This window comes from Clostridium chromiireducens, assembly GCF_003575225.1.
In the GTDB taxonomy this organism is placed as follows: Bacteria; Bacillota; Clostridia; order Clostridiales; family Clostridiaceae; genus Clostridium; species Clostridium chromiireducens.
On sequence record NZ_QXDJ01000008.1, the window covers coordinates 101,481 to 159,151 of the forward strand.

The 57,671-nt window shown below is 30.3% G+C and carries 51 protein-coding genes and 1 other RNA gene (1 of these 52 only partly in view); 46 read left to right on the forward strand and 6 right to left on the reverse strand.

What is annotated here, in order from left to right; all coding sequences use genetic code 11:
• From D2A34_RS23775 to D2A34_RS23855, 18 genes are all read left to right on the forward strand, one after another.
• A partial coding sequence (locus D2A34_RS23775) for an iron-sulfur cluster-binding protein (protein WP_479723264.1) occupies positions 1-314 on the forward strand: 314 nt, incomplete at its 5' end.
• Positions 314-1,708: an NADPH-dependent glutamate synthase gene (gene gltA / locus D2A34_RS23780; protein WP_119368108.1), complete on the forward strand. Its 1,395-nt coding sequence runs from the start codon at positions 314-316 to the stop codon at positions 1,706-1,708. The genes D2A34_RS23775 and gltA, both read left to right, overlap by 1 nt.
• A 258-nt stretch (positions 1,709-1,966) precedes the next feature.
• Complete coding sequence (locus D2A34_RS23785; protein ID WP_079442064.1) at positions 1,967-2,683, forward strand: YczE/YyaS/YitT family protein; 717 nt, start codon at positions 1,967-1,969, stop codon at positions 2,681-2,683.
• 293 nt (positions 2,684-2,976) lie between these two features.
• Positions 2,977-3,384, forward strand: a complete 408-nt coding sequence (locus D2A34_RS23790) for an ATP-binding protein (protein WP_242966180.1) — start codon at positions 2,977-2,979, stop codon at positions 3,382-3,384.
• A gap of 60 nt (positions 3,385-3,444) precedes the next feature.
• A complete protein-coding gene (locus D2A34_RS23795; protein WP_119368109.1) occupies positions 3,445-5,445 on the forward strand; it encodes a methyl-accepting chemotaxis protein in 2,001 nt (666 codons plus the stop codon).
• An 11-nt stretch (positions 5,446-5,456) separates the two neighbouring features.
• Positions 5,457-5,729, forward strand: coding sequence for an STAS domain-containing protein (locus tag D2A34_RS23800; RefSeq protein ID WP_079442067.1), 273 nt, complete (start codon positions 5,457-5,459; stop codon positions 5,727-5,729).
• Between the two features lie 56 nt (positions 5,730-5,785).
• Positions 5,786-7,606: a PAS domain S-box protein gene (locus tag D2A34_RS23805; protein WP_119368110.1), complete on the forward strand. Its 1,821-nt coding sequence runs from the start codon at positions 5,786-5,788 to the stop codon at positions 7,604-7,606.
• 297 nt (positions 7,607-7,903) lie between these two features.
• Positions 7,904-8,260, forward strand: a transfer-messenger RNA (tmRNA) gene (gene ssrA / locus D2A34_RS23810).
• Between the two features lie 475 nt (positions 8,261-8,735).
• Positions 8,736-9,764, forward strand: coding sequence for a hypothetical protein (locus D2A34_RS23815; protein WP_119368111.1), 1,029 nt, complete (start codon positions 8,736-8,738; stop codon positions 9,762-9,764).
• 145 nt (positions 9,765-9,909) lie between these two features.
• Positions 9,910-10,962 (forward strand): restriction endonuclease PLD domain-containing protein, encoded by a 1,053-nt coding sequence (locus tag D2A34_RS23820; protein WP_182629457.1) that lies wholly within the window; start codon positions 9,910-9,912, stop codon positions 10,960-10,962.
• Between the two features lie 127 nt (positions 10,963-11,089).
• Positions 11,090-12,283, forward strand: a complete 1,194-nt coding sequence (locus D2A34_RS23825; RefSeq protein WP_119368113.1) for an IS701 family transposase — start codon at positions 11,090-11,092, stop codon at positions 12,281-12,283.
• Positions 12,284-12,628: 345 nt separating this feature from the next.
• A complete protein-coding gene (locus D2A34_RS27360) occupies positions 12,629-12,775 on the forward strand; it encodes a hypothetical protein (RefSeq protein ID WP_243128392.1) in 147 nt (48 codons plus the stop codon).
• Positions 12,776-12,981: 206 nt separating this feature from the next.
• Positions 12,982-13,134 carry a hypothetical protein gene (locus tag D2A34_RS26940; protein ID WP_182629458.1) on the forward strand — a complete coding sequence of 51 codons (153 nt, stop codon included), beginning with the start codon at positions 12,982-12,984 and terminating at the stop codon, positions 13,132-13,134.
• Complete coding sequence (locus D2A34_RS23835; RefSeq protein WP_243128393.1) at positions 13,124-13,516, forward strand: hypothetical protein; 393 nt, start codon at positions 13,124-13,126, stop codon at positions 13,514-13,516. The genes D2A34_RS26940 and D2A34_RS23835 overlap by 11 nt, the downstream gene beginning before the upstream one ends.
• 279 nt (positions 13,517-13,795) lie before the next feature.
• Positions 13,796-15,295, forward strand: a complete 1,500-nt coding sequence (locus D2A34_RS23840; protein WP_119368114.1) for a hypothetical protein — start codon at positions 13,796-13,798, stop codon at positions 15,293-15,295.
• On the forward strand, positions 15,296-15,898 hold the full coding sequence (locus tag D2A34_RS23845; protein WP_119368115.1) for an ABC-three component system middle component 1: 603 nt from the start codon (positions 15,296-15,298) through the stop codon (positions 15,896-15,898). It begins immediately after the preceding gene.
• Positions 15,888-18,575, forward strand: a complete 2,688-nt coding sequence (locus D2A34_RS23850; protein WP_119368116.1) for an AAA family ATPase — start codon at positions 15,888-15,890, stop codon at positions 18,573-18,575. The genes D2A34_RS23845 and D2A34_RS23850 overlap by 11 nt, the downstream gene beginning before the upstream one ends.
• Before the next feature lie 81 nt (positions 18,576-18,656).
• Positions 18,657-20,942, forward strand: a complete 2,286-nt coding sequence (locus D2A34_RS23855) for a toll/interleukin-1 receptor domain-containing protein (protein WP_182629459.1) — start codon at positions 18,657-18,659, stop codon at positions 20,940-20,942.
• 127 nt (positions 20,943-21,069) lie between these two features.
• Here the strand turns inward: D2A34_RS23855 and D2A34_RS23860 are convergent, their stop codons facing one another.
• Positions 21,070-22,350, reverse strand: coding sequence for a PucR family transcriptional regulator (locus tag D2A34_RS23860; RefSeq protein WP_119368118.1), 1,281 nt, complete (start codon positions 22,348-22,350; stop codon positions 21,070-21,072).
• 223 nt (positions 22,351-22,573) lie between these two features.
• Here D2A34_RS23860 and D2A34_RS23865 point away from each other — a divergent pair, with 223 nt between their 5' ends.
• Entirely contained in the window at positions 22,574-23,524 is a 951-nt protein-coding gene (locus D2A34_RS23865) for a flavodoxin family protein (protein ID WP_119368119.1), read from the forward strand.
• A 222-nt stretch (positions 23,525-23,746) separates the two neighbouring features.
• Here the strand turns inward: D2A34_RS23865 and D2A34_RS23870 are convergent, their stop codons facing one another.
• Complete coding sequence (locus D2A34_RS23870; RefSeq protein ID WP_119368120.1) at positions 23,747-24,628, reverse strand: LysR family transcriptional regulator; 882 nt, start codon at positions 24,626-24,628, stop codon at positions 23,747-23,749.
• Positions 24,629-24,769: 141 nt separating this feature from the next.
• Between D2A34_RS23870 and D2A34_RS23875 the strand changes: the two genes are divergently transcribed.
• Both D2A34_RS23875 and D2A34_RS23880 read left to right on the forward strand, forming a co-directional pair.
• Complete coding sequence (locus tag D2A34_RS23875) at positions 24,770-26,668, forward strand: beta-glucoside-specific PTS transporter subunit IIABC (RefSeq protein WP_119368121.1); 1,899 nt, start codon at positions 24,770-24,772, stop codon at positions 26,666-26,668.
• A gap of 221 nt (positions 26,669-26,889) precedes the next feature.
• On the forward strand, positions 26,890-28,326 hold the full coding sequence (locus D2A34_RS23880) for a 6-phospho-beta-glucosidase (RefSeq protein ID WP_119368122.1): 1,437 nt from the start codon (positions 26,890-26,892) through the stop codon (positions 28,324-28,326).
• A gap of 138 nt (positions 28,327-28,464) precedes the next feature.
• On the opposite strand, the gene D2A34_RS23885 is transcribed toward D2A34_RS23880, so the two are convergent.
• Entirely contained in the window at positions 28,465-29,325 is an 861-nt protein-coding gene (locus D2A34_RS23885) for an AraC family transcriptional regulator (protein WP_079438799.1), read from the reverse strand.
• Positions 29,326-29,636: 311 nt separating this feature from the next.
• On the opposite strand from D2A34_RS23885, the gene D2A34_RS23890 reads away from it, so the two are divergent.
• The 11 genes from D2A34_RS23890 to D2A34_RS23945 all read left to right on the forward strand — a co-directional run bounded on the left by D2A34_RS23890 (position 29,637) and on the right by D2A34_RS23945 (position 40,062).
• Positions 29,637-30,788 (forward strand): Gfo/Idh/MocA family protein, encoded by a 1,152-nt coding sequence (locus D2A34_RS23890; protein ID WP_242965995.1) that lies wholly within the window; start codon positions 29,637-29,639, stop codon positions 30,786-30,788.
• Between the two features lie 8 nt (positions 30,789-30,796).
• Positions 30,797-31,291, forward strand: coding sequence for a VOC family protein (locus D2A34_RS23895; RefSeq protein ID WP_341456883.1), 495 nt, complete (start codon positions 30,797-30,799; stop codon positions 31,289-31,291).
• A gap of 41 nt (positions 31,292-31,332) precedes the next feature.
• Positions 31,333-32,151, forward strand: a complete 819-nt coding sequence (locus tag D2A34_RS23900) for a sugar phosphate isomerase/epimerase family protein (RefSeq protein ID WP_119368123.1) — start codon at positions 31,333-31,335, stop codon at positions 32,149-32,151.
• 44 nt (positions 32,152-32,195) lie between these two features.
• Positions 32,196-33,554 (forward strand): ABC transporter substrate-binding protein, encoded by a 1,359-nt coding sequence (locus D2A34_RS23905; RefSeq protein WP_119368124.1) that lies wholly within the window; start codon positions 32,196-32,198, stop codon positions 33,552-33,554.
• Between the two features lie 71 nt (positions 33,555-33,625).
• On the forward strand, positions 33,626-34,519 hold the full coding sequence (locus tag D2A34_RS23910) for a carbohydrate ABC transporter permease (protein WP_119368125.1): 894 nt from the start codon (positions 33,626-33,628) through the stop codon (positions 34,517-34,519).
• Position 34,520: 1 nt separating this feature from the next.
• Positions 34,521-35,309: a carbohydrate ABC transporter permease gene (locus tag D2A34_RS23915; RefSeq protein WP_119368126.1), complete on the forward strand. Its 789-nt coding sequence runs from the start codon at positions 34,521-34,523 to the stop codon at positions 35,307-35,309.
• A gap of 41 nt (positions 35,310-35,350) precedes the next feature.
• On the forward strand, positions 35,351-35,716 hold the full coding sequence (locus D2A34_RS23920) for a tautomerase family protein (protein WP_119368127.1): 366 nt from the start codon (positions 35,351-35,353) through the stop codon (positions 35,714-35,716).
• A gap of 150 nt (positions 35,717-35,866) precedes the next feature.
• The gene (locus tag D2A34_RS23925; protein WP_182629460.1) at positions 35,867-36,955 is read left to right on the forward strand and encodes a Gfo/Idh/MocA family protein; all 1,089 of its coding nucleotides are present in this window, start codon (positions 35,867-35,869) and stop codon (positions 36,953-36,955) included.
• Positions 36,952-38,562 carry a glycoside hydrolase family 43 protein gene (locus D2A34_RS23930; RefSeq protein ID WP_119368129.1) on the forward strand — a complete coding sequence of 537 codons (1,611 nt, stop codon included), beginning with the start codon at positions 36,952-36,954 and terminating at the stop codon, positions 38,560-38,562. The genes D2A34_RS23925 and D2A34_RS23930 overlap by 4 nt, the downstream gene beginning before the upstream one ends.
• A 255-nt stretch (positions 38,563-38,817) precedes the next feature.
• A complete protein-coding gene (locus D2A34_RS23940) occupies positions 38,818-39,561 on the forward strand; it encodes an SDR family NAD(P)-dependent oxidoreductase (RefSeq protein WP_182629461.1) in 744 nt (247 codons plus the stop codon).
• 39 nt (positions 39,562-39,600) lie between these two features.
• Complete coding sequence (locus D2A34_RS23945; protein ID WP_079438809.1) at positions 39,601-40,062, forward strand: VOC family protein; 462 nt, start codon at positions 39,601-39,603, stop codon at positions 40,060-40,062.
• Positions 40,063-40,319: 257 nt separating this feature from the next.
• Here the strand turns inward: D2A34_RS23945 and D2A34_RS23950 are convergent, their stop codons facing one another.
• Entirely contained in the window at positions 40,320-40,814 is a 495-nt protein-coding gene (locus tag D2A34_RS23950) for a fumarylacetoacetate hydrolase family protein (RefSeq protein WP_243128394.1), read from the reverse strand.
• Between the two features lie 245 nt (positions 40,815-41,059).
• On the opposite strand from D2A34_RS23950, the gene D2A34_RS23955 reads away from it, so the two are divergent.
• The 4 genes from D2A34_RS23955 (at position 41,060) to D2A34_RS23970 (ending at position 45,641) form a co-directional block, all read left to right on the forward strand.
• Positions 41,060-41,314, forward strand: a complete 255-nt coding sequence (locus D2A34_RS23955) for a glycerate kinase (RefSeq protein WP_119368132.1) — start codon at positions 41,060-41,062, stop codon at positions 41,312-41,314.
• 326 nt (positions 41,315-41,640) lie between these two features.
• Positions 41,641-43,473: a helix-hairpin-helix domain-containing protein gene (locus D2A34_RS23960; RefSeq protein ID WP_119368133.1), complete on the forward strand. Its 1,833-nt coding sequence runs from the start codon at positions 41,641-41,643 to the stop codon at positions 43,471-43,473.
• Positions 43,474-43,621: 148 nt separating this feature from the next.
• Positions 43,622-44,308, forward strand: a complete 687-nt coding sequence (locus D2A34_RS23965) for a response regulator transcription factor (RefSeq protein WP_423243134.1) — start codon at positions 43,622-43,624, stop codon at positions 44,306-44,308.
• Complete coding sequence (locus D2A34_RS23970) at positions 44,298-45,641, forward strand: HAMP domain-containing sensor histidine kinase (RefSeq protein ID WP_119368135.1); 1,344 nt, start codon at positions 44,298-44,300, stop codon at positions 45,639-45,641. Before D2A34_RS23965 ends, D2A34_RS23970 begins: the two co-directional genes overlap by 11 nt.
• 219 nt (positions 45,642-45,860) lie before the next feature.
• Here D2A34_RS23970 and D2A34_RS23975 read toward each other — a convergent pair whose 3' ends face one another.
• Positions 45,861-47,396 carry a methyl-accepting chemotaxis protein gene (locus D2A34_RS23975; protein WP_119368136.1) on the reverse strand — a complete coding sequence of 512 codons (1,536 nt, stop codon included), beginning with the start codon at positions 47,394-47,396 and terminating at the stop codon, positions 45,861-45,863.
• A gap of 66 nt (positions 47,397-47,462) precedes the next feature.
• On the opposite strand from D2A34_RS23975, the gene D2A34_RS26500 reads away from it, so the two are divergent.
• A complete protein-coding gene (locus D2A34_RS26500; protein WP_147357755.1) occupies positions 47,463-47,657 on the forward strand; it encodes a hypothetical protein in 195 nt (64 codons plus the stop codon).
• A gap of 98 nt (positions 47,658-47,755) precedes the next feature.
• The gene (locus tag D2A34_RS23980) at positions 47,756-48,538 is read left to right on the forward strand and encodes a class I SAM-dependent methyltransferase (protein WP_119368137.1); all 783 of its coding nucleotides are present in this window, start codon (positions 47,756-47,758) and stop codon (positions 48,536-48,538) included.
• A 288-nt stretch (positions 48,539-48,826) separates the two neighbouring features.
• Here D2A34_RS23980 and D2A34_RS23985 read toward each other — a convergent pair whose 3' ends face one another.
• Entirely contained in the window at positions 48,827-49,828 is a 1,002-nt protein-coding gene (locus D2A34_RS23985) for a linear amide C-N hydrolase (protein ID WP_079438816.1), read from the reverse strand.
• 430 nt (positions 49,829-50,258) lie between these two features.
• Between D2A34_RS23985 and D2A34_RS23990 the strand changes: the two genes are divergently transcribed.
• The 8 genes from D2A34_RS23990 to tkt all read left to right on the forward strand — a co-directional run.
• Positions 50,259-51,542, forward strand: coding sequence for an MFS transporter (locus tag D2A34_RS23990; RefSeq protein WP_119368138.1), 1,284 nt, complete (start codon positions 50,259-50,261; stop codon positions 51,540-51,542).
• Between the two features lie 391 nt (positions 51,543-51,933).
• Positions 51,934-52,983 carry a LacI family DNA-binding transcriptional regulator gene (locus D2A34_RS23995; protein ID WP_119368139.1) on the forward strand — a complete coding sequence of 350 codons (1,050 nt, stop codon included), beginning with the start codon at positions 51,934-51,936 and terminating at the stop codon, positions 52,981-52,983.
• A gap of 12 nt (positions 52,984-52,995) precedes the next feature.
• Entirely contained in the window at positions 52,996-53,739 is a 744-nt protein-coding gene (locus D2A34_RS24000; protein ID WP_119368140.1) for a sugar phosphate isomerase/epimerase family protein, read from the forward strand.
• A gap of 20 nt (positions 53,740-53,759) precedes the next feature.
• Positions 53,760-54,725 (forward strand): sugar kinase, encoded by a 966-nt coding sequence (locus tag D2A34_RS24005; RefSeq protein WP_079438820.1) that lies wholly within the window; start codon positions 53,760-53,762, stop codon positions 54,723-54,725.
• Positions 54,726-54,742: 17 nt separating this feature from the next.
• Positions 54,743-55,366 carry an orotidine 5'-phosphate decarboxylase / HUMPS family protein gene (locus D2A34_RS24010; protein ID WP_079438821.1) on the forward strand — a complete coding sequence of 208 codons (624 nt, stop codon included), beginning with the start codon at positions 54,743-54,745 and terminating at the stop codon, positions 55,364-55,366.
• Positions 55,363-55,905, forward strand: coding sequence for a 6-phospho-3-hexuloisomerase (hxlB, locus tag D2A34_RS24015; RefSeq protein WP_119368141.1), 543 nt, complete (start codon positions 55,363-55,365; stop codon positions 55,903-55,905). The genes D2A34_RS24010 and hxlB overlap by 4 nt, the downstream gene beginning before the upstream one ends.
• A gap of 74 nt (positions 55,906-55,979) precedes the next feature.
• Positions 55,980-56,627 carry a fructose-6-phosphate aldolase gene (fsa, locus tag D2A34_RS24020; RefSeq protein WP_119368142.1) on the forward strand — a complete coding sequence of 216 codons (648 nt, stop codon included), beginning with the start codon at positions 55,980-55,982 and terminating at the stop codon, positions 56,625-56,627.
• A 227-nt stretch (positions 56,628-56,854) separates the two neighbouring features.
• A protein-coding gene (tkt, locus tag D2A34_RS24025) for a transketolase (RefSeq protein ID WP_079438824.1) crosses the window boundary here: on the forward strand, positions 56,855-57,671 show its 5' portion. Its footprint extends 1,175 nt past the window's final position; only the first 817 of its 1,992 coding nucleotides appear in the window; the start codon lies at positions 56,855-56,857; its stop codon lies beyond the right edge, outside the window.

The following is a 57,671-nucleotide window of genomic DNA, read 5'->3' on the forward strand; positions in this document are numbered from 1 at the left end:
TTATCATTGGACCAATGATAATGATGAAATTTACTTCTATGTTAACTAAGGAATTAAATATTCCAACAACAGTAAGCTTAAATCCAATAATGGTTGATGGTACAGGCATGTGTGGCGCATGTAGAGTAACAGTTGGAGGCGAAGTTAAGTTTGCTTGTGTTGATGGACCAGAATTTGATGGACATTTAGTAAATTATGATGAGTCAATGAGAAGACAAACTATGTATAAAAGTGAAGAAGGAAAAGCACAATTAAAAGTTGAAGAAGGTAACACGCACAATCATGGTGGCTGCGGTTGCGGAGGTGATAAATAATGGATATGAAAGAAAGAATGGTTAGAATACCTGTGAGAGAACAAGACCCAAAGGTTAGAGCAACAAACTTTGAAGAAGTTTGTCTTGGATATAATGAAGAAGAAGCTACAAAAGAAGCTTTAAGATGTTTGAATTGTAAAGTTCCAAAGTGTGTAGAGGGATGTCCGGTATCAATTAATATTCCTGGTTTTATTTCATACCTTAAGGATGAAAATTTTGAAGAAGCAGCGAAAGAAATTTCGAAATATAGCTCACTTCCTGCAGTTTGTGGAAGAGTTTGTCCACAAGAAAAACAATGTGAAGGAAAATGTGTATTAGGAATAAAAGGCGACTCAGTTTCTATTGGTAAGCTTGAGAGATTTACAGCAGACTGGGCAGCATCACATAATGTTGATTTAAGTGCAACAGAAACTAAAAATGGTATTAAAGTTGCAGTTATAGGAAGTGGACCAGCAGGGTTAACTTGTGCTGGAGATTTAGCTAAAAAGGGATATGACGTAACAATATTTGAAGCACTTCATAAAGCAGGAGGAGTATTAGAATATGGTATTCCTGAATTTAGACTTCCAAAAGAAAAAGTAGTTAAAAATGAAGTTGAAAATATTAAAAAGCTTGGTGTTAAAATTGAAACTAACGTTATAATTGGTAGAACTATAACAATAGATGAATTATTTGAAGAAGAAGGATTTAAAGCTGTATTTATTGGTTCAGGAGCAGGTCTTCCTAAGTTCATGGGGATACCAGGAGAAAATGCTAATGGAGTATGCTCTGCTAATGAATTTTTAACAAGAGTAAACTTAATGAAAGCTGCTGTAGATGGATATGATACACCAGTAAGAGCTGGAAAGAAAGTTGCAGTAGTTGGTGGAGGAAATGTTGCTATGGATGCAGCAAGAACTGCCTTAAGACTTGGTGCAGAAAGCCATATTGTGTATAGAAGAGGAGAATCTGAACTTCCAGCAAGAGTAGAAGAAGTACATCATGCTAAAGAAGAAGGAGTAATCTTCGATGTATTAACTAATCCAACAGAAATCCTAGTTGATGAAAATGGATGGGTTAAAGGTATGAAATGCGTTAAGATGGAACTTGGAGAGCCAGATGCATCTGGTAGAAGAAGTCCAGTTGAAGTTCCAGGATCAGAATTTGTTATGGATGTAGATACTGTAATAATGTCTCTTGGAACATCACCAAATCCATTAATTTCTTCAACAACTGCAGGTTTAGAAATTAATAAGAGAAGATGTATAGTAGCTCAAGAAGAAACAGGTCTTACTACTAAAGAAGCTGTTTATGCTGGAGGAGATGCAGTTACAGGAGCTGCCACAGTAATATTAGCTATGGGTGCAGGTAAAAAAGCTGCTAAAGCAATAGATGAATATTTACAAGGAAAATAGAGCCAAATAATTAGAATCAGTTTCATTCATATGCCTAAATGAATGAAACTGATTTTTTATGAAATATTAATGCGGTTATTGACGGATAATTGCAAATATGGTAGAGTTAATTCATGATATAGTATGTTACTGGTAGGCAGGCATTAACTATACATAGATATTTGAGGATGTTTATGTTAGTTAGTGCTTTTTTTGCGTGGAAAAATTTTACAGGCATCCTGATTATTAAAATAAATTATATAATAAAGGAGAAAAAACATGAACAAAGCAATTAATTTACTTAAAAGGTTAGTCTTATTTTTTGTTGGAATGAGTATAATTCAATTTGGAGTAGCATTATTTCTAAAGACTAACATTGGTTCGGATCCATTTACTGTATTCACTCAAGGTCTAGCGTTCTTGTTAAATAAAACAGGATTAAAGAATATAGGGATAGTAAAATTAATAAGTGGAGCAGCAGAAGTAACGCCTGGAATCGCCAACATGATTATACTACTAATATTATTTACTATTATATTAGTAGTAGATAGGCATCGTATAAAAATAGGAACACTTATCTGTGTAATTGGAGTAGGACCAATCATAGATTTAGGAGTAAAAGTAGTTTCGTATTTTCCGGTTGAATCTTATAACTATATGATAAGAGCTTTATTAGTAGTATTTGGATGTTTAATAATCGCTATAGGATTTTCAATTTTATCAGCGGCAAATGTAGGTGTTGCTCCAAATGATATTGTGCCATTTATAATACAAGATAAAACAAAGATAGAATACCGATGGATTAGAATAGCTTTGGATGGTGGATTTTTAATTATTGGATTTGTTTTAGGAGGAAAAATTGGTCTTGGTACAGTAATATCAATGTTATCAACAGGACCGTTTATACAATTCTTCTTGCCTTATGGTGAAAAATTTGTAAATAAAATAGTAGAGCAAAAAAGCGAAGAGTTTGATAGTTCTGCAGTTACTGCATAATAAGCTATCTTTATTAAAGTAATAATAATTAAAAACATAACTAAAAAATAACTGTTATAGATAATTAAAATGTCTATAGCAGTTATTTTTTTGCAAAGATAAGTGATACAGAAATTAACACTGAAATATTTATTTTAATAAGAGTATATATATTTTTAGAAATTATTAAGTATATTGTCATATGTTGAAAAATAGTGAAATAAGTGTGATAATAAAGAGTGATTCTAGTTGTATATTATAAAATTTAAAAATTATTTTTTTAGAGTAATTATATTTTAGCAAGAGGAGGGATTATGAATATGTCGGATACCAGTGGTAAAGTGGTATTCTATGGGGTGAGTGAAACTAGTCAAAAGCTAGATTATATCATGAAAGCCCTAGAATTAAGGAATCAGCATTTTGAAATAAAATTGATTATATCTGAAGCAATCACCAATGCTTATACTCATGGTAATAATAGTGATAAAAATAAACCAATATATGTTGAGTGGGAAGTGAAAGATAACTTATTAAGCATTAAAGTGGAAGATTGTGGACAAGGAGTAAAAGACAAAAAACTACATGAAGAAATTAGTGAAGAAAAAATACTAGATGAATCAGGAAGAGGGTTATTTATTATTAATTCCTATGCTGATGAACTAATATTTAGTGGTAACACCATAATCATGAAAAAATATCTTCTACAAGATATAAATGATTGAAGTGTTTAAAGTAAATAATTAATACTCAATCAATATTGTACATATAAAGGGGAAAATTTAATGAAAATTTCTTTAAAAATAAAATTAATGATTACTTTTTTTGTGCTTATTTCTATACCAATGGGGATATTAGGAGTCATATCATACGAAATGGCTAGTAGATCAATACAAGCGTCCGTTGAACAACAATTAAAAGAACAAACTTCGAGTACATCTGTTTTGATTGATGAAACCATAGTATCAGTAAAACATTCATTAGAAGTGGCAAGTTTAAATAGTGACCTAGGGAAAGCTATACAAAATTCAAATACTGAGAATATTGATACAGCATTTCAATACATAAAGAATGTTCAAGATAAAAATAAGGATTTCATGGAAGTGTTAATTATTACAGATGCTTATGGTAAAGTTATTATTGATAACCAGACAAAAGAGCCAGACATAGATTTAAGTGATAGAGAATACATGAAACAAGCGTTAAGCAGTGGGAATGAGGTAGTTAGCGAAGTACTAACATCCAGGTTCACTGGTAATCCAGCAATTTTTATAGTTTATCCGTTAAAAGAAAATGGTAAATTAATTGGAACTTTAGTTGGAAGTATTAAATTTGAAAGTATTTCAAATTATGCAGCTAGAATTAAAGTTGGACAAAATGGTTATGCATATATGATTGATAAAAATGGATTAATTGTTTATCATCCAGATAGTAGTAAGATTTTAAAAGAAAATGCAAGTGATAATGCAGGTGAGGATTTAAAATTAATAATTAATGAAATGAAGGCAGGAAAATCCTCAGAAGGTTTCTACACTTATGGAAATAAATACAAATACGTTGTTTTTCAACCTGCAGATAATTGGGTAATTGCAGTGACAGCAGAATATAATGAATATATGTCAGCTGCGCTAGGAATTAGATATAATACAATAATTATTGTTATAATATCGATTATTGTTGCAATGCTATGTGCTTATTTGTATTCAACTAAAGGGATAATTAATCCAATTAAAAGCTTAGAAAAGTTAATGAAACGTGCGGGTGAGGGAGATTTAACTGTTAGGATTAGCATAAAGAGTAAAGATGAGATAGAGGAACTTGGAAACTCATTTAATGAAATGATAAAACATCAAGATGAAATAGTCAGAAGTGTAACCAATGCCGCAGAAAATTTAAATGCAGCGTCAGAAGAGATGGCAGCATCATCAGAAGAAATCAGTTCTGCAACTGAAGAAATTAGTGCAACAGTTACACAAGTAGCACAAGATGCAGAAAAGCAGAATGAGTCTATAGTTGATGTTTCTAAAGTTTTAGTACAGCTTTCAAGCCTTGTTCAATTAGCTCAAAATAGAGCAAAATCAACAAGTTCAAATGCTGCAAATACTATGGCTGTAGCGGACCTTGGAAGAGAAAAAGTAGAAGAAACAGTAAAGGCAATGAATATTATCAGTATTGGAAGTGATGAAACTGCACAGTCACTTGAATCATTAAGTGGCCTATCAACCAAAGTAAATGGGATCATAAATACAATAAATTCCATTGCGGAGCAAACAAATCTTTTAGCATTAAATGCTGCAATTGAGGCAGCTAGGGCAGGGGAACACGGTAAAGGATTTAGTGTTGTAGCTGATGAGGTTAGGAAACTATCAGAAGAGTCAAATGATAGAGCGAAAGAAATCGCTATATTAGTTAGGGAAATGGTTAAACAAACACAAAATGCAGTATCTGCAATGGAGAGAGCGAAAGAAGAAGTTGACAATGGAGTTAAGATAGTATCAGAAACAGATAAGGCGTTTGTTAACATAATTAACGCAATAGAAAATATAGCAGGACATGTAAATGAGATACTTGATATTACTGGTGATGAAGTAGCGTCATCAGATAAAGTAATAAAGCTTATTAATGATATAGCTACAATTACAGAAAGTAACACTGCCAATAGTGAAAATGTGTCTTTAGCGACAGAAGAACAGGCAAATGCAATTAATAATTTGACAGCGACAGCTGAGGAAACAAGTGCTATGGCTGAAGAATTAACTAAACTTGTAGAAAGATTTAAAATATGAGGTGATAGTAGATGGAAATAAATATACCTAAGGATTTTATTGTTGATGAGGTGGCAAATTTTAGAGTGAAAATAAATAGCCTAATTGATGGAGGTCAAAAGAACTTTATATTTAATTTTAATGATTGTACTTTTATAGATAGTACTGGTCTTGGTGCATTAGTAGCAATTTATAAAAAGTGCGCTGAAAATGGTGGCAGCGTAAAATTAAAATCATTAAAACCTGAAGTTGAGAAATTATTTAAATTAACAAGGTTAGATAAAGTATTTGAAATATGTCCATAAAAAGCATCTGAGAATTTAACAAGTTAATAAATCAGATTGAAAGGACTTATAGATTTATGTATGAAGGTAAAGAAAAAGCACTAATATTAGATGAAGACGTAAAGTTAAATGAAACTAGTTATAAAGAAATTTGGGATAAGATAAATGAACTAGCATTTGTTATAGAATTGGATAAAGAATTTACGCCTGTATACTTTGTTGATTTTAATAATAAATTTTGTAGTGATTTAGGTTATTCTAAAGATGAACTTAGAAGCGTACTACCTTCAGATATTTTAAAAGGGGATAATTGGAAAGATAAAGCTGAGATATTTAGAAAGTTAATATATCAAAAAAGTATCAATAAAATTGAATTGATACTAAGAACAAAAGATAAAAAAAGTATTTTTGTTGAATCAGATATATCTATTTTCAGTAATGGTGAAAAAAACTTTGTCCTAGTAATTGCTATGGATATTACTGAACGTAAGAAGTTAGAGAAAGAATTAAAGGGGATATTAAATGGAATTCCAGATGTAATAAAAGTATATAACACTGATTATACAATATCTTTCTTTAATGAAGCTGGATACAATTTCTATAAAAAGATGCCAGAAGAAGTCAATGGAAAGATGTGCTATGAAATTTTAGCAAGGAAAGAGAAATGCGTGGATTGTTCTTTTGAAGAAGTTATAGAAACTAAAGAAATGTTATCAAGAGAAAGATACATTCCAGAATTAAATAAATTTATGGATGTATGTTATAATCCTGTAATGGGAGAAGATGGAGAATTATTGTTTATTGTTGAGAGACTTCGTGATATTACAGAAAAGAAGATTCTTGATAAAATACTTAAAGACAGCAAAGAAAGATATAAGCAAATTATCAATAGTTCACCAGAGGCTGTAGTTATAATTGTGGATAATAAAATTGTGTTAGCTAATAACGAGACTTGTAATATATTTGGTATAAGTTACAATGAGTTGATTGGAAGTAATGTATATAACCGCTTTCAAGAAAAATATAAAAAGGCTTTGCACAAAAGATTTAGAAATATAATAACAGAAAAAAGAATCAAAGATGTATATGATTATGAATTTTATCTTTCAAATAATAAATTAGTTAATTTACAGATTTCATATAGTTATATAGTGTATGAGGGCAAGGCTGCAATTATAGCAGTTATAAGAGATATTACTGAGATGAAGCAAGAGATAAGAAAAGCTGCCGAATTTCAAAAAAACACATTGCAAAATACCTTCCCTGCTCAAAAATTTATTAATACTACCAGTGTTTATGTCCCGGGAAATACTATAAGTGGTGATTTTTATAGAATTTATGAAATAAGTGAAAGTAGAATACTTGGGATAATTACAGATGTCAGGGGGAAAGGAATATCAGCAGCTCTAAATATTTCTGCATTTGATGTTTTGTGCTCTCAAGAAGTTGCTAAGATTCATGAACCTATGGATATAGTAATAAATCTGAATGAGAAGTTAACTAAATACTATGAAGAAAATTATATAGCTATATGTTGTTTTAGTATGGACTTTAATAAGAATGAACTTAAAGTAGTTGGAGCAGGAATTAATCAATTCCTTTTTCAGAAGAAAGGACAAGGGATAGAAGAAAAGATAGTTGAAGGTCCTTTCTTAGGAATGTTTGAGAACAGTGAATTTTGTGAACAAATACTTTCTTTTGAATCAGGAGATAAAGTTTTCTTCTTTACAGATGGATTAGATTTTATTTTAGATGAAGATAGAATAATACAAGAATATATGGAAGATGCAAGTATATTTGAATTTAAAAATTATTTAGACGGATTTTTAAGCGATAGTATTTTAGATGCCGGAAAATTAAAAGATGACTGCACAATGGTTGCAATGGAAGTAAAGTAGAAACACAAATCAACACTCTTTTGAAAACAGCAAATATTTTTGTTCGGAAGAACTATGATAATGTCTTCTGTACAAAAATATTTATGATTTCTAATTAAGAAATTGAATTGAAAATTAAAAATCTGGAAAATAATCAAAATATACAAAGTTATAGTAATAATGCAAGGTTAAATGAGTGTTCGTTCTAACTGAGTAACAATGTACCAGTTGACAGTTAGTAGTGATTGATATAGAATAGGTTATACAAGATGAACATTTCTTTGAAAACCGAATATGTTTTTAAACCATCTTTAACCTGGGGGCGTTTTGGCTTCGACGGGGGTGGGATGGGTTTATTAAGCGAGTCGAGGGACGCATGGAGCCTCGTTAATAAAGTATGCACTAAATGTAAACGCAGAAGACAATTTTGCATTAGCAGCTTAGTTTAAAGCTGTTCATCAGCCCAGGTTGCCTACGGCTTGGATCACTGGTGTCATTTAAGTGGGAAACGAAGCCTAGCAAAGCTTTGAGCTAGAGGGGTATTTATGAAGCTACCGGAAAGTATAGCCTGTCTAAGGGCGATGCTTTTGGGGAATCTTAAAACTTAGACTGCACTCGGAGAAAGGTAAATTCAGCTGCTTTCGGACAGGGGTTCGATACCCCTCGCCTCCACCATGAAACCCACGAAAATCTAAAATTTGGATTTTCGTGGGTTATTTTATTTTGTATAGATTTGAAGAAGGGTTTATATCTATAATCCTATAAGAGAATATTACATTATAAGCAAAGATTTTAAGATATTTAGCATCTATAAAGGTGAACCATATACATAGACAAAAACTGTAATGAATTATGTTACTATATAAAACACATGTGGAGACAGTGGTTCTGGTATATCGTAAGTAGAAGGATTGAAAATATTAGATTTAATATAATTATAGATATGTTACCTTACACAGCAAAGATTATTCATGGTTATGTAGGGGAATATTATTTTATGAAAAATACAATTATGATTTGAAGAAGTAAACACCTATATATAATATTTGTTAAAATTATATATAAAATAGATATATTATAGTCATTGAAAATTAAAGGAAAATAAGTAGTTTTGTAGAAAAATATTAAAGTATTAGAAGGAGTGATTTTTTTGAGAAAATATTTTAGTGAATTTGGACTAAACGTATATACTTCATACAAAACTTTAATTCCCGTAGAACATTTAGACAAAGTAAAAGATGATGCTAGATATCATATATATATGATATTATCAGTACCAAGAGTTGTTATAGAAAAAGAAAGTGTAGAAATCTATAAAGATGAAATTCAATTTACAATAAAGAAAATAGTTGGAGAGGAAGAAGAGTTACATAGAATTAGAAATTTTAAAATATTATCAGAATTTGATCATAGAAAAGTTGATGTAAAAATTAAATATCCTTATAATACAATAACTTGTAAAATTGATGATAGTGTTATTAAAAATTATTATGATAAAAATAAAAGCAGATTAAATTATTCAGAAGAAGAATTTAAAGAAGCATTGAATAGAACAATAGATGCACAAGTTTTTTTGAATGATAGTTATATTCAACATAGTATACCCTTAGAGATGGAAGTGTTATATATAGGACAAGCATATGGTGAACACGGAGAAAGACTAGCACAAAAGAGATTATCATCACATGAAAAATTACAAAAAATATTAACAGATTGTCATACTAAATATCAAGATAAAAGGATATTTATATTGTTATTAGAAATGACACCTATTCTGAATACTACATTTGATGGAATAAATAAAGAATATGCTGTGAGTGAAAAGGAAGAAGAAGAACACTTTCAAAATGGAATAATGAATTTACCAGTATATAATCAAGTTATAAATATAACAGAAGCAGCATTAATAAATTACTTTAAACCTACATATAATACTAATTTTGTAGAAAATTTTCCATGTAATAAACATAAAGGTTATAGTCAATATTATAATTTAGATTATAATTGTATGTCTGTTGAATTAGATTTAGAATTTGAATATTCACCTAATATTCAATTATATTCTAAGTTTAATAGAATAAATTGTTGTTGGGATTTTGTAAAATATGATTTGTTCAATGATCCAAATAGAATAAATATGTATGACATTTTTAAAAAAATTGATAACAAAAATAATTAATGCTTATAAAAAAAGTACATTCAATCACATGGTAGAATGCTTTTTTATATGCCCAAAATATAAAAAGTCTCTTGAATAGATTTCCAGTAAAGAATAGAATAGTATTATGAAAAATTATGTGGAAATTTATAGAGGAGAAGTAGTTATGAAAGATAGTATTGGTATTTTAGGTAATGATAAGTCTAAAAATCACTTTAAAGAAATATTAAAATTATCTAAGGAATCTGATGAATTAATATTGGTTTCACCTTTTTTTACAAAAGATATAGGCTTTTTTCTAGAAAACATGGAAACTATTCAAAAATTGACTATTTACACTGTTTTTGAAGGATACAATGATGCTTTAAATAAAGCTGATTCTGTGCATGAATTATATAGATACTGTGAGAGTAATAATATTAAATTATCTGTAAAATTTAATGATGACTTGCATGGAAAAGTTTATTTATTTTATAAAAATGATAAAGAAAGAGGCGCTATTGTAACTTCTGCCAACTTTACATCAAAAGGATTGATAAATAATTATGAATGGGGTATATCTATTAATGATAACGACAAACAAAAATTACTTCGTTCAGAAATAGAAGAAATGACTGTATACGAATTAAACAAACATCAAATTGAGGCAATACATAAGTCGGCAATAGATTTTAAAAAAAATAATCCGATACCAAAAGAGAATGTATTTAAGATTAATAAATATATAAATGTCAAACCAAGTAAAAATGGTAATATAAAGATGGGATACTATCTTAAGCCTATTGGAGTTACTGGTAATCCATTTAAAAAAGGAGATACTTTAAAAGAAAATGATGAGATAGGATTTGGTGATTCTGCAAATAAACTTAACAAAGGAGATATTCTATTTTGTCATAGTGTTGGTACTGGATTTTTAGTTGGATACTACAAAATAAGCAGTGATAGTTCTGAATTCAAAGAGATAAATAAAGATGATAGGTGGCCTTGGAAAGTTAGTGTAGAATGTTATTCTATTCCATTTAGTAAAGAATGGTGGGTATATGAAATGAAAACTAATGATTTAGTTAGTGAATTTAAGAAATTATATCCAGACAAACATATCACTTATAATGGAGGAGACACATTAGGAGCTCTAAAATGGGGAAGAGATAGGATAAGATTAACAGAACAGTTTGCAATATATTTAATTGAAGAGATAGATAAAAATTGGAAAAGTTAAATATAAGCTATAATAGTGCAAAAATGCTTGAATAATTTTACAACTGAATAAAATAAAAAAACATTTATGATAAATCCTTGTTATAATTGAGTTTGCACACAACAATGACAGCAAGAGCTATACATAAATATTTCATAACACAATTATATCAGATGGGATATCAATATACAAATTTTTCAAGCAATTAAATTTTGATTTTTACTTAACTAAGCCTCAATTAAGACATTTAGAAAATGTAATGAATGCTATGATATCAAAAGGTTATAACGGTAAAATTTCCGACATAGCGGAGCTTGCTACTTCGAAGCATCGAACTAGTATTACTAGATTTCTTTCAAATAGTAATTGGGATGAAAAACTTTTAGAAAGAGCATTAAAATCATATATCATAGAACTTATTTGGTCTAAATCAAGAGAATCTAAACAGCCGACATACCTTATTATTGATGACACTATTTCTGAAAAGACAAAGCCCTCGTCAAAGGCTAAAAATCCAATTAAAAAGTGTTCATTTCATAATTCTCACTTAAAAGGTAAGAATGTATATGGTCATCAAATATTGGTTTCTCTACTATCGTGTGACGGATTAGTGCTCCCATATTCAATTGATATCTATGATAAAGAATCTATGAGTAAAATCAAATTAATTCAAAAATTAATTGCAACACTTCCTAAGCCTGAAAATAAAGGATATGTGTTAGCTGATAGTTGTAAGGATATTTTTAATGCTTCTGAAAAAGCTGGTTACAGTTATATCGGTGCTTTAAAAACTAATAGAGTTATCTTTCCACAAGGCAATGAAAGATTGGGCATAAAACTTCATAAATTTGCTACATCGTTAAGTATTGAAAACTTTGACCTTGTCACCGTCCAAGATAAGCAATACTATATTTACAATTATGTTGGCGACTTAAAAGATAGAAAAAATGTTTCTATTGTTTTAAGTTATCCTAAAGATGCTTTTCAAAAAGATGGAGCATTAAAAACTTTTATTTCCTTAGAAAAATCATTAGCACCGTTAGAAATTTTAACTCAATATACCGACCGTTGGGCGATTGAACCATTTTTTAGAGATTGCAAAACTTACTTGGGACTCGATGGATATCAAGTAAGAAGTTATAAAAGTATAAATAGATATCTAATAATAATGTTAACAAATTATACTTATTGCAAAATATACTGTAATGATTCGCATCACTTTAATACTGGATATAAAGCTGCTAAGAAAGATTTAGAAAAATTCAAAGTAATATATATTTACGAAGCAGCTGCAAGCGGTACGCCGATAGAAGAAATTTTTGAGTCATTAAAAATAGCTTAAGAATCTGTTTTTTTATTCAACTGTAAAATTATTCAAGTAAAAATGCACTATTATAGTATAAGTATCAAATATGCCTTTTGATAATAAGTTTGATTTTCTTTTTGATAATATATTTTGTCTATATGTTACAGGAAACCATGATAATTACATGTTGAATGGGTATTCTAATAGTAAAAATTAGAAAGTACATTGAAAAAATGAAAAATTTACAAATAGCAAAAATCTATTTACTGGATTAAATGTAAAATCAAATATATATTATAATCATGTAATAAAGAGAAGGAATATTTAAAGCAATATAACGCTTTAAGTATTCCTTTTTCTATTTTAAAGGAGGAGTTAATCATGAGAAAGTTATGGGAATTAGAACAGTTAGAAGAACTAAAATCAAAATATGCAAAAGAGGTTTTACAAAGCATTGAAGAGGTTATTACAGTAATTAATGAGAATTATAGTATTAGTAGAGCAGTAGATGCTGATCTAGGAGGATAGGTTTTATTATTAGAATCAGATACCGATGTAGAAGAATTAAAAGTTAATAAGTTGAAGAGGTTACTTCCTGAATATACTGATGAAATAATAAGTGATGATGGTACTAAATACTATTCAGCACTTTTCTATTAGCCTCAGATTATGCAGTAATGGTCTATTCAAACAAAGAATTACATGAATTATTATTAGGAAAGGTGTTGTAGTATATGGCTAGGCAGAGTAAAGAAATAACTGAAGAAAGAAAAATAGTAAAGGAAACTAAATATTGTGAAGTGTTTAAGGCAGTATCAATTATTGATAATGATTATTATAGTAGTATAGAAAAGATAAAAGTTAAAAGTAAGAATCGTGAAGAGTAAAGTAACTGCTATAACAAATAGATTTGTTCAAGAAGAATTCAAATCTAAAATAGATGAGTTTAAGAATAGTAAGAGTAAATTAGAAGCTAAGTTATCAGAAATTGAAGTTAAGGATATTAACCAAATTGTGACAGAAGCAGATGTAAGAAGCCTGCTGAGCAATTTTAGCGGCTATGTAATTAGCAGGAATATTTCAGAATGCAAAAAGTTCATAAGATACTTTGTAAAAGAAGTCATAGTGTATAAAGAACACATTGAAGTTATCTTTAATGTGTCTTTTTCTTTGCTCAAAAATAATGAGGGAGTTAAGGTTATAAGCCAAATTAGTAGGTATGATTTGTATGAAAGGTATAGTCAGAGTTTTTATATAAAGGTTAGTTAATAAAATTTGCTAGAAATATTTAGAGTGCAATGACTTTAAATATTTCTACTTTATTAATTGGATTATAAGAGAAATTAGAAGGTTTGATTTGGATAAAATATTGTAGATATATAGGAATATTAATTTTGCATTTTTAAATATAGTTTAGTTAAAAATACCTATAAATATATTTTATGTTTAATATACATAAATATACATATTATGATAAAATATTAATATATTCTAGTATGTAGAGATAATGCTTGCAATTGGTGAAGAAAAATAAAGAGGTGAGAGAGTTTGAGAGATACTGGTGCAGCTAAAAGTATTTCAGGACATTATTATGCTATATTAAATACAATAAGTTATTTAATTGGATTGGAAGAAGATGACTATATAGCTTGTGAATATAGAAATTCAGATATATACATATATAAGGATAATAAGTGTATTTCTATTGAATCAAAGTACTATTCAAGTAATATTGGATGGGGAGATGAATGTTTTAAAAATAGTATTCGAAACTTTATAGATATAGAAATAAATGATCCAGTTAATGAGTATGTATTTATGACTAATACATCTAAGAAAGATATGAGTAGAGATTTAAATTTATGGATGAATGTATATAACAAGAAGATAGAGCCTGCAACTATAAAAGAGAATGAAACTACTCTATCCAATAAAATTAGACAATTATATGTTAATGAAATATATAAATCTATAGTGAAAGGCAATAAAAACTCAGAAAAAAAAGAAGATGAGTTAAAGAAAATTGCGGAAGATAATGCAAACGAAGAATTAAAAAAGATTGACTTAATCAAATTTATAAAGAAGGTTAGATTTGAATTTGATAAGATAGTTGATCATAAAATAGTAAAAGAAAAAATTGAAAATTATATTAGCAATGTAAACATAAAGTTGAAAGATGATTCTTATAAGATTTTTGCATGTTTACAAGATTTTGTTTGGAGTAATATTTGTGATATTGGCGATGAAGTTATTCACAAGAAACAAACACTATGCATAAATGATGTGAATAAATTAATATCAAATTTCGAGGAAAGATATGAGAAAATTATAAATGATTATACGAGTTTAGAAAGAATAGAGAAAATGAACTTATATGGGAGGGTTGGCGAAGAAATTAAGAATTACCTAAAAGAAGGAGATTATACAGAAGATAGTGAAATATTTGAGTATTTTAATAGTAAAATAGATGAAATTATAGATGAAATACTGGAATGCTTTAAGGATGAAGGTAATTGGCTCAACTATATAGAAAGAATGAATAATAAGACTTTAGACGATGTTGATACTGAAGATTTAGCAAATTTAATAATATATGTTGCAATGTTAAAATCAATTTATAGTAAAGATAATAATGTTCAGTGTGTAGATGATGAGATTTACAATATGAAATTGGGAAATAGGAGAATAGGCTATTATATTAGTAACAGAAATTCAATTTATAGCAAAGCATTATCAAGATGGTTTAGTAAAAATTATAAAAGAATTGACATACATAAAAAGGAAGCTAGTGAAAATATAAAATGTATATTATTAAATTGCAATAAATTTAAAGAATGTTCTAAAGAAACTAAGAGTTATAGAAACAAAAGTGATTTGGCCATAAAGGAACTTGTTTTAAACATTGCAGATCCAGAAGAAAATGATGATATGTATTATTCAGAATTAAGAAAAAAATTAATGGTAGATTATCATTGTGGAGAGTGTATAAAAATAACTGAAAAAGAAAAAGACGAAATTGCTTTAGATTACGAAGGGGTCATGAAATAAATGTTAAATGAAATTATGGATAAATGTTTTAAGAATAGATATAGAGAATATAGATTAAATGATAATAAATTTATTACATCATATTATTTAATAGATGATACATATATATTGACATTTTATGTGATTGATGAAAATGGGATTCCTATTGCTGAGATGGAAGGTGAAATAATAGCAACTATTCAGTCAGTAAAAGGAGAAGATAGATTTAGAAAATATGATGTTTATTTGATTTTACTTGATTTAGAAAAATATTTTATAGACCCTAAAGAAAAAAATGAAATAGAAAAGGACAAGTTTAGCTGTAGAAAAATATTTATAAATGGAAATGAAAAAGATTTGGAACAAGAATTAAATAATAAATTTAATTTAGGGAAAGAAATAAATGAATTTGAGAGCGATTTGAGCAATGAAGAATTAGAATTAATTAATTTTATAAATGAAGATATTGCAAATTATGATATAGATAAAAGTACTGATATAAATTTAAAGAGTATAGAAGATTTGTGTAGTTACATAGAAATATTAAAATTAGATGCAAAGAAATTAAGCGCTAGTATTGAGAGAGAATTGATTCGCTTAGAGAGGAAAGAAAATGAAGATTGAAAAGATTGAAATAAAAAACTTTAGAGGAATAGGTAATAATGGAATAAATATAAGATTGGCAGAAAGTAACATTGTACTAATTTATGCACCTAATGGATTTGGAAAAACAAGTATAATTGATAGTATTGAATGGGGATTAACAGGAAATATAAGTCATCTGAATGAAATAAGCACAGTAGATAAAAAAAGATTCAATAAATGTCAAATGATTAATTTTTTTTCCGGTAAAGAAGGGAAGAAAACTAATGCGGAAATTAAAATTATATTTGATAATGGGGAAAAATTGACAAGAAAAAATAAGCAGACACAAAAGGGAGATTTTGACGGGGGAGAACTTGACAATGAAAGTATTTTTCAAAGTTTACTACGTAATAAAGATAATGAGATAAATTTTTGTGAAAATTTTTATCATACTCATATGCTAGGACAAGATACTATAAACAGTTTTTTATGTAATCAAAGAAGTGAGGATAGAGAAAAAAAGCTATTTAATATAATTGGGATTGACAGATATAATAAATTATTCGATAGTATAAAGCATGGTGAGTATAAGTTACAAACATTAATTCAAAATATAAATAAATATACTGATGAAATAGAAACTTTAAAAGAGAGCATTGAAAACTGTGAACCACATAAAGTTTTAATAGAGACTGAATTTAAATCTTTTGAAGATGTTAATGATTTTATATTTAATATACAACATAATTTAACACAACAGAAAGAAGTTATTGATAATATTGATGAAAATATTTTAAGTAAAATAACAAATAAAGATATAGAAGTAAATGAAAAGTATGAAAATATTACAAACTTACTAAAACTAAGTAATAATAAGTTAGAAGAATTAAAAAAGATAAATGAAAAAATAGATAAGTCTATTGAAATAAGAGAAAAAATAAAAGAAATAGATGAATTATATATTAAATTACAAGACTTTATTAGTTTTGCTTTTATAGATCAGAATATAGATATACTGAATAAAAGAATTACAGAAGAAAAGAAAATTTCAAGATATAATAATCAGTTTCAAAGAATAAAGAAAATTAAAAAAAAGTTTAGAGAAATAAATGATAAAGTAATGAGTAATGTAGTTAATATTAAATATTTCAGAAACTTAGAAATTTTAGAAGCAAAAGATATAGATAAACTAAAAGAGTTAATACAATTTTTCGAAGCCAATTTTAAGATAGACAGTATTATTACAAAGAGTTTAATAAAAGAGTATATAAATATCAAGAAAGAATATGCTAGAAAGCTTGAAACAGAGACAAAGTTAAGAAATAACATTGCCAAATTAGGGAAAGTAAGAGATGAAATAATTAAATTTTATAGTGTGAATGTAAAATTTGTTGAAGATAATAAGGATAATATTAATAAAAATAAGAGATGTCCTTTATGTAATAGTGAAGTAACAGCAGATGCGATAATATCTAATATTAAGAAAATTTTAGACATCAATGATTCATCATATGACGAAATGAAAAAATCTATAGATATAATCAATAATGAAATTAAGAACTTACTAATTAAATTAAAAGATATCAAAAAAAATATGGATTTAGCTTTAGATACTATACTTAAAATTGTAGAAGATACTCAACAAGGAAAAAATCAAAGTATTATTAATATTGAATCTATTGTAGTAGAAAAATTAAAAGCTGCAAAAATAAAGAAAGATATTGAAGTGAAAAAACAAAACAAAATTAAAAAACATATAGAAATGCTAATAAAAAGAAAGTATTTTACTAAAATAGATGAAGTATTAAATAAACAAGTTTTAGCAGGGATAATGTATAATATCAGAGTAGAAGTAAATAAAAAGCATAAAATGCTCATAGAAAAAGAAATTTTACCAAAAGAAAAAGTAATGAGCGAACTTATTGATAGTCCAGAATTTTTGCATAATTTTAAACAAGATTTAGATAAATATGACCCATATCAAAATAGAACAATTGAAGAAATAAATAGTAATAAGGAAATTATAAAAAATAAATTTAAGAAGATATCTAGCTTAAATAAGTATATCAAGGATTCTACTGAGAAAATTTCTTTAAAGATAATTAGGCAATTAGAAAAATATGAAAAGTTGAAAATAAGTGTACTAGAATTACAAGAAAAAAATAATAAATTAGTAATGATAAAGAGTATTATTGAATCAATTCAAGATAGTAGTACTAAAACCAATGAGAAGATAATTAAAAAATATATTTTAGATAATAAATTAGTGCATCAAATATATAAAAATATTAACCCGCATCCTATTCATAAAGACATTAACATCGAGAGTTCAAATGGATTAATATTTAAGTTGAATAATGAATTTGAGAGAGTACAGGCAGACTACATATTTAGTTCAGCACAAAAAAATGTATTGGCACTAAGCATATTTTTAGGATTTGCATTCCAGCAAAGTTGGAGTAATTTAGACCAAATTTTTATAGATGATCCTATTCAAAATATGGATGATATAAACGTTGTTGGATTTGTTGACATTCTGCGAAATTTATTTTCGAATGAAAGCAAAATGAATAATAAAACAATAGTATTAACAACTCATGATGAAAAATTTAGAAATCTAGTAAAAATGAAGTTTAGACATTTAAAGGTTAGAGAATATTGCATTGAAAGTTACGACATGAATGGGCCAATAATAAAAGAAACTGAGTATATGTAGTAGTTAATATGTCAAGAAATATTTTCTATAATTAATAAATATCCAGATATATAGATGATAGTCATAGGTGGGATTTTAGATATGTTAACAAAAATATTGGTATATAGTAGGGCAGATATAAAAGCAGAAAAGTATATTCATACTGAATTGAAAAAGATAGAGATTAATAAAATTACAAATGAAATATATTGTTTGTTAAATAGTAATATTTTTAAGATTAGTTTTAATGCAAGAGAATTTTTCCAGAGTAGAAATGTAGCAGGGATCTACATAAATGATTTTTCGATATCTATGAATGAGAATAAGATCATAACTGGTGGGTGGGAGCAATCTTATAATCCACCATTGAAATTATACAAAATACAAAAAGATTATGGAAAGTTTATATGGGTAAAAACATCGTATAGAAAAGAAGAGTTAAGTGAGAATGATTGGATTAGGGAGAGAATTGATAGATATGGATGTCCTGTCAAGTGTGATGGAGAAGAAGAATATACTTATGTTAAATTTATTTCATATTTAGACATAATAATTGCAGTTTCAGGATCTAATATTATAATATATGATATTAATGGAATTTTAATTAAAAAATTTCAATTAAAATCTTCTAATATATGTGTAGATGTTTTTGAAAGTATTGTTTATGTTTCAGATAATAATATATTAATTATATATGATCTGAATTTGCTTAAATGTGTTAAAGAAATAGATTTTAGTGTAAAAATAAAAAAAATAAAGATTATAGAAAATACAGATAAAGTATTTGTTGTACTAAATAATTTAGAACTATTTATAATAGATAAATATCAAATAAAAAAGAATATAAAAATTAATAAAGAAGTTGGAGTATTAGAAAATGACTCTACCAATTCTGTGATATATTTTGGTAATTATTTTGGAGAGTTTGGAGCAATTGATTATGATGGGAATATAATTTATGAGGATAAAATAAATGATACAATAAGAGATATATTAGTTGTAAATAAAGGAGATAATATTATTGTTGCTAGTAAAAATGTAGAATTTTACATTTATGAAAGAAAAAATAAATTGAATATTAGCAAAGAAATTAATTTTAAAAAATTTGAAAAGAGGGAAAATATGAAAAAAATATTTTTATCATATTGTTGGAAAAATGAAGAGACAGCAAATAGTATAGATAATTTGTTTAATAGTGAAGGAATAAAAGTAATTAGAGACAAACATGATTTACAGTATAGAGATAGTATTAAAGAATTTATGGAAAAAGTACGTGATGCAGATTTTGTTATTATGCTAATAAGTAAAGAATATTTAGAATCGATTAATTGTATGTATGAAGTATTGGAATTTATTAAAGATAATGATTTTAAAGAAAGAATAATACCCTTGGTACATAAGAATACTAATATATTTAAAGTTGAAGATAGGGTTGATTATATAAATTATTGGGATGAAGAGTACAATAAGCTTAAAGAAAAGGTAGAGCGTATTCCAAGAGAAGCAAGTGCAGAAATTTCAGATGAAATTAAAAAAAGAGCGAGTATAAAAAATACAATTTCGGAGTTTATATCTATAATTGCTGATATGAATAATATCCTATATACTGATCAAATTGAGAGTGAACAGTTTGCAGAAATAATTAAAATTGTTGATGAAGATAATGTAGAGGAAAACTTAAATATTAATGATGTTATTAAAGAGAAGACTATATTAACAGATATGCAAAAGAATGAGTATAATAATTTATATTTAAGTTATATAGATAAATGGTGTGATTTTGCAGATATTAGTAATTGGAGGACATGGACATCTTGGATGCTTGGCAGTGGACAACCACATATTTTTATAGAAAACTGGGAGAAAGTAGAAAAGCTAAGAGAATGGCTATTTTCACGAATCTGGCCCAATAAGCTGGTAGAATTAGAAGATTCATTTGAAAATTTCAGATTAGTATTAAATGATTTGTATAATATTTTTAATGAGCATTATGAAAAAAGGGGAAAGATGTATTATACAGAAAAGTTTTATCATATTGATGAGTGGAATGAACAACGATATCAACAGCTTTTAGGAGAATATAATTTTCATGTTTGCTTAGTACAAGATTTGGTTTTAGAGTTAACAAGAGCTGCTAATTATATATGTGATAATATAAGAAAATATATCAATTCTGATTTTAGATTAGATGAAGGAAAATTAGTGGTTACATATGGGCCTTGCATGGACTCTTCTTTTAAAACAATATGTCCGGAATATAGAAGTGATGAGAGAACAGTAAAGCCTTATCCAGGATTAGAAAAATTTAAAGAAATTAGAATAGATAGAGATCATAAATTTGGTATTGGAGTAAGTTGCCATGATCCTGAATTTTTGGAAAACGAATAATTGAAAAATAGTGGATTTCAAAGGTCACGCTTCGCCTCCACCATAAAATCCACGACCATTTGTATTTGGCTTAAATAGCTACTTGCAGATGGTCGTGTTTTTTTATTGTCGTGGGGTAGAGTTACAATCAAACCCGCAAAAAATCTATAATTTGGATTTCTGTTAATGCATTATAATCTAAAATTTTAAATGATAATTCTAATTTGAATAGGTTATTATTGTTTCCTAATGATATATGAAGTAAATCTTGAATTTTATTATACCGGTAAAAGAATGTGCTTCTATGTATATTTAGCTTTATAGACGTATCATTGGCATTTCTGTTATTTTCTAGATAAATCTTTAGAGTTTTAAATAATTCTGTTTTATTTTGATCATCAAATTTAATAAGTTTTTTAATATAAGGGTGGACTAAAGTTAATAAATTTATTTTATATAAATCATTAGTTGTACTCATAGACATATTAAATAAATAATACTCTATATAATCTTCAAAATAATTTATAGTATTATCTATTTTCATACATAATGATAAATCTAAGGCGTATATAGATTGGTAAAAAAAATCTTGTATATGTAATAAATTTTGGAAAACCATGCTGATACCACACCGTAAATTATTTAATTTCAAAAATTCTAAGATAGTTTCTTTAAGAGAATCAGTAATAACCTCTTTATGCCCATTACTTATAAGAAAAGTAATAGTATCCTTATAATATGTTGAAATACAATTTCCTAATATAGTTTTAATTTTCTTTATTAATTCCTTTAATCCGAAATTATGTCTATAATCCTTATATTTTTGTTTAAATGGTATTGAAAGTATAATCAAGTTTTCGGATAAATTAAAATTTACATATTGTAATCGTTCAGTCATATATTCAATATTATCTATCCTATTTATCAATAAATCTGTTAAATAATATTCTTCATCCAATCCAGAATTACTAATAAACAAATTTTCTTTCTGAAGTTGAATGGAAAATACCTTAGACAGTACATTTGTCAATTCTAAATCTTCTGCATTGAATTTCCTTTTACTTTGCAAAACAGATATATATCCAACAGTAATATTATTAATTCTGATAGAACAAAAAATTAAAATCTCATCTGAGTTATGAAAAAACGCATTATCTGAATTATAGATGTTATCAATACATTTATTCTTTTGCATTAATTGAACAATATCTAGCAAAAGGTAACTTTCTCCATTATGAGTTTCTATGCTTGAATTATCAAGCTTGGCTAGGCTTGAACGGGCCATAATGCGATAACTGGTATCTAAAATAAAAATAGGATTACCTAAAAAATTTTCGCCAATGTTAAGAATCCCATCCATACTATTTTCAGTAAATAAACTATTGTATAGTTCGTATTTTTTTTTATATAAGTCATTTTTTTTCTGCATAAGTTTCTCCTTATTTTATCCGAATTAGAAAAATGTCTAAATAGTAAGCAATTTAAAGCATTATTTTAAGACTTATTTTGGATGAACTTCACTTCTTCACATGATAATATTATAACAAAAGATTTGATTTTGTAAGTGAAAATTCATGCCTTATAAAAAACAAAACATAAAATTATAAAACACTTTAAGAAAAATATTAAAGTTGTTAAAAGGAGATTATATTATGGCTTTTACAGTATTAGGTATCACCGCAGGAAGAAAAGATTCAAATTCTGAAATTTTATTAAAAGAAGCATTACTTGCATGTCAAGAACAAGGTGCAGAAGTTATAATGATTAACTTAAGAGATTATCACATTGAGGAGTGTTCTGGATGTACAGCTTGTACACATGGTATGAGTGCTGGAAAAAATGTTGGATGTACATTAAGTAAAAAAGATGATAAAGAAGCAATCATGAATGTTATGCTAAATGTGGATGCTATAATTGCATCAGCACCAACTTATGATTTAATGCCAACAGCAACATTTTCAAAATTTATGCATAGAAATTTAGCGTATGAATCAGCATTTTTAGAATTTATTGGAGCAATTGAACATAGAGATAGAGTTGCAGGATTAATTGCTGTTGGAGGATCTACTCGTTCATGGCAGTCAATGGCTTTAGAAAGTATGCAAGCTACATGTTTTACAAATGATTTTAGAGTAGTAGATATGTATTTAGCAACAAGAGTACCGGCTCCAAAACAATGTTTATTACATGATGATATGATTGAACGTGCTCATAAGATGGGTGAAAACATCATGAAATCATTAAATACACCTGTAGCAGAAAGAGAATGGCTTGGAGATGAAGGCATGGGATGGTGCCCACATTGTCATTCAAATGCATTAATTTTAGGAGAATTACAATGGGATGGGTTACTTTTCCCAGTTGAATGTCAAGTTTGTGGTGCAGGCGGAAATTTAGAAAAGACAGAAGAAGGTAAATGGAAGTTTGTAATTCAAGAAGATGGATTAAGCCGTGATCGTACTGATACTGAAGGAAGAGCAGAGCATGTAAAAGAAATTATGCATACACAAGGTGGCTTCTATACTGAAGAAAATCTAACAACAGTTAAAGAAAAGTTTGTTAAGTATAAGGAATTAAAATTTCCTACAATTGAAATAAATTAAGAATAGATATGAACTTTTAATCTATAATAATAAGTTTTTAAACAAAATAAATTTTATGGTGAATTTCAAATGTCACGCTTCGCCTTAACTATGAAACCCACGAAAATATTGGATTTTCGTGGGTCTTTTATTTTATATTTGGTTTTAAAGCAATAAAAATACTCTTAATAATTTTTGATATCTATCTGGCATATAAAACGCTTTATAACCGAAGTTAGAAAACTAATTATTTTGATGAAAATCTCTAATAATCTCTAAGAAGGATTTTAAAATATCATCTAAAAATAAATCTTTCCTATATATTAAGTTAATTGTTTGCTTAGGCGGATAATCAGAAATAGGAATTGCTTTAAAGTCAATTTTATTTACAGATTTTATATAAGAGTTTGGCAAAATAGTAATGTTATCTGAATGCTCTATTAACCTTATACAAGAATCTAAATTAGTTGCTTGAATCCTAGGTCTGCAAATATGATTTATCATGCTAAAGGCTTTATCAATATTTTTTCGTGAATTGGAATAATGAGGTAATAATACGATATTCTCTTGAGTCAAATCTCTTAAAAAGACAGAAGAATACTTTGCGAGTCTTGAGCTTAACGGCACAACTGCAAGATAAGACTCAATATTTAGCAGCTCAGAATGTATGGCGGAATCTTCTGAGGCCTCATAAATTAATCCTAAATCTAGCTTACCATTTTTTACATTATCAATAATTGTATTGCTGCTGTGCTCTTCCATTGTAATTAAAATATTATTATTAATATTATTAAATCTTGAACAAGGAATTAGTAGCAAGTGAGAGCCGGATGCTCCTATTTTGATTTGTTCTCTTGATTTTCCTGCATAATTTTTAATATCTGCTTCTGCTTGTTCAAGATCAAAGAAAATCTTATATACATGTTGTTTTAATATTTTACCAGGCTCTGTTAGTATTGTCCTTTTTTGAACATAATCAAAAAGTTTAATATTCAACATGCTTTCTAAAATTTTTATTTGATTACTTAGTGTTGGCTGTGAAATATTAAGACGTTCAGCAGCTTTTGTATAATGAAGCTCTTCAGCAAGCACTAGAAAGTAGTTTAATAATCTTATTTCTAACATAATATTATATTGCCTCCTATTCATAGATACAAACTATGATCATCATATTAAATATAGTATTGATAGATAAATCATAAGACAATATAATTAATTTGTAAATGATATCAAAAAAGAAAAATAAACTAACAGGGGGAAAATATTATGGATTATAAGCAATTATCCAAAGATATTATAAAAAATGTTGGCGGTGTGGAAAACGTTTCCTCGTTAACACATTGTGCTACAAGATTGAGATTTAATCTAAAAGATGATAGTAAAGCAGCTACTGATATATTAAAAAATACAAAAGGCGTTATGGGCGTTGTAAATAAAGGAGGACAATATCAAGTAATTATTGGAAGCGATGTCGCAAATGTATACGCAGAAATAAATAAGATTGCTAGTTTTGACAATGATTCTTCAAGTGAAGTAAAGGATGATAAAGGTCCAGTAGTAAAAGTGCTTGATACAATTGCGGGTATTTTCACACCAATCATACCAGCTATTACTGGAGCTGGTATGTTAAAGGCTGTTATGGCGCTATTAGTTACTTTTAAGGTGATTGGAGCTGAGAGTCAGGTATATTCAGTACTTAATTTTATGGCAGATGCAGCCTTTTACTTCTTACCATTTTTAATTGCTAATTCAGCAGCAAAGAAATTTAAATGTAATCCTTATATGGCAATGTCAATTGCAGCAGTTATTTTGCACCCTAACTTTGTTAGTATGGTGGGGGCAGCTAAAAAGAGTGGGGAAGGAATTTACTTTTTAGGGTTGCCAATAACTTTAGCTAGTTATTCATCTTCTGTTATTCCAATTATTTTAGGTGTTTGGTTTATGTCCTTTGTTGAACCTATAGCAGATAGAGTTTCGCCAAATGCAATTAAATTTTTCACAAAGCCACTATTAACACTATTAACTACTGGATTAGTAACTTTAATTGTGCTTGGGCCTATCGGAATAATTTGCGGTAATGGAATTTCTGGAGCTATTGCATTTTTAAATACATATGCTAGATGGCTGGTTCCTTTTATTGTTGGTACATTCTCACCACTACTAGTAATGACAGGTATGCATTATGGATTAATTCCTATTGGCATTAATAATTTGGCAACGGCTGGTTTTGATACAGTTGTAGGACCAGGTATGCTTGGATCTAATATTGCACAAGGCGGAGCAGCACTTGCTGTAGCGCTTAAAACAAAAAATAGTCAATTAAAACAATTAGCTTCATCAGCAGGTATAACTGCAGTTTGTGGTATTACAGAGCCAGCTATGTATGGAGTTACATTAAAATTAAAACGTCCTCTGATTGCAGTTATGATTGGTGGAGGCACATCAGGATTATTTTTAGGACTTACTGGAGTTGGAAGATATACTTCAGGTTCACCAGGGCTTTTAGCATTACCTGGATATATTGGAACTGATGGCTTTAAAAATATTATGTTTGCATGTATAGGTGCAGCTATAGCTTTTGTTGTTTCGTTTATTGCTACTCTTATTATAGGATTCGAAGATATTATTGAAGCTAAAGAGAATGATTCAGAAACAGCTGGTACAAATGCAGCTGAGATAGCTGTAGATGAAAATGATACTATACAAGACAGTATTGTTTATTCACCAATTGAAGGAAAAGTAGTTTCACTAAGTGAAGTTAATGATCCGATGTTTTCAGAAAAGATGATGGGAGAGGGAATAGCTATTATTCCAAAGGAAGGCAGAGTAGTTTCTCCTGTAAATGGTATAGTTAGTGCAGTATTTGATACAAAACATGCTATTGGAATTACTTCAAATGAAGGTGCAGAAATATTAATTCACATAGGACTAGATACAGTAAAATTAGGTGGGAAATTCTTTGGTGCCAATGTAAAGGTAGGAGACAAAATAGAAATAGGCGATTTATTAGTTGAATTCAATGTAGAAGAAATAAAAAATGCAGGATATGATGTTATTACGCCTGTTATAATAACAAATACATTGAAATATGGAGAGATTTCATTTGCTGCGAGCAAAGATGCAAATATAAAAGAAAAAGATCAACTAATTAACTTAATTAAGTAGAAGATATTATAATTAATAATGGAGGATGAAAGCTATAAGGAAAAAGGCTGAAAGGTCAATATAAAATGCATGAGAAAAGTTCTGTAAAATCAGTATAAGAGCTTGAACATCATTTTTAGATTAGCATTGCTCCTTAGTAATTTCATCCTTTACTATTAAATTAAAAGTTAGAATTTATAACAATAGATGTAGTATAGTTTTAGATGGAGGAGAAGAAAAATATGAATATAAATTTTCCAGAAGGATTTTTATGGGGTGGTGCTTTAGCTGCCAATCAGTGTGAAGGCGCATATAAAGAGGGTGGAAAAGGATTAACTACAGTAGATCTTTGTCCAACTGGCAAAAAAAGATCTGAAATCATACGTGGAAAAATCGATGAATTAAGAGTATTGGAAGGAGAATTCTATCCTTCTCATGAAGCTATAGATTTTTATCATAGATATAAGGAAGATATAGCATTATTTTCAGAAATGGGATTTAAATGTTTAAGAGTATCAATAGCTTGGTCAAGAATATTTCCGAGTGGTGATGAAGAAATACCAAATGAAGAAGGGATAAAATTTTATGATTCTTTATTTGATGAAATGCTAAGTCATGGAATTGAGCCAGTGGTTACGATTTGCCACTTTGATACACCAATTGGAATTATTGAAAAGTTTGGTGGATGGAAAAATCGTAAGTTTGTAGATTTTTATTTAAATTACTGCAAAGTAATTTTCGAGAGATATAAAGAAAAAGTTAAGTATTGGATGACATTTAATGAAATTAATATGATACTACATTTACCGTTTATGGGAGCTGGAGTAAGATTTAAAGAAGGAGAAAATGAACTTCAAATTAAGTATCAATCAGCTCATCATGAATTAATTGCAAGTTCACTCGCAACAAAGCTTGCTCATGAAATAATTCCAAATTGTATGATTGGATGTATGATTGCAGCAGGAGATTTTTATCCATATTCATGTAATCCTGATGATATTCTTAAAGCAAAGGAAAAAGAAAGAGAAAATCTTTTATTTATTGATGTTCAATCAAGAGGGAAATACCCAGGTTATGCTAAAAGATTTTTTAAAGAAAATAATATAGAAATTGAGATGGAGCAAGAAGACGAAGAAATTTTAGAAAAACATACAGTTGATTTTATTGGATTCAGCTATTATGCAAGCAGATGTGTATCTACTGATCCAGAAGTCTTAAAAGGAGAGACGGCAGGGAATGCATTTAAGTCAGTAAAAAATCCGTATTTAAAATCGTCTGAGTGGGGATGGCAGATTGATCCCAAGGGATTAAGAATTACCTGTAACAGTTTATATGATAGGTATCAGAAACCATTATTTATTGTTGAAAATGGATTAGGTGCTGTTGATAAAGTTGAAGAAGATGGTTCCATAAATGATGATTATAGAATTGAATATTTAAGAGAACATATTAAAGCAATGGGAGAAGCTATTGCAGATGGAGTTGAGTTAATTGGATATACTCCATGGGGATGCATAGATTTAGTATCAGCCTCTACTGGAGAAATGAAAAAACGCTATGGATTTATCTATGTTGATAAGGATAATGAAGGGAATGGAACATTAGAAAGATATAAGAAAAAGAGCTTCTATTGGTATAAAGACGTGATAGCTACAAATGGAGTGGTTTTAAAAAAATAATCTCCGTTGCAGTATATAAATTTTAATGGTGGATTTTAAGGGGCATGATTTGCCTCCACCATAAAATTTATGAAGATAAACCTTTTCCGTTTTAAAATTCACAAAACTCATAGTCCCCGTTAGGGGATTTTTTTACGTTTACTTATTAGTCATCCTTTCCCTAAATTCTCTAGGGGAAATCCCTTTTATTTTTTTAAAAGCACGGTTAAATGAAGATAGGCTTGAAAATCCTGAGTCAAATGCAATATCTATTATATGTGCTTGTGGATTCGAAATCAAAAATTCTGTTCTTTTGATACGCTCAGTAGTAAGGAAATCTATAAATGTCATATTCGTATATTTTTTGAATAAATGCGAGAAATGGGACTTGCTAACCCCTATGTGATGAGAAATATCGTCAAGTTTAAGAGGTTTAATACAGTTTTGTGATATGTAAAGGCAAGCTTCTGTAATTAACTTAGTAGACTTATAGCCTGTGTTTGCATCATCAGAGAATTCTTCTTTCTTGGCATCGACGCAGTATTGTCCAAGCTTTGCAAAGAACTCCAGGAGAAGGGAATATATACGAACTTCATTAAAAAGCGCGTCGGAATAATAAAGCTCGGGCAATTTCTTTATTAAATAAATCATTCTGTCGGCATCAATATCTGATGGGTCATATTTAATGCAATGATACTGGCTAAATACAGAAAAATTGCTATTAAACTCACTCATAATCATCAGTAAGTCAAGAGGGAACTGAACGAGAATAAAAGCATTTTCAGTTACATGATCAAGCGAGTGCAAGTCACCAGGATAAATTATGATCAGGTCATTAGTTTTAAGAACATGTTTGGTGAAATTAATCGTTACTTCATTATTATCATAAAGGCTTAAAAGTATTTCGATAAAAGGATGCCAATGCATCGTATCAGAAAAATTTATATCGATTTTCTTTGATACATTAATTTTTTTCCCGCTACTAAAATTCAATCTCTCAAAATAATTATTCGTATGCATAAGCGAAATCTCCTTTAATGGTTATATATGTAAAGCTTTGTATACGATTAGTCTATCATTTACGATGTCAAATAGCAATATTTGATATGTTTAAAGGAAGGATATGCATACAAATTTGGCAAAATACCTTAGTATCAATGTTTCTTTTATGGTAATAATATTTGCAATAAAAATAATTATAACAAAATATGCACAGGTAATTCATAATTTTTAAAGAGTAAGTTGTAGGTAGAATTGATAATATATTAATAGCAAAACACATTGAGAAATGGTTTGCATAGATATAAATTTAATAAGAAAGGAGCAATATTTTGCGAATATTTAAAATAGGTATACTTGGATCCGGAGTTATAAGCAGAACATATCTTGCCGATATAATAGCATTTTACAAAAATCTTGAAGTAATCGCTTGTGCAGATATAAATGTAGAGCTTTCTCAAAAACTAGCATCGGAGTTTGGTATAAAAAAGGCATATACTACGGAAGAATTGTTAAATGATGATGAAGTTGAGATTGTAATAAATCTCACACCACCACAGTTTCATGTTGAGTTGAGCAAGCAAATAATAACGGCTGGTAAACATCTGTTTAGCGAGAAACCGTTTGCGCCCAATTTAAAAGATGCAAAGGAAGTGCTGGATTTAGCAGATGCAAAGGGTGTTAAAGTTGGTTGTGCACCGGACACCTTTTTAGCGTCAGGTCTTCAGAGTTTGAGATATTATCTTGATGCTAATCTTATAGGAAAGCCTTTCTTTGTTACTGCAAACATGACCACCTTCGGGGTTGAAACTTGGCACCCTAACCCTGGACCTTTTTATACGAAGAACAGCGGCCCTTTATTTGATATGGCACCGTATTATCTCTCTGCGATTGTATCATTGTTAGGATCAATAGAGAGCATTGCTGCTCTTGATGCAAAGAGTAGCGATACTAGACATATATATGTGGGACCAGAGGCTGGAACGGATATTGAAGTAAAGATCCCTACTCATTACTCTTCTATATTGAGGTTAAAAAGTGGCGTGGTTGTAAATTTGAACGTAAGCTTTGATATTTATAGGTCGAACCTTCCGATGTTTGAAATTTATGGAGATGGTGGCACACTAACCTATCCGGATCCGAATTTTGGCGGCGGCACTCCTAGTGTGTATAGGAAAGAACAGTATACGGACACTGTTTATCAAAAAACAGATGAAGCTATGGCAAGAAAAAATAGATTCTATGAGCTTCCGGAGCTATATCCTAGAGTTAAAGATTATTCAAGGGGCTTAGGCGTGCTTGATCTTGCGAAAGCTATAGAAGCAAACTCGAATAATAGAGCAAATGGAAGTTTAATAATGCACATTACCGAAGCCATAGAGGGAATGATGATTTCATCTGAAAATGGCGAGTTTTACAAAATGAAAACTACCTGTGAGAGGCCAGAGCCTTTAAAAGCAGGTGGATATATGGACGAAGTTTAATAATTTGATTGAGTAAAGTTTTGAAAGGAGATATAAATATGTCAGGAGTAATAGGAACAAATTTAGTGGCACAGGTAGGATTTATAGTTAAAGATGTTGAGGAAACAAAGAAAAAATGGGCTGAGTTTTTAGGGGTTGCCATCCCTGAGACGCAACCTATTGGTGACTATACGATTACAGGAACAGAGTTTAAAGGTGAACCCGCTCCAAATGCATATTGTTGGATGGCTTTCTTTGATGTTGGTCCGGGACTACAGCTTGAATTGATTCAGCCTAACGAGGAACCTTCAACATGGAGAAACTATCTTGATGAGAAGGGCGAGGGCATTCACCATGTTGCATTTCAAGTTAAGGATTCAAAGACTGCTGCTCTAAATGCTGAAGCTGCTGGTTTAAAGCTGGTTCAAAGAGGTGTTTATGGTGATGGCAGCGGCGAATATAATTATTTTGATGCTCCGGATCTAAAATGTGTAATTGAGCTTCTCGAGAGTTACAATAAGTAATATTAACCACTAACTATAAATAGAAAGGCATGATACTAAATATGAGACTTGGGACATCTTCACCATTAAAACACAGCAGTCCAAAGGAATGGGCTATGAAACATAAAACCTTGGGACTTGGAAGTATAAATTTCCCACTCTCTTACGAAAATGATGATGAGCTTATTGACGAGTATGTTAAAGAAGCGAAAAAAAACAACCTTGTGATAGCAGAGGTTGGAGTTTGGCGCAATACATTGGATTTAAATGAAGATGCACGTAAAAAGGCTATTAAGTGCGCCGTGGGGCAGCTTGAACTTGCTGATAGGATAGGGGCTCGCTGTTGTGTGAATATTATAGGTGCAAGAGGCCCTCGCTGGGATGGTGCTTATAAAGATAATTTTACAAAGGAAACCTGGAAACTGGGTGTAAAGACTATTCAGGAGATTATAGATGAGGTAAACCCTAAGAACACGTATTTTACAATCGAGTCAATGCCATGGATGTTCCCGACTGGACCGGATGAATATCTGCAGTTGCTTGAGTCTGTGGACAGAGATAGATTTGCTGTTCATATGGACATTTTTAACTGGATAACTACACCGAGAAGGTATTTCTTTAATGAGGAATTTATATGTGAATGCTTCGAGAAACTAGGTGAGCATATAAAAAGTTGCCATCTGAAAGATGTCAAGATGGAGGACGATTATACGCTGTTTTTTAGGGAAACCAGTGCTGGAAACGGAGGGATAAATATCAAGCACCTAATCGAACAAGGATTATCCTTTGATGAAAATATGCCGTTTATTATAGAGCATCTTAATACAGATGAAGAATATTTAAATAGTGTCACGCACATAAAGACTCTAATGACGCTCTAAGCGTTTATATATAGTGAGTAATAAAAGTAAAAGGAGAGGTTAAAGTGAAAAAAACAAGAGTTTTAGTGGCGAGCTTAGTTACTTTAATGTTTATGATGACAACAGTGCTAGCAGGATGTAGTGGCAATAAAAAGGCAGAAGATACTTCCTCTGAAACGTCAGGCGAAGTAGTTTGGTGGGGGTGGACGCCGGGTTCCCCAACTAATGAAAAGTATATTGCAGAATTTAACAAAGAATACCCAAACATCAAAGTTACGTGGAAACAAACATCAATAGATGATTATGACGCGGCTATTAGACCTGCTTTAGCAAATGGCGGGGGTGTTGATGCTTTTGAGGTTTCAGCGGGTTCAGGAAATGGTGGTGTTAAAGTTTTTGGAGGACAAGCAATTGACTTGACTGATGCTGTAAAAAAGGCTTTAGGCGATAACTATGAAGACAAGCTCAACAAGGCATCAATCACCACAATGACTGTCAATGGTCAGTTGAAAGCACTTGGTGTCGGAACTGTATATTCAGGGAATATTTGGATTAACCAAGATCTTTTTGATAAATACAATGTAAAGGTTCCTACTAATTTAGATGAGTGGAAAGAGGCTTGCAAAGTTTTTGAAGAAAATGGTATCGAAGGTTTTGTGCAGGGAGCAGGTCAAGGTGCATTTAACATCGATACTTTCCATGCAATTGCTGATAATGTAAGCCCGGGCACTTTCACAAAAGCAACAAGAGGTGAAGTTAAATGGACTGATGACTCAATTGTCAAATCATTAGAGCTATGGAAAGGGTTGTTTGATGACGGAATTATGCAAAAGGGTGCTCTTGGTCTTCAACAATATCCAGACGCAAACAATTTATTTATGTCTCAAAAGGCTGCTATGGTTATGATGGGATCTTGGTATACATCAAACACTTTGCCTGATACTATGAAGGCTGCTATTGAGTCTGCATCTTCAACAGAAAAGCCATTCACAATGATTCCAATTGATTTCCCTGATATTGCTGGAACAGGAAAAACAGGATCTATGTTTGGCGATTTAGACTATTCAACCGCAGTGTCTGCAACATCAAAGAATATTAAGGCTGCAACTACATTTGCTGTTTGGCTTGGAACCTCTCAGAGTGGTCAACAGATGATTGCAGATTCCTTAAATGTTGTTCCTTCTCTAAAATCAGCAACTCCGGATTGGAACAAAGTAAAACTTGTAAATCCTGATAAACAAAACGAAGCAATCAAAAAATATATTGAAAAATCAATGAAAAGTGATGATAACCCTCGTTTTGCAGGAATAAATGCAGATATGAACCAAAAAATGATGGATGTATTGGCTGGCGTGGCAGGAGGAAGTATCACTCCTAAAGATGGTGCTGCTCAACTTGAAACGACTCAAGCTGATAGTAAGTAAGGGATAATATTTTTATAGGGGGCTATTTTTTCTAGTGCCCCTATCATTTAGTGTTGAGGAGAATTATAAACATGAAAAATATGAAAAAGAATAAAACATTGAGATCTACGAAGATAAACGGACTTCCGTGGATTCTTCCAGCATTTGTTTTTGTTGTAGGTATTATATATTATTCAATATTGTATACATTCAAGCTGTCTACTTTAGATTGGAATGGGATTGATCCAATTCAGACGAAAGTGGGAATAAGTAATTATACTAAAGCACTTTTTTCTGACTGGGTTTTTTGGACAGCTATAAAAAATACAATTGTTTATTTCATTTTAACATTTGTAATTCAAAACTTTCTAGGTTTTATATTTGCCGCAATTTTGCATACAAAAGTAAAGTTTGCTACATTGCATAAGTGCTTGATTTTTATACCAACAATCTTAGCACCAGCTACTATGGCACCAGTGTTTAGATTGATGTTCTCGCCTCAAGGAATTCTGCAAGGTATATTTAACACACTTCATTTAGGCATAACTGTTGATTGGCTAGCAAAACCAAATTCGGCACTTTTCATTCTCATGATTGTTGCGATTTGGGAGTTCACAGGAATGAGTTTCATTCTATATTATGCGGCAATGAGCCAAATAGATAAAGAAATACTTGAGGCGTCGCGTTTAGATGGAGCAGGAAACTTTAGGACTTTATTGAGCATTGTATTGCCAAACTGTAAAGGCACGACAGTTTCTCTTGCAATGCTTGGAATCATAGGTGCTTTGAAAACATTTGATATTCCTTATCTGATTACAACTGGTGGGCCAAATCACGCAACAGAATTTTTAGGCACATATATTTATAGGCAGGGAATAAGGCAAGCTCATCTTGGCTATGCAGCTGCAATATCAGTAATGCTCCTTGTACTTGCATTCTGCGGTGCAATACTTATAAATAGGCTTAATAAAGGAGACGAGAGATAAAATGTTTGAAATTAGAAGTTTAAAAAGTAAAGTCGTTTTGCAAATCATTCTACTAATACTAACGATACCTTATGCGATTCCACTTGTTCAAATGTTTCTTGGCTCTATCGGTGGAACAGGGTTTTTAAATTATAAGGCGGTTTGGGACACAGGTGTAGTTCCAATCTATTTTAGAAATTCATTCATTATATCAGCTAGTGTAATTTTGTTGGTTTATATATTCAGTATGACGGCTGGCTTTGGGTTTGCAAAATTACATCTATTTGGAAAAGAAGTATTCTTTTGGTTGATTCTTGTTGCGTTAACGTTACCTGAAGTAATTTTGTTGTCTCCATTGTTTGTAACATTCCAAAAGATGCATCTATTCAACACCTTTTTGGCTGTAATTTTACCTATTGCAGCATTGCAATTGCCATTTACAATTCTACTTACTAGAAACTTTGACAGTGGAATTCCTAATGAGTTAATGGAGGCAGCAAGAATTGATGGCGCGGGTATTTTTTCGACGTTTTGGTATGTTATTCTTCCGCTTACAAAGCCAATTGCATCATCAATTATTGTTTTGACACTCATCAGCTCATGGAACGCATATCTCATGCCACTTCTGTTCTTGCAAAGCCCAGATATGCAGACGGTAACTCTGCTTCCACAATACTTCCAAGGTGAGTTTACAAATGACCAGACGAAGATATTAGCTGCAGCTGTGCTCACTGCAATTCCTGAGATTATTGTTTATTTGTTCATGCAGAAGAATTTTGAAAAAGGCATGAGTGCTGGTGCTCTAAAATAATCGAAACAAGAGCAGAATAATAGTGAAAGAAGGAGATAATTATGCCGTTGATTCAAGTTGACTTAAAAAGGTCAGTGTTTGAGGATAAAGGAAAAGAAATATCAAATGCAATTCATAATTCGCTGGTTGCAGGTCTAGGTATGGATACAACCGATCTTTTCCAAGTGTTTAGACCGCATGATGAAGAGGAGATTATTTTTTCGCCAACTTATGATAATCGTGATAGACATGATTTGATAATCATTAGAATTACAATGGTTAATATGTTTTCACTTGAGCAAAAGAAAATAACATATAAAGAACTAACAAAGAGGCTTGTTGACATTGGAATTAGGCGCGATGATATTTTAGTTTGTGTTGTTGAAAACAGTGCTGAAAATTGGTCCCTTGGCGAAAGAGAAGTTTGATTAAATTAAGTAAAAGAAATAGGTAATTGCGAAACTCGCAATTAAAGAATGCAGGCTTGTCATCATCAAATTTATTTTGAAAGTCGGTAAAAATTTCCGATTAAGAAAGCTGTTTATAATATGACAAGTTTACAGAAGGGAGTTCGTAAAATGATGGAAAATGTAAAAAAAGAATTTTTGCTAGGTAGGTCTTATCCTGTTCAGCTAGATGAAAAAATGCCTAATACGCATAGATGGGGTATCCTTGGTTCTGGCTGGATTGCAAGTTGTTTTTCCACACAGGTGATCAAAGCTGGTGGAAACATCGCTGCTGTTGGTTCCCGTGAATTAAAAAAGGCACAGGAATTTCAACGTGAGTTTCCGTCAATAAAAAAAGTATATGGTTCTTACGAAGAGCTTATAAAAGATCCTGACATTGATGTGATTTATGTTGCAACTCCGCATGCGCAACACCATGAGTGGGCGATGAAGTGTTTGCAACACAATAAGCCTATTTTAGTTGAGAAGGCATTTACACAAAATTATAAGCAGGCGAAAGAAATTTTAGATTTAGCAAAAGAGAAAAATCTATTTGTTATGGAGGCGTATTGGACACGATTTCTGCCACATATCATCAAGGTAAAAGAGTTGATTGATAGGGGCGAAATAGGGGACATTGTACAGATAATTGCTGACCATGGGGTTTACTTTCCTTTTGACCCTAAACATCGCTTATATGCACCTGAGCTTGCAGGCGGAGCTCTATTAGACTTGGGAGTATATCCAATTTCATTCGTGCAGTTTTTGCTTGGAAATCCAACGAGAATAATCGCTGCTGGCTCTGCAACGCCAACAGGTGTAGACTCAAATGATGCTGCTATCTTTGAATATGAAAATGGCAAAGGTACACTTGCGATATTAGCTTTTGGTTCGCTCGCATCATCTCCTATCACCGCTGCAATTTGCGGAACAAAAGGGAGAATAGAAATAGAAAGACAATTTTACAGGCCGTCAGACTTCACTGTTTTTTATAATGATGGCTCAACATTTGAGTATGTTTCAAAAACACATGAAAATTATGAAGATGGTCGAGGCGGGCTTTTTGGTATGCATTTTGAAGCCTCTGAGGTGCAAAGGTGTCTTTTAGAAGGCAAGGTTGAATCTTCAGTTATGCCTTGGGAAGACACATTATCTGTGATGAAAATTATGGATGAAATTAGACGACAACTTGATTTTAAATATGAAGGAGAAACATTATGAAAATCATAAATCCAGTTCTTACGGGTTTTCATGCCGACCCGTCAATGATTAGGGTGGACGACACTTATTATATTGCGTCTTCTACGTTTGAATGGTTTCCTGGCATCAGGGTTCATGAATCTAAAGACCTTGTGCATTGGAATTTGACCACATCTATTCTTGACAGCGTGGAGCTACTTGATATGAAAGGCGCCCCTTGCTCTGGTGGTATTTGGGCACCTGATTTGTCCTATGCTGATGGAAAGTTTTGGCTCGTTTATACTGATGTGAAAGTTATAGACGGTGCGTTCAAAGATATGTATAACTATCTGACAATTGCAGATGACATAAAAGGTCCTTGGTGCAAACCTATAAAGCTAAATGGCGTTGGTTTTGACTCATCTCTTTTTCATGATGATGACGGGAAAAAATATTTCATTCAACAAACTTGGGATCACCGTGAGTATAACAATCCATTCAATGGGCTTACTTTAACTGAATACGATGTGGACAATAAGAGGCTGAAACCAGAGACTGCAAAAACTGTATACAATGGTACCGATGTGAAGACGGTTGAAGGACCGCACATATATAAGCTTAATGGATACTATTATATATTTGCAGCACAAGGAGGCACATCTTGGACACACCAAGAAATTGTTGCCCGCTCAAAAAATCTGTTGGGACCTTATGAAACTGAGCCGGACGGACCATTTATAACTAACTTTGACACACCAGACCACTATCTTCAAAAACAAGGGCATGGTTCTCTTGTCGAAACCCCTTCTGGCGAGTGGTATTATGCTTCACTTTGCGCTAGGCCTCTTCACCATTCTACCGAGAACATCTATGACCCAAGAGGATGGTGTACGCTTGGGCGTGAAACAAGTATTCAGAAAGTTTATTGGGATGATGAACTTTGGCCAAGAGTTGTAGGTGGGCATGGTGGTTTGAAAGAGGTTGATGCACCAAAAGATGCCATATTAACTGAGGCTCCTGCAACCAATGCTGTTTTTGATGATTTTTCATCGGATAAGCTCAATGAGGAGTGGAATACTTTAAGGGTTCCTTTTTCTGAAAAAATGGGAAAGGTTGGAGGCGGAAAACTTGAACTGATAGGACATGGTTCACTTTCAAATAAGTTCAATCCATCGTTTATTGCTAGAAGATGGAAAGATTTTGAGTTTTCAGCTGTGACAAAGGTGAAATTTAGCCCATATAGCTATCAGGCAATGGCTGGTCTTGTAAATTATTATAACAGCGAGCATTGGTCATGGATTTTTATCACAAAAGATGACGAGCGTAATGATGTTATAGAAGTAGCAGAATGCGACAATAGAAAATACACTTCAGTTTTAAAAGATAACGCTGTGAGGATTCCTGAAGGTACGGAGTGGGTTTGGTTCAAGACAGTTGTTGATCATTTGGACTATTTTTATGAATATTCATTTGACGGAAAGAATTGGAACAGAGTGCCTATTAAACTTGATGCAATGATTTTGTCTGATGATTATGTGAATTCACATTATGGTGGCTTTTTTACGGGAGCATTTGTGGGATTGGCTGTAGTTGATTATTCTGGTTACGATTCAAAAGCTACATTTGAGTTTTTTGAGTATATAGTTTAGCGTAATTGGTTAACATGATTAGTTTTATGCGATTTAGCGACTGCATACTAGTACAAGCAATTATTTGAGCTTGAAAGATGATTCTTACACTAGTTTTATACTGATTTAAGTTGAGAAGAGCAGCCCACGGCTCACCTAACCGTGTTTTGTGGTACATCTTCTCCTCAATATAATAATAACCAAATGGCGAAAACCGCACGCCATTTTTTCATTACTATTTGTGCCGCCGGCGGTAGCGGCGAAATGGAGGTTTTTATGAGTAAATTATTGGATAAAGAATTGTGTGTTATCACGGGTGCGGCGAATGGAATTGGCAGAGCAATCGCAGAACGTTTCATAAGTGAAGGTGCCGATTTGATTGTGGCTGATTTTGATGTTGAAACCGCAAAAAAAGTATATGAGGGAAACAGTCAGGTTGTTGACATTCTAAAAGTTGACGCGACAGATGTAAAGGATTTGGAAAAAATAGTGAAATCAGTTGAAGAGACAGGACGCAAATTAAAGGCTGTGTTACCAATTGTTGGCAACGGGCCACAAAACCCGATTCCAGAAATCACACCTGAGGAGTTTCATTTGACAATGGACCTTAATGTTTTTTCAGCATTTTTCACAGTACAGAAGTTAATTCCTTTTATGTCTAATAAATCTTCAATTGTTCTAATATCATCAATTGCAGGTTTTCAGGGCGGGAAAAACAGCATTGTCTATAATGCGGCGAAAGCAGCGGTCAGGTCTATGGCACGTTCGTTCACAGGAGAGCTTGCAGAAAAGGGTATTAGAGCAAATGCTATAAGCCCTGGTCCAACTGAAACACAGGCGTTTACAGATTTTGTGCACGGCGATGGCGAACTACGAAACAATATAATTTCGCAACTTCCCATAGGGCATATCGGAAAGCCTAGCGAGATTGCTGCGGTTGCATTGTTTTTAGCGTCCGACGAATCTTCTTATGTGACAGGTGCTGAAATTATTGCTGACGGCGGTTTCACCAATAAATAAACAAATAGTGATTAATATATAACATTAGGAGGTAAAAAAATGGCATTATCATCAACAAATATACTTAAGGTTATTGTCGTAACAGACGATTTAGAAAAAACAGTTTCTGCATATAAAACTTTACTAGGCACAGGGAAAGAGGTTGCAGAGCAGAATATAGAGCATAAAGAGGTAAGAACACCTTTTATGAAGTATAAAGGTGCCAACATCACTGATACCCCAATGAAGGTAGAGAGCGTTTTCAGCGATAATTTTTGGTTTGAAATTATCCAGCCTTTAGGAAATAATGACCCGTGGGCAGCTTGGTTAAAAGAACATGGCACGTCAATTTGCTCAATTTGTTTGTTGTCAGATGGACCTTTAGAAGATGACGAAGAAACTATGAAAAATACAGGGTTTGATTCACTTTTTAAACACGAAAAGGGCTATGAGGCGTATGAATATTTTGACACATCAAAAGCGCTTGGGGTTTTAGTTGAGGTAAAAGAGCAGTATAAATAATGAGAGAGGTGGCGAATTCGTTCGTCACCTCTTTTTTGCACATAAGCTAAAAATTGCAATTAGTAAATATTACTTTCTGTAAGAACTTCTTCCACTTGTCCGATATTGATGAACAAGAAGAAGGTTAAAAGTATCTATCTTTGAAGATTGAGCAGGTAAAAGGCGATGAGTTTTTCCGTATTGGATTAATAGCATCTTATAAGGCACAATCCAGACCTGATCGATAAGTCGACTGCCTTATCGAAAAATATTGATGTTCAGGTTGGCGCAATACACGGCTTCCAAGGCGACGAATGTGACATCATCATTATTTCATCTGCTGTTACAACTATATTCGATATGGAGCTAGCAAAATCCTTTGCTTTACATGGACCAAAGCCTGTCTTTCTCATCTCATCAAGTTGTATATTTCGGGCGCTGAAGTCATTAAATACACAGAAAACACCTACTGCAGCAAGACCTTCTTCTTCAGTCGCATTAAGTAAATTATTGGTAATAATCATACCAAGTTCTAACTCATAGTCTTTAAGTGTTGCATAATGTGGATAACTCACTAATTCACCATCTCCAATGAATGATAGAGAATTTCCCTTATAATATACGGGATTATCATACCACGCCTTTTTAGGTTTAAAAGCTGGAAATGGATGTCTGAATATAGTTTCATAGGCTCTTATTATGGAATATATATTGGGCATAGTATATTTTGTAAAGAGACGGCCGCTGTTAATTACATGTCTTTCACACAGCATAAAATCACGGTAAAGCAGCGGACGAAAAGGTATAATTTCTTTCATATTCTTAATTTGACAACAAATTTCCAAATCAGCCTTTTGAAAAAGTGAATTTAAGCTTTAACGAGTTCTATACCCAAATAATACTTTGTTTAACATAAAATGTAGATGGGCGTTTTAACATTTTCGAGTAGAATGATTTTTTTAAAACAAGACTTAATTAGAATAATTGCTATTATTGACTGAATGATAAGTAAAAAGGTATGATAGACTATCAAACTCAATTTGGAAAAACTCCTTATGGAGTTGCATCTGTATGCAAAAAGTATAATAAACCTGTAATTGCTATTGCTGGAGGAATAGGTAAGGATGCTTCTGATTTTTATAAAAAGGGAATTGACAGTATTTTTTCTATAGTAGATAAGCCTATGATGTTAGAAGATGCTATAGATAATGCAGAAGCACTTTTAGAAGAAACTGCTGAAAGAATAATGAGAGTTGTAAAATTATTCAATTAAGTAACCTTATCATAGAACAAAAATATTCTTTAAATTTGAAGAGGTAAAGATATGATATTTTTAATTCAAGGTTTTAAGTGATTTCAATAATTAATAGATACGATAAAATATTGGAATAGAGAGTGAGTGGCTCGATTCCACAAATGAAAATGTATAAACTAGAGTAAGAGTGAGTTTATACATTTTATTTTTCTTCAGAAATTCTTCAGATTTGCTCCATATTTTTCTGATATATATATTTTACAATTAAATCAAGAAATACAATTTCAATAAAGAATTAAATTGAAATTTTACATTGTATATCAATAAAATTAGAGGAGCAAATTATGAATAAGTATATTTTTATACTAATTTTTGCTTTATGCATAATGTCTTTTACAATAAAAGAAAATGTATATGCAAAAGAAGTAATAACAGAAACACCAAATGTAGTAGTACTTAAAGGAACGGATGAAACTAAGGGTGGATTTCCTGTGTATGAACTTATTGATGACAATAAATTATTTATGGATATTTACAATAAATCTTTTATAAAGAAATCAGTTGAACTTTATGGAAAGGCTTTGCAATATTCTAATTTAGAAAGCAAAGATATATATTTTGCTTTCAGAGAAAACTCTGGATGCTATGGCAGGATTGGTTTCTATCTAAAAAAGGATGGACAGCTTTATGATAAGACAAAATCACCATATATTGAACTCTCTATTGACCAATTGAAACGGTATAATACACTTGAATCAATAACACAAATATTACCTCATGAGATGGGGCATGTCCTGCAGAAAATTACTACATCCAATAATCATGAGATAAATGAAAATGTAGTGGATATGCATTATTCCAATATACAAACAGAATATAGCACTGCTTTTAGTGAAGGGTTTGGAGAGCATTTTGAAGTTATTTCAAGAATGTATGAAGAAAATAATGAAATTAAAGATGGAATTTATGAAGATATAGAAAGAACAAAAAATACTACTAAATCTATTGTGAATAGTGGATCTAGAGATTTTACCTTGCCTTTAAGATTGGATTATTATAGAGAAGTATCACCATTTTGGCAACAAAAGTATGAAAATCTAAAGAGGAATGAACTTGGGTTAAGTGGTGATGGTAAATACAAGAATTTAAGTTATGATTTTATTGATCCAGAGAAATCAATTTTATATAGAAATATGGGACTTTATCAAGATAAGAGTAAGATGAAAAGTTTGGAACAGAGTTTATCTACTGAAATTGTTGTTTCTAATTTCTTTATTAAACTAATAACAACTGATGCATCAGAATTAAACGAAAGATATTCTAAGGTCTTTAATGTTTTCAATAAATATTTAAATAAGGATAGCAAACCTCAATTAATAGAATTTGTTAGTGGATATATGCAGGAATATCCTAAAGAAAAGGAGAGGATATTACAGATATTTAAAGATAGTATAGGTCATGATTTTACTGAAGAATGTGCTCCAGAAATATGGTGCATTAGTGAAGGAGAACATAGTAATATTATTTTTGATCAATTTAGAGGTCTTAAATTTCCATATTATATATTTAATATAAATACCTGCGAAAAAGAAGATTTACTTAAACTAAAGGGTATGAGTAAAAGTGATGCAGAAGGGATAATTGCATATAGAGATAAAAATAATGGATTTAAAAATAGTGAGGAATTTTCTCATATTGAAGGGGTAAGCGGTAAAGCCATAGAAATATTAACAAATAACACCAGCAAGGAGCATATTGAAAAAGTAACAAGTACAATAGATGAACGTGAATTTGAAAAGAGTTCTTCTACAATGTTTATAGCTAACCTTAAACATTTAATATCAAGAGCTATGATTTGGTTTGTGATTTTTTTCATAACTTATTATTTATTTGTTATGAAAACTACAGTTAAAAGTAATATGAGCTTATTTAAAGTTGCCATTAAGAAGTTTTTTAAATTAATGTTTTATGTATTGGTAGGGTTTATTAGCGTGTTAGTTAGTAGTAATATTATCATAGGAAACAAAACATTAAATCCAATAGTTATTTTTATTACAGTGATTTTCATAGGTGAAGGCATAATACTTTTTATAATAAGAAAGGACAAGCTTAAGGTAAGAGATAGTATTATATCGACCTTAATGATCATTCCAATAATTATATATTCACAATATTAATATATTCAAAAAGATAGCAGGGCAGTATTTATAATTAAAGTTGCAACATTTATCTGCTATTTTAATTTAGGCGCATGAAAATAGGTTAGCAGGTGGACTTGTTATTTATTTAATTGTGCCTTAGGGGCTAAAGGAGGAATTCTAAGTGATAAAACCCACCATATTGGTAGTTGATGACGAAAAGGAAATTAGGGAGCTTATAGAAATCTATTTGAAAAATGAAGGATATAATGTAATTACAGCAGAAGATGGACTGAGAGCACTTAACATAGCAAAGAAAGATAAAATTCACCTTATTGTTCTTGATATTATGATGCCAAATATTGATGGAATACAAGTTTGCAAAAACATAAGGGAATACTTAGATGTTCCTATTATAATGCTGTCAGCAAAGAGAGAAGATAATGATAAAATTTTAGGTATAATAACTGGTGCTGATGATTATATAGCCAAGCCATTTAATCCTTTAGAACTTGTAGTAAGAGTAAAAGCTCAACTTAGAAGATATCTTAGGACCACTATATTTCCTAAAAATAATGAAATAGTAATTGATGATTTAGTTATAAACTCAAATACTCATCAAGTTACAATAGGAGAGAATGAAATAAAGTTTACAGGTAAGGAATTTGAGATATTAAAATTGTTAGCAGAAAATAAAAATGTGGTTTTTAGTAGTAGAAAGATATATGAAATTGTATGGAATGAAGAGTTTTATGAATCAGAATCCACCATTATGACTCACATAAAAAATATAAGAGAAAAACTTGGCGATAATGTAAAAAATCCAAAGTATATAAAAACCGTATGGGGAGTTGGATATAAAATTGAGAGGTAAAAATTTTGGTGGAATTAGGGCTGCATTTCTTCTTATCTTTTTAGTATCTTTAATTTTTAGTATAGTAATTACTCTTGTTATGAATGGAGTTTGGAGATACAAGCAAACGGATTATTCTGATCAAATAAGAAATTTCACTTTCAATTGTAAAGGAATATATGAAGAAATAGATGAAAATATAAACAATGATGAAAGACTTGAAGATATTGTAAGCAGAGATACGATTAAATTCAAAGTATTTATAGTTGATAAACAAGGAAACGTAATATTAGGTCCTGAAAATAATGGAATAAAGCAGTTTGATATAAATAAAATCTTAAGTGAGCAATATAAATCTAATTTTGATAAAAATAACATTATATATTATGACATAAAATTATTAGGGGAGGATAGATATGTTGTAGTTTCAGATGTTCTGTACAAGGGAGATAATTCAAAACTTTTTCCTTTAGGAATATTAATATTTTTAGCTCTATTCTTATTATTAACTTATGGAAAAGTAAAGTATATAAATAGTCTGTCAAAAGGACTTGTAGAAATATCAAAAGGGAATTTAAATTATAGAGTTGAAGTTAAGGGTAGAGATGAGCTGTCTATTCTAGGAAAAAATATAAATTATATGACTGAAGAATTAATGAATTTAAAAGAGCGAGAAAAAGAGATTGAAAATAATAAAGATAAACTTATAGTAAGTGTATCCCATGATTTAAGAACTCCATTAACATCAATTATTGGTTACATAAAATTGATAAAAGAGAATTATAAAGAAAAAGATGATATAAACAAGTATATAGATATAATTGATAATAAGTCGAGTAGGTTAGAAGAGTTAATAAATGATCTTTTTGAATACACAAAACTTACATCTTGCGATATCAAACTTGAAAAGGTGAATATCTCATTAAATGAATTTATGAGACAAGTTGTAGAGGGAATGATGCCTACATGTAACCAAAATGATTTTAATATTTTATTAGAAGCATCAGATGAAGATTTAAAAGTAGATGTAGATCCAGCAAAAATGGTAAGAGTCTTTGAAAATATAATTTCTAATGCGATAAGGTACGGTAATAAGAAAAGTGACATAAATATAAATATTTCTAAAACTGAAAATAGAGCAATAATAAGGGTTGAAAATGAAGGTAAGCCTATAAAAGAAGAAGAATTGAATAAAATTTTTGATATGTTTTATAGAGCTGATGAATCAAGAAATAATCAAACAGGAGGTTCAGGGATTGGGCTTTCAATAGCTAAAAGTATCGTAGAGTTACATGGAGGAAAGATATGGGCAGAGTGTGAAGGGAATAAAATATGTATTGATATAATTATATGAAGTAGTGAATTTCGAAAGTAGTGCTTCGCCTCCACTATGAAACCTACGAAAATCTAAAGTTTTGATTTTCGTGGGTTTATTTTAATTATCAAAAGATAAAATTAATAGTGTGAATAATGAGAGTATTAATTTAAACATTACAATTTATTCCAGGAAGACATTGAATCAATAAAAAGAAATGTGAAAATTAAGTTAGGGTATAAATGATTTTTAAAAACCTTAGCCGAGTATTAGGTCTCCCATTAATATCCCTACAATTTGCTTTTGAGAATTTAGAACAGGTACGGATATTGCGATACAATAATTATTTGTATCTACAGAAATATAAGGCTCTGATTTGAAAATATTTCCCTCAATTGCTTCTTTAAAATATGGCCTATGAGAAAAGTTTACGTAAACTTCATTTTCAGTATAATCTAAAGTTATAGCTTTTCTTAAACCATCTTTTTGCATTAAAGCAAAAAGATCAAAATAAGGATACTCAGCTATCTTTTCTTTTAGTATTTTTGTAGAACTATTATAGTCCATATTCCATAAAATATCGTTTTTAGATAAGTTTATGAGAATTTCTAATCCATTATTTATATATTGGTTTGTTTTATCATCTATAGTATAATCTTTTGCAAAGGAATCAATATGTCCTTTTAAATTGTTATTCATATCAGCTAAAGAGGATGCAGAAGTAGAAATATTGATTATAGAGTTTAATTGTTCTTCGGAAGCAGCAGCAACTTTTTTTGTAGAATCTGATATAGCGGTAGAAACAATTTCTATATCATCAATGAATCTTTCGATTTTATCTATCTTATTTCCTTGAATATCAATTATTTTATTTATATTTTTTACTGAATTTAGTGTGGCTTCATTTTTATCCTTAATAGTTTTCAACTTATCTTTTGTTATGCTTGAAAATTCAATATTATCATTTATTACTTTTACTTCAGCAGACATTGATTCTGATATATCTTTTATTATGTTATTTATATCATTTATTATATTTTTTATGTCTTTTGATTGCTCAGAGGAAATTTTAGCAAGTTTTTGTATTTCGGTTGCTACCACTGCAAAGCCTTTTCCTTGCTCTCCAGCTCGTGCAGCTTCAATTGATGCGTTTAACGCTAACAAAGTAGTATTTTCACTAATATTGTTTACTGCATCTGAAATACTTTGAATTGTATACACTTTGTCGTATAGTAATTTAGTCTTATATGCTAAATTTTCATTAGAAAGTGCAGAATTATTAAGTTTTTGTATTAATTGATCATAAATTTCATTTGTTTTATCTATCTCAAGTGTCATGGAATAAGACATATCTTCAATTGAATTTCCGTTATCTATTATAGACTTATTTTCTTCAACGATTTCTGCGATAAAATTCTTGGCTTGTACTATATCATTGGTTTGATTTTCAACAACAGTAGATATTTGATTTATTACTGTTGTCGTATTATTGGCGGCGAATTCAACCTCTTTTGCATATTTACCTAAATCTTTACAATAATCTATTAACTTATCATTAAGTGTTGCGGTTTCATTTATAAATTTTCTTATATATAATATAAATGTATTTATATTTAAAGAAAACTTTTTAAAAATCCCCATTCCGTTTAAAGTTAATGTTTTTGTTAAATCACCTTTGGATATCTTTTCTAAATGATTACTTATTGTATATAATTTTTGAGTATTAGACTTAAAAATTATTGCGACTAGTATTAATGTTATTAATACTGATGTAATTATAGTGACTATAAACATACTAATGCCTCCTTTTGTGATAATATCCGACTAAAACTATATGTTTAATATATATTATAATAAATATTGGAAATTGTAAACAAATTTTTCTTAAATTATTTTACGTTAAATAAGGATATAAGTAATGGTTATATTGAATTGAAATGTGTTGCTTGTGGCGAAATTAAAGATGAAGAAGGCAGCTTAGAGTTAGAAGCTGAACAAGGACAAAGACCAGCTTCATTATTTATAAAGAAAACTCATATTTCAACTGAAATATAGTATAATATTTGTTAGAACAAAAGAATAACTATATATTTTGTGATTATAAATTCATAATTATTTTTGCAATATATATGGAGAAAGATAGAGAGAGAGAAATGAAGATTGCAGTTACTACTACAAGAGATGCAGATGAGAGTTTAAATTATAAAGCAAAGGACGTATCTAAAGATTTAAATATACCTTATATAAAAAGAGGTAATTTTAGTATCAAAAAAACAATTTTGAAGGATGGTTTTGATTACTTATTAGTAATTGAAAGAGATAAGATTGTTATAAAGGGAGAAGATAGTACGGTGTTTTGGCATCCTAATATGTCAGAACTTAAGATTAAATCAATAAGACAAGGCAATAAAGAAGCTATAATAGAGGCAACAAAATTAGAAGAAGGAAATAGTATATTAGATTGTACATTAGGTCTTGCAGGTGATTCTCTTGTCTTTTCAGCAGTTGTTGGAGAAAAGGGATATGTAGTAGGAACGGAAGTTAATAAGTATATAGCCTATTTAAGTAAATGTGGATTAGAAACCTATAATGATGTTGATGGTAAAACCATAGATAATATAAAGGTTGTTAACGAATCATATGAAAATTATATTTTAAAGCAAAGTGATAATAGTTTTGATGTAGTATATTTTGATCCTATGTTTAAAGAACCAAATAGAAAGTCAGCATCAATAAATTCCTTTAGGGACTTTGCAGATCACAAAGGATTAACAAAAGAGATTTTAATGGAGGCTCTTAGAGTTTGCAGAAAAAGAGTTGTTATAAAAGAAAGACAAGGTTCTAATGAGTTTGAAAAGCTAGGAATAAAAAAATATTATGGTGGCAAAAAAAACGGTGCAATTATTTATGGAGTGATTGAAAAAAATATACAATAAATTTAGATATAAATGAGAAATAATTGAAACTTGACACTATAAATTAAATTGGAAATTCATATATATATCATATTAGTAGTGGATTGCAGAGGCCACGCTTCGCCTCCACAATTAAACCCACTAAAAATCTAAGGTTAGGATTTTTAGTGGGTTATTATACGTTTTAAGGAATTTATAATACACCCATTTTAAGAGTGATTTTTTTTATCTTTAAGTAATATCTGCTTATATGATTTGAGTGTGTAAAGATTTCATAGTAAAACTTTGAGTGAATTTTCACTTACAAGCTCAACATTGTTTTATTTTTTCAAATTTAACTGGACGCCTTAACTTTCCTAACGATATTAGCTGAGTACCACTTGTGTAGTTATCCCAAAGGCTTGTACTTGTAATCATAGTATTGTCATAAGTTTTAAAGAAGTATTCACAAGTATTTGTATTAATAAAGGCAGTATATTTTGTATAATCATAAGTATCTCTATTTGTTATTACTATTCCTTTTGGAATAGAAACACTTTCCATAATATGAAAGCACGCGTTTATTGCCTCTAAACTGTTATTAGGTGTCTGAATATGCGTTTTTTGATACGCTGTTCTTACAAATCTTTCTGGGGATGTGTATCCTCCCGGTAACTGCATGGTTCCTGCTGCCTGACCGAATGGTTTTAAACGAATTTTTCCCCAGTATGCATCATTGTTTTGTTTTGGTGATACATCCATGTAATTCCTAAGATTAGTCATATGCCACTGAAAATCAGGACTGTTGGCCATAACTCCAATTTGATTTTGAAATATCTTTAGACCTGTTTCAGTTTGTTCAATAACAACACATTCGCCGCTTTTATCTGTGGCAATCCAATGTAAAGGCGCAACTGTTTTTGTTACTGGGTCTTCAAGGCCTACAATACATATCTCTAGTAGGATTTCTTTAAGTTCTTCTACTGATCCACATCTTCCTAAAATATAATGGAGAAAATCTAAAGATGAAATAGGCTCCTTATCAATATAGTCTGACTGTGTTTTGTACTTTGCATAACCTGCAAAATATAATGTTGCGGCTGCAAATCCTTTTTCATTTACCCCGTCAAAAAAGCCAAGCATTCCATCACTTTCTTGTCCAATGCCTATAAAACTATAGCAATCATAAGATTTATGCATGTTAAGAACATTGTTCCATACATAATATTTAGGTACAATATAAAGCTCTGGATCAATATTATAAGAAAAATCCATGGTTCTGCCAAAAAAATTTTCCAACTGTTTTGATTGTAGCGTTATTGCTGTACACATGTTAATTCTCTGCCTCCTATATTTTATTAAATAACCACATCTAGTTTTAAGGTTCAGAAACATCGGTATGTGGAATACTAAATAAAATGTCTATATATTTCATAGATATACTTCCACAGGTAATAAAGTTCCAGTTTATATGCCTACGTAAGTTATAGAACAAACATTTTATATTATAAGAAAGATATAAGAGAAAGGGATTTGATGCTATATACTTTAGAATTTATTAATTGGATATAAATACAAATGAAATAAGGATATATTATTCTATAAGGAATTTTTTAAAATACCACTTGACATCTTGTCCTGAAAGCGTTAACATTAAATTGCAAGTTAGTAAACCGGTTAACTAAAACGATAAACTAAAGTTGAAATTGTTTTTAACTGATAATTAGGTGAAAATTAAAATGATTATTATGGAGGGTATAAAATGGATAAATCAAATATTCAACTAACTTCTAAAAGATGGAAAAGATTAATACCAGTAGCATTTATTACTTATAGTTTAGCTTACTTAGATCGTGCAAATTATAGTTTTGGTGTTGCAGGAGGAATGGGTGAGTCTTTACACATTACTGCATCAATAGCTTCATTATTATCTGCATTATTTTTCTTAGGTTATTTCTTTTTCCAAGTACCAGCAGCATGGTTTGCAGAAAAGAAAAGTGCAAAAAAATTAGTTTTTTGGAGTTTAATTCTTTGGGGTGTACTTGCAGCTTCAAATGGTATGATAACAAATGTAAAAGTTTTAATGGTCACTAGATTTATGCTTGGAATAATTGAAAGTGCTGTTATGCCGGCAATGTTAATTTTCTTAAGCAATTGGTTCACTAAAAAAGAACGTTCAAGAGCTAACACATTTTTAATTTTGGGCAACCCAGCCACTGTTTTATGGATGTCAATAGTATCTGGTTACTTAGTAAACTCTGTTGGATGGCGTTGGATGTTTATTCTTGAAGGAATACCACCAGTTATATGGGCATTTTTCTGGTTAAAGCTTGCAGATAATAAGCCTAAAGAAGCAAAATGGTTGACAGATCAAGAGAAGAAAGATATTGAGATGGCAATGGAAGAAGAACAAAAGGGGATAAAACCAGTAAAAAATTATAGAGAAGCTTTCAAGTCACCTACAGTAATAATTCTTTCATTTCAGTATTTCTTCTGGAGTATAGGAGTTTACGGATTTGTAATGTGGTTACCGTCAATTCTCAAAGCAAGTCCACAAATTGGAATTGTTTCAGCAGGATGGTTATCTTCATTGCCATATGCTTTAGCAATAATATTAATGCTCGTATCATCTTATTATTCTGACCGTACAGGAAATCGTAAGACCTTTGTGTGGGTATATTTATTAATAGGTACGGTAGCATTCTTTGGTTCTTATTTAATTGGAACTTCGAACTTCTGGTTATCATATATTTTACTTGTAATTGCAGGTGGAGTAATGTATGCACCTTATGGACCATTCTTTGCAATAATTACAGAAATATTACCTAAAAATGTTTCGGGAGGAGCAAGTGCTTTAATTAACAGTATGGGAGCATTAGGTTCATTTGTAGGTTCATATGTTGTAGGTTATTTAAATGGTATAACAGGTTCAGTAAATGCGTCTTATATATTTATGTCAGGTTCATTGCTATTATCAGTATTCCTTATGGCTGCCGTAAAAAGTTCCAAAGCTTCAAAAAATATAGTAGAGGTAGAAGCTATATAATACTAGTTTTTTTATTTAATTGAAAGACATATGCAAATAAAATGAGAATTGGGATAACCTTCTAATAAAATTGATGTAAAGGATATCTAGAGCAAAATCCTAAGACACTTTTAAAGGGCACTTAATTTTATAAAGAAGTGCTTTTATATAATTTAATCTTTAGAACTAAGGCTTGACATTTTTTTGTGAAAGTCTTAACATTAAATTGTCAATTTAGAAACCGGTTAACTAAAACGATAAACTAGTATAAATATATAATTATTAGAGTCAATTTAGTTTTATTAGATTAAGTTTTGAAATATGTTAAGGAAAAATAGAGAATAATAGCATAAATTATTGAACCTTTAACATTTAAGATTGATAATAAAAGTATTGAATGGAGGAATAAGTTATGCTAAAAAATTCTACAGATAAACAAAAAAATGTCACAATTGCAGATGTTGCTGCTTATGTAGGAGTCTCTAAAACAACAATATCTAGATATTTAAATAAAAATTTTGAATTTATGTCACAGGAAACTCAAGAAAAAATAGATGAGGCAATTAAAGTGCTGAAATATAGACCCAATCGTATAGCACAAACACTAAAAGCTAAAAATTCTAATATAATTGGTTTAACAATTGCAGATATAGGAAATCCCTTTTCTTCATTACTTATCAAAGGTATAAACGACGTATGTCGAGCAAATAATTATCAATTACTTGTTACAAATGCAGATAATATGGCTATTCGGGAAAAAGAAAATATAGAGTCTTTATTAGATAGTCAAGTAGATGGATTGTTAGTAAATACTACAGGTAACAACTATGAATATTTAGAGGAATTTAAAAGCAGAGATAATTTTAAACCAATAGTGCTGCTAGATAGATATGTAACCCCGTTAATTTATGATTCAGTGACCATAAATAATGCAGATGTAACAAGAAATATATTAAATGAGCTGCTAAAAAATGACTATGATTACTATGTATATTTTACAGAAAATATAAATGGTATAAGTTCTAGATTAGAAAGAAAAAAGACAATGGAAGAATTTTTATCTCAAAATTCATTTGTATCAGGAGAAACTGCTATTATTAAAAAAAATGAGGTAGGAGAGATACAAGAGAAGATAAAAGATATCTTAAATAAAAATAAAGATAGAAATATTTGTTTTTTTGCAAACAATGATGAAATATTAAAGGTTCTTGTAGAGTGCATATATGATTTACAAATAAGAATTGGAATAGATATAGGCATATTTGGTTTTGCTGATGAAAAATGGGCTCGTTTAATCGGTCCAGGTATTACATCAATAGATGAAAATCCATATGAAATGGGAGAAAAAGCTGCTAAATTACTATTTGAAAGAATAGAAGGCAGTAGAACAACAGAGTTTGCCTTAGAAGAAATTTCAGTTCAAATTCATTTAAACTACTCAACAAGAAGTATAAAAAAGTAAGTGGTGATAATTATGAATCAACTAGGTATAAATTTATTAGTTTTTAAAAATGATTTAGATAACGGAATAGAACAAGGAAAAATATTAAGTAACATAGGAAACTTAGGAGTGGCTATTGCTGAAATAAGAAGAGAATATCTAAAAAAATCTAATGAAGAATTAAAAGAAATAAGTAGGTTAGCTAAAGAACTCAACATAGAAATTTACTATTCAGTTCCTGAGAAAATAGCTTGTGAAAAAAGAATAAATTCTAATATAAAAGTTTATTTTGAAGAAGCAAAACAATTGGGTTCAACTCATATCAAATTTAACATAGGTGACTTAGAGAATTTAGATTTAGATGAAATAAAAAAACTAGAAGATATTATTAATTATTTCGATATAAAAGTCACAATAGAAAATGACCAAACACCTGAAAATGGGAATTTAAAATGTGTAACAAATGCTATTAATTTTATAAATACTAATTCATTGTCAATTGGCTACACCTTTGATTTAGGTAATTGGTACTGGCAAAAAGAAGATCCTAAAAATGCATTTGATATTTTGAATTCAAATATTACTGTATTTCATTTAAAAAATGTAGATTTTTTGAATGACAATCTTAATACAACTTTGCTTTCGAAAGGAAAAATTGATTGGAAGTCAATGATAAATAAATTGTCGAAGGATGTACCAGTAATCATTGAATATCCAATTAAAGAGGAAGAGATATTAGATGAAATAGCGCAAATAAAAGAAGTTTTAACACATTAACAAGGGAAAGGGTGAAAAAAATGAGTGAGATAATAACAATTGGAGAGCCAATGGTAATGTTTTTGGCAGATACCAAGGAACATCTTAGTGATGTGGAACACTTTACAAGGTTAATTGCTGGAGCAGAACTTAATGTGGCTATGGGGCTTAGGAGACTTGGGCATACAGTAACATATATAAGCCAAGTTGGAGACGATCCATTTGGGCAATATGTAAAAAAGTATTTAGAAAATGAAAATATAGATGCAAGATTTGTAAAAACATATAAGGAGGCAGCGACAGGATTTCAATTTAAAAATAGAACTGATGAGGGAGATCCAGAGGTACTGTATTTTAGAAAAGGAGCAGCAGCATCAAAGATAACTAAAGATATTTTAGAGGAGATAAGTTTTTCAGATGCAAAAGTTCTTCATATTACAGGAATTTTTCCAGCACTAAGTGAAACTACATTAGAAACAATATTTAAAGCTATAGAAAAAGCTCATGAACAAGGAATGCTTGTTACATTTGATCCTAATCCAAGGCCAGTATTATGGGAAAGCCAAGAAAAAATGATTAGAGTGACTAATGAATTAGCTTTTAAATCAGATATTGTATTGCCAGGCTTTAGAGAAGGAAAATTATTTACAGGGAAAGATACAAAAGAAGAAATTGCTGACTTCTATTTAAAGCAAGGAGTAAAAAAGGTAATTATAAAAATGGGTACTACAGGTGCCTATTCTAGAGAGAAATTAGAAAATGGACAGGTAAAGGAATTTGAGTGTCCAAGCTTTGAAGTTCCAGTTGTAGATACGGTAGGAGCAGGCGATGGCTTTGCGGCAGGTGTTATTAGTGCTACTTTAGAAGATCTTGATGATATTAAAATTTTGGAAAGAGGAAATGCTATTGGCGGTATTCAAGTGATGAATTTAAGTGATAATGAGGGGTTACCAACATTTGAGGAATTAGATAACTTTCTTAAAAATTATAAAAGAAAAGTCTCATGATAATTAAGGAGGACAAAATGAAGTTACAAGTTGCTATAGATAGAGTTCCTTTTGAAAAGGCAGAAAATTTAACCGAAATATTTGATGGATTAGCAGATGTTATTGAAATTGGAACTTCGTTAATTAAAGATTACGGACTTTTCAAGCTAAAAGAGTTAACTAGTAAAAAAAAGACATCAAAATTATTAGGAGACATTAAGACTAGTGATGAAGGTGCTTACGAGTTTAAACAAGGGTTTAAACAAGGCTTTGATATTTTAACTGTAATGGGAAGTGCATCATTGGAAACTATAGAAAAATGCTATGAGGTTTCTGAACAAAATAATGGGACAATGATGATAGATTTATTGGAATGTTCAGATGAAAAGATTAAAGAAATATCACATTTTAATAATGCTATTTATTGTATACATGCGTCTATTGATAGAGAGAAATTATTAAATCCAGGTAAAACAGTGAAAGAATTTAAAGAAAGATTTCCACAAGTCAATAGAATTGCAGTTGCAGGAGGGATTACTTTAGATTGTATCCCTGAGTTAAATAAACATAATATAGAATTGGTTATCGTAGGTTCTGCAATTACTGGTGCAGAAAATCCAGTAGAAAAAGCAAGACAATTTAAGGGGGTAATAGAAAAATGAGAATAATTGATCAAATATTAGAAGAAATTAAGGATGTAATAGCAAAAGTAGATGAAGAGGAAATAAAAAAAATAGTAAGTATCTTTAAAAAGGAAATAAGAATTTTTGTTGATGGAGAAGGGCGTAGTGGATTCCAAGCAAAAGGATTTGCAATGCGTTTAATGCATATTGGTTATAACTCCTATGTAATGGGAGAAACAATAACACCTGCTCTAAAAAAAGGTGACATATATGTTGCAATATCAGGTTCTGGAAAAACCAAAAATACATTAAGTAATGCAAAAGCGGCAAAAGACTTGGGACTAACTATAATTGGAGTTACAAGCAAGAAGGATTCACCTCTTGCAGAAGTATCAGATCTAGTACTTGAAGTTCCGGGAAAAACAAAAAATGATAATGCTGTTGAATCAATTCAGCTTTTGAGCTCTTTATTTGATCAATCTGTTCATATAGTTTTAGATGATCTATGCTTATTAATAAGTAAAAAAGATAATTTATCTGATAATGAGGCTGCTAAAAACCATATTAATGTAGAGTAATAGTATATTTTATATAAATGTAATATAACAAAAAATATATTATAGAAAATTATTAATAAAGGGGAGAATATAGAATGAGATTTTTCTTAGACACAGCAAATGTAGAACATATTAAAGAAGCAAATGAAATGGGAGTAATATGTGGTGTAACAACAAATCCATCATTAATAGCTAAAGAAGGAAGAGATTTCAATGAAGTTATTAATGAAATAACGGAAATAGTTGATGGACCAATAAGTGGAGAAGTTGTAAGTGAAGATGCTGAAGGAATGATAAAAGAAGGAAGAATAATTGCAGCAATTCACAAGAATATGATAGTAAAAATTCCAATGACAGTTGAAGGCTTAAAGGCAACAAAAGTTTTAGCTAGTGAAGGAATAAAAACAAATGTTACTTTAATATTCTCAGCAACTCAGAGCTTACTAGCAGCAAATGCAGGAGCAACATATGTAAGCCCATTCTTAGGAAGAGTAGATGATATCTCAATGATAGGTATGGATCTAGTTAGAGATATAGCAGAAATATTTGAAATCCATGGATTAGAAACAGAAATAATAGCAGCAAGCGTAAGAAATCCAATCCATGTAATTGAAGCTGCTAAAGCAGGAGCGCACATAGCAACAGTTCCTCATAGTTTAATATTACAAATGGTAAAACATCCATTAACAGATCAAGGTCTTGAAAAATTTAAAGCAGACTGGACCGCAGCCTTTGGCAAGTAACGTATTACAGTGAACAGTTGTGGATGAAAAGCTTGTAGCTTTTCTTATAAATATATATTCTTAAGAATATATATTTATAAGAATATAAGAATATAAGAATATAAGAACTTAAAAATATAACAATATATAAATAAAAACATAAAACAATAAAACAATATAAAAAGGTATAGTAATAAAGCGGGTTATAGCGTTTTACAAGCCATATTTATATAAAAGTGAGGTAAGAAATGAGTAGAGAATTAGATCAGCTATCTATTAATGCAATAAGAGTTTTATCAGCAGATGCTATCCAAAAATCAAATTCAGGACATCCAGGGTTACCACTTGGGTCAGCTACTATGGCATTTACGTTATGGTCAAAGATGAACCATAATGGAAAAAATCCTGAGTGGGATAACAGAGATAGATTTGTATTATCAGCAGGACATGGTTCGATGCTTGAATATTCATTGTTACACTTATTCGGTTATGGGGTTACTGTAGAAGATATTAAAAACTTCAGACAAATCGGAAGTTTAACACCAGGACATCCAGAGTATGGCCACACTAAAGGTGTAGAAATCACAACAGGACCACTTGGACAAGGTATTTGTAATGCAGTAGGCTTTGCTATAGCAGAAGCTCACCTTGCGGAAAAGTTTAATAAACCAGATTGCAGCGTAGTTGACCACTATACATATTCTATAGTTGGAGACGGATGCCTTATGGAAGGCATTTCAGGAGAAGCTTCATCTCTTGCTGGAACTTTAGGTTTAGGAAAATTAATCGTATTATACGATTCAAATAATATTTCGATTGAAGGAGATACAGACATAGCTTTTAGAGAAGATGTAGGAAGAAGATACGAAGCGTACGGCTGGCAAGTATTAAATGTAACAGATGGAAATGATGTAATAGCAATAGAAGCAGCGTTAGAAGCTGCTAAAGCAGAAACTGCAAAACCATCTATTATAATAGTTAAAAACCAAATTGGTTTTGGATGTCCTGCAAAACAAGGAAAAGCATCAGCTCATGGTGAACCACTAGGTGCAGAAAATGTATTAG

Coding starts and splice junctions, on each gene's coding strand:
- gltA (WP_119368108.1), top strand. CDS start 314: ATGGATATGAAAGAAAGAATGGTTAGAATACCTGTGAGAGAACAAGAC.
- D2A34_RS23785 (WP_079442064.1), top strand. CDS start 1,967: ATGAACAAAGCAATTAATTTACTTAAAAGGTTAGTCTTATTTTTTGTT.
- D2A34_RS23790 (WP_242966180.1), top strand. CDS start 2,977: ATGAATATGTCGGATACCAGTGGTAAAGTGGTATTCTATGGGGTGAGT.
- D2A34_RS23795 (WP_119368109.1), top strand. CDS start 3,445: ATGAAAATTTCTTTAAAAATAAAATTAATGATTACTTTTTTTGTGCTT.
- D2A34_RS23800 (WP_079442067.1), top strand. CDS start 5,457: ATGGAAATAAATATACCTAAGGATTTTATTGTTGATGAGGTGGCAAAT.
- D2A34_RS23805 (WP_119368110.1), top strand. CDS start 5,786: ATGTATGAAGGTAAAGAAAAAGCACTAATATTAGATGAAGACGTAAAG.
- D2A34_RS23820 (WP_182629457.1), top strand. CDS start 9,910: ATGAAAGATAGTATTGGTATTTTAGGTAATGATAAGTCTAAAAATCAC.
- D2A34_RS27360 (WP_243128392.1), top strand. CDS start 12,629: ATGAGAAAGTTATGGGAATTAGAACAGTTAGAAGAACTAAAATCAAAA.
- D2A34_RS26940 (WP_182629458.1), top strand. CDS start 12,982: ATGGCTAGGCAGAGTAAAGAAATAACTGAAGAAAGAAAAATAGTAAAG.
- D2A34_RS23845 (WP_119368115.1), top strand. CDS start 15,296: ATGTTAAATGAAATTATGGATAAATGTTTTAAGAATAGATATAGAGAA.
- D2A34_RS23850 (WP_119368116.1), top strand. CDS start 15,888: ATGAAGATTGAAAAGATTGAAATAAAAAACTTTAGAGGAATAGGTAAT.
- D2A34_RS23855 (WP_182629459.1), top strand. CDS start 18,657: ATGTTAACAAAAATATTGGTATATAGTAGGGCAGATATAAAAGCAGAA.
- D2A34_RS23860 (WP_119368118.1), bottom strand. CDS start 22,350: ATGCAGAAAAAAAATGACTTATATAAAAAAAAATACGAACTATACAAT.
- D2A34_RS23865 (WP_119368119.1), top strand. CDS start 22,574: ATGGCTTTTACAGTATTAGGTATCACCGCAGGAAGAAAAGATTCAAAT.
- D2A34_RS23870 (WP_119368120.1), bottom strand. CDS start 24,628: ATGTTAGAAATAAGATTATTAAACTACTTTCTAGTGCTTGCTGAAGAG.
- D2A34_RS23875 (WP_119368121.1), top strand. CDS start 24,770: ATGGATTATAAGCAATTATCCAAAGATATTATAAAAAATGTTGGCGGT.
- D2A34_RS23880 (WP_119368122.1), top strand. CDS start 26,890: ATGAATATAAATTTTCCAGAAGGATTTTTATGGGGTGGTGCTTTAGCT.
- D2A34_RS23885 (WP_079438799.1), bottom strand. CDS start 29,325: ATGCATACGAATAATTATTTTGAGAGATTGAATTTTAGTAGCGGGAAA.
- D2A34_RS23900 (WP_119368123.1), top strand. CDS start 31,333: ATGAGACTTGGGACATCTTCACCATTAAAACACAGCAGTCCAAAGGAA.
- D2A34_RS23910 (WP_119368125.1), top strand. CDS start 33,626: ATGAAAAATATGAAAAAGAATAAAACATTGAGATCTACGAAGATAAAC.
- D2A34_RS23915 (WP_119368126.1), top strand. CDS start 34,521: ATGTTTGAAATTAGAAGTTTAAAAAGTAAAGTCGTTTTGCAAATCATT.
- D2A34_RS23920 (WP_119368127.1), top strand. CDS start 35,351: ATGCCGTTGATTCAAGTTGACTTAAAAAGGTCAGTGTTTGAGGATAAA.
- D2A34_RS23925 (WP_182629460.1), top strand. CDS start 35,867: ATGATGGAAAATGTAAAAAAAGAATTTTTGCTAGGTAGGTCTTATCCT.
- D2A34_RS23930 (WP_119368129.1), top strand. CDS start 36,952: ATGAAAATCATAAATCCAGTTCTTACGGGTTTTCATGCCGACCCGTCA.
- D2A34_RS23940 (WP_182629461.1), top strand. CDS start 38,818: ATGAGTAAATTATTGGATAAAGAATTGTGTGTTATCACGGGTGCGGCG.
- D2A34_RS23945 (WP_079438809.1), top strand. CDS start 39,601: ATGGCATTATCATCAACAAATATACTTAAGGTTATTGTCGTAACAGAC.
- D2A34_RS23950 (WP_243128394.1), bottom strand. CDS start 40,814: ATGCTGTGTGAAAGACATGTAATTAACAGCGGCCGTCTCTTTACAAAA.
- D2A34_RS23955 (WP_119368132.1), top strand. CDS start 41,060: ATGATAGACTATCAAACTCAATTTGGAAAAACTCCTTATGGAGTTGCA.
- D2A34_RS23960 (WP_119368133.1), top strand. CDS start 41,641: ATGAATAAGTATATTTTTATACTAATTTTTGCTTTATGCATAATGTCT.
- D2A34_RS23975 (WP_119368136.1), bottom strand. CDS start 47,396: ATGTTTATAGTCACTATAATTACATCAGTATTAATAACATTAATACTA.
- D2A34_RS23980 (WP_119368137.1), top strand. CDS start 47,756: ATGAAGATTGCAGTTACTACTACAAGAGATGCAGATGAGAGTTTAAAT.
- D2A34_RS23985 (WP_079438816.1), bottom strand. CDS start 49,828: ATGTGTACAGCAATAACGCTACAATCAAAACAGTTGGAAAATTTTTTT.
- D2A34_RS23990 (WP_119368138.1), top strand. CDS start 50,259: ATGGATAAATCAAATATTCAACTAACTTCTAAAAGATGGAAAAGATTA.
- D2A34_RS23995 (WP_119368139.1), top strand. CDS start 51,934: ATGCTAAAAAATTCTACAGATAAACAAAAAAATGTCACAATTGCAGAT.
- D2A34_RS24000 (WP_119368140.1), top strand. CDS start 52,996: ATGAATCAACTAGGTATAAATTTATTAGTTTTTAAAAATGATTTAGAT.
- D2A34_RS24005 (WP_079438820.1), top strand. CDS start 53,760: ATGAGTGAGATAATAACAATTGGAGAGCCAATGGTAATGTTTTTGGCA.
- D2A34_RS24010 (WP_079438821.1), top strand. CDS start 54,743: ATGAAGTTACAAGTTGCTATAGATAGAGTTCCTTTTGAAAAGGCAGAA.
- hxlB (WP_119368141.1), top strand. CDS start 55,363: ATGAGAATAATTGATCAAATATTAGAAGAAATTAAGGATGTAATAGCA.
- fsa (WP_119368142.1), top strand. CDS start 55,980: ATGAGATTTTTCTTAGACACAGCAAATGTAGAACATATTAAAGAAGCA.